The organism is Leptolyngbya sp. 7M, assembly GCF_018128485.1.
Map to the genome: position 1 here is coordinate 344,423 of NZ_CP070897.1, position 56,334 is coordinate 400,756.

Consider the following 56,334-nt stretch of genomic DNA (forward strand, 5'->3'; position numbering starts at 1 on the left):
ATTCCCTGCGCGCGAAGCGTGTTTGTATGGTCAATTTGCAGGATCGCATTCTTTTTTACGATCCCGAATAGCAGCAAGATCCCCAGCGCCGAAAATATGTTAAGCGTTTGGCCCGCGATCGCAGTCGAAAGCAATGCGAATGGAACGGCCAGTGGAAGCGTCAGCAATATCGTAACCGGATGAATGAACGATTCGAATTGCGCCGCCAACACCAAATACATGAACACAAAGGACAGAAGAAAAGCATACATAAATGATTCATACGCTTTTTCAAGTTCCTTCGATTGACCAGTTACGCCGCTGGAATACTCGGGCGGCATTTGAAGGTCGCGTACATAACTTTGCAGTTTTGCGAGAGCATCCGCCTCTGAAGAGTTCGGCGGCAGGCCTGCTGAAACAGTCACCTGTCGCTGCCGATTCAACCGGCTGATCGATGATGGGGCAAGCCCTTCTTCCAGTTTTACCACGCGATCAAGGCCAATGATCCCGCCATTTGATGAGGCGACCGAGAAGAGATTGAAGTTATTCCTATCTCGCCTGAATGGTTCGTCAGCACGGACAACTACGTCGTATTGTTTTGAGCCTTCACTATAAGTTGAGATTCGCTGGCCGGCCGCAAGGATATTAAGTGCCTGCGCGACATCACCTGCACGAACCCCAAGATCTGCTGCTCGCGTTCGGTCTATCACAACCCGTATCTCCGGGGTTCCGATCTCAACGGAATTGTCAGGGTCACGAAATATTGGATCCTGCTTCATCCGTTCAACAAGCGCATTGGCATACTCGTTGAGTCTGGCCATATCAGGGCCGGCGAGATACATTCCGACCGCGGAACCGCCTCGCCCGAGACCAATGCTCCCGGCGATCGAAGATGACGCTGACACTGTTACCGAATACTCCTTAGAAGCGTATTTCCTGGCTATCTGACGCGTTCGATTGATCAGATCGGACTGTGATTCCTTTCGCTCGGAGACCGGCACAAGGGCAACATTTATAAATCCATTGTTTGGACCCGATCCGCGTCCGAAACCTGCTAGCACGAGTGTATTCTTTACACCTGGGATCTCGGCCCTGATGTCTCGGGCGATCCGATCAAGTATCGACTGAGTCGCGGAAAGCGATGTTCCCTGTGGGCCTCTTAAATTTACTTGGAAGAGCGATTCGTCCTCATCAGGCAAGAACGCCATACCAACGAACTTGTAAAGCGGGACTATTGAGACCACCGTCGCGATACAGATAAGGACCACCGCCCACCGAAACCGCATCGCTAATCTCAGCATAAAGGTGTAGGCTGTATCGATCTTCTGCCAAAACCAGCCGGATTTAGATTCGCCGGCTGCTTTTGCAGTTGAGCCTCCGCTGTCTTCGTCTTCCACCCGATTCTCGTGCTTCGGTTTTTTGATCCAGCGGGCCGCGAGCATCGGCGTAAGCGTAAATGAAACGATCAGTGAAACGGCTATCGCTGCGGCTGCGGTAAGGCCAAAAGAAGACATGAATCGGCCCACAATACCGGTCATGAATCCGACGGGAATAAAGACTGCCAAAAGCGAAAGAGTCGTTGCGAGCACTGCCAAGCCGATCTCCCGAGTTCCCTCGATCGCGGCCTGGAACGGGTCCATCCCTTTCTCCTCGACAAAACGATAGATGTTCTCAAGAACGACTATTGCGTCGTCGATGACAATGCCGACCATCAGCGTCAAGGCCAACATCGTCATCTGATTCAACGAATACCCGAATGCCGCTATAGCAGCAAAGGCTGCGATGATCGAGATGGGTATCGCAAGAGCGGAAATTATCGTAGAGCGGAAATTCCAAAGAAAGAAGAAAACTATGATAGCAGCGAACAGCCCGCCGAGTATCAAATGTTCTTCGATCGCGTGAAGTGAATTTTCGATGAATTCCGATTGGTCACGGATGATCGCAACCTTCATATCGGATGGCAGCGTCGGGATGATGTTTTCCATCCGCTGCTTTACGTTATTGATAACAGCGATGGTATTCGCACCCGCTTGCTTTCGGATCCCGACTGATACGGACTGGACTCCGTCAAGCGATGCCGCGGAACTGGGTTCGCCGCCGGTTTTCTCAACCTTTCCTATATCACGGATCTTTATTGGATACCCATTACGCGTTGCTACGACCAATTCATTGAACTGCTCGACTTCAGTCAATTTACTTAAGGTCCTAACACCGAGTGTCCGCTGTCCTTCAACAAGGTTCCCGCCCGGAAGCTCCTGATTCTGTGCTCGTATCGCGGCCGAAACGTCGGTTACAGCAATATTGTAAGCACGAAGCCTTTCCGGATTTACGCTTACAAGTATCTGCGGAGTGCGAGCCCCCCACATAAAGACCTCGCCAACGCCGTCCGCGGACTCGATCCGCTCTCGGATCAGAGTCTCAACCTGCTCGGTAAGCTCTACCGGCGTCCTAGGCGCACTCACAACGTAAAGCAGTACGGGTTGGGAATCTGGATCCGCCTTCTGAGCTACGGGCGGATCGGCACTATCGGGCAACCGGCCAATAACACCGCTTAGCTTTTGCTGGACCTCCTGAAATGCGACATCGGGGTTTTTTTCAAGGTTGAATGTAAGAGTTACGTTGGAGCTACCCCTTGAAGAGCTCGAACGCATCTCTTCAACCCCAGGGACGGTGTTTAGCGCGGCTTCGACAACATCTGTTATCTCGCTTTCGATCTCTTCCGGCGCCGCGCCCGGGTTCGAGGTTCTAACTGATATTGTGGGAAGATCGATCTTCGGGAACCTATCTACCCCGAGCGTAAAAAAGCTGAATCCGCCGACGACCGTCAAGAAAAGCACGATCACCGTAGCGAATACGGGCCTGTGAACACATATTTCAGCCAACCATTGCATAAAACTTCTCCTGCCTTAGTAAGCCACTTTTGCCCCTTCGTAAAGCTCGGCTAAATTGCTCGTCGCTACTATCTCATCAGCGTTCAATCCCGAAAGTATCTGGTAATAGTCACCTTCCTCGGGCCCGAGTTGGATCGTTCTTAACCGAGCAACTCCTTCGGTGATTACGAACGCTCGATAAGATTGTGTTGCTTGATGAGTATAAATTGCCGATTTCGGCGCGAAAACCCCGGTACTGCCACCCTCCTTATTTATCCTCGCTGTTGCGAACATCCCGGTCCGCAGCAAATTCTCATTATTTGGAATTGATGCCTCAACTATCGCTGAACGTGAGACAGCATCAACTGCCGGATTTATCGCCGACACGGTCCCGGCAAATCTACGCCCCCTATATGCATCGACTTCGATAGAGACGCCGCGTCCAAGCACTATTGACGGAACGTCAGTTTCAGCAACTTGGATCTGGATCTTGATCGGGTTCGTTCTGAGAAGAGTGGCGATCACGGTCGCCGTTGACACGAACTCGCCAACGGCCACTTGGCGTTCGCTAATGAAACCTGCAAAAGGAGCGCGCACCACCGTGTCCGCAAGTTCCTGTCGCGCGGTTGCAACCTGTGTTCTCGCGGCTTCTACGTTAGCCTCTGCGCTTCTGATCGCCTCATTGTTCTGTCTAGCGGTGTTCACAGCCGCATCAAGCTGCTCCTTAGCATTATTTGCACGGGCACGGGCCGTATCGCGCGTCGTCCTATACTGCTCGTAGGCGATCATTGCGACATCACCGGTTTCAACGAGCTCCCGATAGCGCTTCTCGTTTGCCTCAGCTTGCCGCAGTTCAGCCAATGCAAGCTGGTAATTTGCATTTGCTGCCCTTACTTCAGGTATCGATGAAGCATCGAACCTTCCATTCGGTGAAAGTCCAAGCCTTGCTTCCGCTTGCCGTACCGCCGCCTGAGCCTGCTTCACCGATGCTTCGGCCGAGGCAAGACGCAACCGGGCATCGCGGTCATCGATCCGGGCGATCACTTGTCCGCTCGTAACAAAGTCCCCAGAATTTACAGCAATATCCGCGACCTTTCCGGCTATCTTCGGTGCGATGTTCGAAGATTCATCCGCAACCATACTGCCAGTCGCCTGGACGACCGCAGGCACTTCTCTGGATTCGGTCTTTCCTACCGTTATTGGCACCACCTCGGCTTCCGCGGTGTTTGTCGCTGTGTTGGCTGATTGCCTGCCGCCACCAGATGAGACAAAGTAGCTGCATCCGGAGATCCCTATAGCCGCCGCCAACAATAGAGGGAGTTTAAGCCTTCGTGATTCTCTCAACATTCGAACCATTTTTGTTCCGTCGAAAGTCTTGATTTTAACTTAGTTAGGATGCGACCGATAACTCTAAACGTGTAAAGATTTGTAAACCCTCTTCGGTTGCTTCCGCTTAAGTCTGTGGTCCTTCGCGCTGGCTTTGAGTTCAAAGAAGGTCTTGGGCCGTCTTGATCTAAAACAAATTTTGGACCATATCCTTGATTTCTATGTGTTTTGAGTGGAATTCTCCTGGGCGAAAAGTGTATGCTATTCGGTTAGGTATTTGGAGTTTCGGTCGAATCTTGAATCTTGCCTTTTCGGTGTTTTGGGGCGGCGCCGGTGCATTCCAAAAATTCGGATCAAAACGGGCTGAAAGCCCGTCGTGTATTACAAAATGGCACTAAAATCATTATTTAGCTTATTTTCCAGTGATCTTGCGATAGATCTTGGGACGGCCAACACGCTCGTTTACGCTAAAGGACGCGGCATTGTCGTCAGCGAACCCTCTATCGTCGCGATAAATAAAGTAACTAACCAGGTCGAGGCCGTCGGCCGCGATGCGAAAGAAATGCTCGGTCGGACACCGGGGAACATTGTCGCGATACGCCCTATGAAAGACGGGGTCATAGCGAATTTCGAAGTTACGGAAAAGATGCTCCAGCATTTTATTCGAAAGGCACATAACGGAAAAACCTGGGTGCGTCCACGTGTAGTGATCGGGATCCCCTCAGAGATCACACAGGTTGAACGCCGTGCGGTCGAAGATTCTGCTTATAGGGCTAAGGCTTCCGAAGTTTATCTGGTTGAAGAGGCAATGGCCGCTGCGATCGGTGCGGGATTGCCGATCACTGAACCGCACGGCAATATGGTCGTTGATATTGGCGGGGGAACTACTGACATAGCCGTGATATCGTTGTCGGGCATCGTTTACTCTCGTGCCGTGCGTGTTGCAGGTAATGAGATGGACGACGCGATTACACAGTATATAAAACGGAAGTACAATCTCCTGATCGGTGAACGAACTGCTGAGGCGATCAAGATCGCGCTCGGATCGGCCTTCCCGCTTGATGAGCCGCTTTCGATGGAGGTCCGAGGCCGAAATCTTATCGAAGGTATCCCAAAGACCATAACGATGACCGATGAAGAGATAAGAGAAGCTCTATCTGACGCGATATCTACTATTATTAACGCGGTTCGCGTCGCTCTTGAAAGGACACCGCCCGAGCTCTCAGCTGATATCGTCGAACGAGGTATTGTCCTGACCGGAGGAGGGGCACTGCTCAAGAATCTAGACAAGCGTTTGACGATCGAAACCGGACTCCCGGTCCTGATCGCTGACGATCCGCTGTCTTCCGTTGTGCTCGGTACCGGGAAAATGCTCTCAGATATCGAACTCTTAAAACGCGTCAAATGGGATAACTCCTTAATGACCGGAAATTAGGGTAATGTTCATTTTCTGGCGGTCATCGGCTTTTGCATTCAACATTTGGCCGCAGGTTCTGTGGAGTATTGGCCGCGGTTATGGTCGAGCGTAGTCAAAAGGAAGTATGGAGAATGACGCCGTGGTTGGCGGTCGTTTTATGTTTGGTCAACTTCGTTTTGATGGCGTTTGACGCCCGCGAGATCAACTCAGGACAAAGGGTTATCCGTATCTGGACGCAAACTGTAGCGGATTTCGTGCAGTCGCCGGTAGCCACACTTACAGCATCTGTTTCAGATTACTTTAGTTCAATTGCTGAACTCAGATCAGCCCAAGATGAGAACCAGGCATTGATCCAGCGTGTCCAGGAACTTGAGGTCGAGCTGAAAGGAAAACAACAACTCGCATCAGAAAACGAAAGACTTAGAACTCTTCTCGGCTTTAAGGAATCCAGCACTATCAAGGTTCTTCCGGCTCGAATAATTGGCCGGGACCCATCGGTTTGGTTTCAATCCTCGATACTGAACCGAGGTTCGATGGACGGCGTAAAACTCAATATGCCTGTCGGGCGCAGGCGGCATCGTCGGCCGCCGCGTAATGATAGAACGCTACGAAAAGCTTAGCGATCGATCGCCAAAAGGGGTCCTAGCTCTTTCGTCTGATCGGATCTTTAAGAACGCGCTTCGTGCTGCGGGAATGACGCGCGAGATGCGTGATGCACAGGACCGCGTTGCGATCGAGCGATATTTGAACCCGGCCATTGCCGCCTGCGCGGCTGCCGGTTTCCATCTGCCGCTCTCGCTTGTGGTCATCTATGATTCACTGACCCACGGTTCGTATCAAAAGATCCGCGACCTGGTAAGCATCCGCGGTGGCGATCTTTCCCCAACTGAATTTGAGAAACAATGGGTAACGGAATACGTTCGCGTACGCGATCGATGGCTCAGCTCTATCCCTCGTCTTCGCCCGACACGTTACCGGACACGTTTCTTTCTAGATCAGATAATGCTCGGCAGATGGCAACTTGAGCTTCCGATGAATGTGAACCGCGTTCTGCTAACGAATAAACTGCTCGGCATCGACGTCATCGATACACGGAGCATAGGCTTCAGCCTGTCTTTCCCTTCGACCTCTTCGCCCCAATACCCGCATGATCCCGCCAGTCTTCCCGCTTTCGCGGCAGCGACCGCATCAATGTCAAGACAGGCTGAAGCGTGTGCTCCAGTCCACCCTAACAGCGGATCTCTCCTCGATGAGATCGAGACCCGCGTTAGCAATGCAGCGAAGACTTTTGACCGAATAGAACGAACGGCGAACGCTGTGATCGATAGGACCGATCGTGCGAAATCACTTTGGACGGCGATAGTCGGAACAGTGTTTCAGTCTGCTTGGGCTGTTTTCGGTTTTCTTTTCGGTTTGCCGCGCGAAGTTTGGTTCTTCGCAGCTGGCATCGCCGCTGCACTGACACTGATGTATCTATACCGGCAGATCTCGCTCGGACGGATACGCGAATGCTTTGCCGGCGGCACGGGAAAGAGTTTTGCCACAACACCATTTCAAAACTAAGACCATGAATGACTTTAAGAATATCCTGCTTGCGTATTTCTCGTCGCTTACCTCCGTACTTGCGGCGGTAGAAACCCGGACGCTAATCACAATCATCTCCGCGATAGTCCTTCCGATACTATTTTTTAGTATCGGAAAGACGATCGATGTAATGCTCCAGATCTATCTGCACAGAGAACTCGGGCGGCACAAAAGTGATGAGAATTGAACTAAAACATACAGCTATCGTCGTCTTTGGGCTATTCGTAGCTGCATTGTTTGCCGTTTCGAGCCTTCGTAGCTACTTTCTCATCCAAAGGCTCGAACGCCGGGTTGATGAAGCTCAGCGTCTGGCCGATGAAAATCACCGGCGCGCCGCAGAGCTCGAGATACAAACACATATCTTCAAGGAAAAGGCGGCCTATCTTGAATCCGAACTTGCGGAGATACAGACAGCCGCACGCAAACAAGATGAAACACTTGAAAAACTTTCTGCTGATACCGATGCTGCTCGCCGCGATCTTCAGCGTCTCCGCGGTCGCACAAGATAATTCTGAAGAAGTACGGCTAGCAAATCGTCTTATCGAGGCTCTCGAACGCGAGAACGCCGCTCTCAGACATAGGCTCGATACAGAAAAGGCTGCCAACGCGGTCCTTATCGAGCTGAACCAAACACGAAAGAGTGAGACCGATGCACTTCGCGAAGCGTTGCGTGCAAAGAATGAGACCATTGCCGCAAAAGACGCCGCGATAGCCGCACAGGAAAAGCTTATTGCTGAATTAAGGACCAAACGTACATCCATTTGGCGTCGCATTGGCGACGTCGCTGCCGGAATAGCGCTTGGAGCGTTATTAAAGTGATCGATGGAGCCGAACGATGAGCTTGACACTTTGCCGAAGTTTGAAGAATGGCTTCCGGAGACCGCTAGCGGCTGGCGGTGGGATTGGCCTCATCAGTTGCTGATCTATCAGCGGCTCGAAAAGATAACAAAAGGAGACTGCAAGAGATCGATGATCTTTATGCCTCCGCGCCACTCCAAATCAGAAACCGTCACTGTCAGATACACCGCCTGGCGAATGATCCGCGAACCGAAAATGAACGTGATACTTGCCTCCTACAATCAGCGACTTGCTAATCGTTTCTCCAGAAAGATACGCGGCATCGCATCGGAACGGCTCGCGCTTTCCAAGAACCGCAAAGCCGTAGATGAATGGGAGACCTCCGCCGGTGGGGCTCTTTGTGCGGTTGGCGTTGGAAGCGGTGTTACAGGCTTCGGAGCAGATCTTATCGTGATCGACGATCCAGTGAAGAATCGCGCGGAAGCCGAAAGTCCCGCATATCGCGAAGCGACTTGGAACTGGTTCAACGATGATATTTATACACGGCTTGAGCCCGATGCCGCAATAGTTTTGATCCAGACCCGTTGGCACGAGGACGATCTTGCAGGAAGACTATTAAAGGAAGCTGCGAATGGCGGCGAACGTTGGAACGTTCTCTCGCTTCCAGCATTGGCCGAGGAATCTTGGATAGGTTCCGATCCCTTAGGACGTATGCCCGGCGAGGCTCTCTGTCCGGAGCGTTTTGATAGCGAAGCCCTTCTGCGTATCAAAAAGCGTCTCGGGTCATACGCCTTTTCTGCGCTTTATCAGCAATCGCCCGTTCCGCGGGACGGTGGGCTGTTCAAAAAGAAATGGTTCACGCGAATTGTCGAGAAAGCTCCAGACGGGCTTCGATGGTTTCGCGGTTATGATCTTGCGGTCTCGACGCGAACCTCGGCCGATCTAACGGCTACTTTTCGCTGCGCTCTGGATATTAACGGAGATCTTTACATTGCTGATGGTTTTCGTGACCGGATCGAATATCCCGAGCAGCGGAGAAAGGTGGTTGAGCTTATGCTGGCGGAAAGAAATACGATACACGGGATCGAAGAAGCTTTGCACGGACGTGCCTTCATCCAAGAGCTTAGACGAGATGTCAAACTTTCCGGCATTCCTTTGGTCGGCGTTCGCGTAGATCGCGACAAGTTCACGCGCGCTCTTGCCTGGGCTGCACTTGCCGAGGCCGGCAAGGTTGTACTCGTACGCGGCCCGTGGATCGAGGACTTTATCGATGAGGTCTGCACATTTCCCAATGGAAAGCACGACGATCAGGTCGATGCAGTTTCGCTTGCGGTTCAGCTATTGGGAAAAGGTGCGAGTAAGAAGGCTTACGGTTTTTGACTGGCCGCATCTCGTGAATGCCTAAACGCACTTGTCCGTGCACTTAAATATATGAACATACACATAGAAGAATTCATCCATAACTTTCGCGCCGCCGCAGGCAAATATGCCAAACCCGACCGCTATTATCGCGGTGCACACGATCTGGCCTATGCAACGGAAAAGTTTGAGAATGCCTTTGGCTCGCTCTTCCGGGAATTCGCACTGAACCTTTGTCCCGCAGTTTGCGATGCGGTTCGCGATAAACTCCGTATCACCGGTTTCTCATACACCACGAATGGCGGATCTAGTCGCTCGGCCGACGAACCCTATCACGCCCAGACCTTTATTGAAAGCATTTGGCATCGTAATCGAATGCCTCAGCGTGCCGGCGAGGTGCATCGCGAAGCGCTGGTCAACGGAGATTCGTACGTTATCGTCTGGCCTGATGAGCATCGAAACGCTGCGATCCATCCGAACCGTGCGACGCAGCTTTCGGTGGCTTACGACGAAGATCGTCCCGGACAGATATTGCGCGCTGCCAAGTTTTGGCGAACAGCGGATAAATACACGCGTATGAATCTTTTTTATCCCGACCGTATAGAACGCTATGTTACCGCCAAGGCGGGAGAAAATTCGTTTCCGGACGCCCGTGAATTCATACCTTTTCGAAGCGAACTTCTGTCATTGCCCGAAGACCGGAAAAGCAGTCCGATGGAAGACCTGGCCTTTGAGATAACGAATCCTTTCGGCGTCGTGCCTGTGTTTCATTTTGCAAACAATTCTGACGTCGGAGCCTTCGGCCGGTCGGAACTAGAGTCGGCAATACCGGTTCAGGATGGATTGAATAAGTCCGTGCTCGATATGTTGGTAGCAATGGAATACTCCGCGTATCGACAGCGTTGGGCCGCAGGGATCGAGATCGAATACGATAATGAGGGGAATCCGGTCGCGCCGTTCAAGGCCGGCATCGATCACCTTTGGCTAACGGCTAACCCAGATGCCCGATTCGGAGATTTCGGCACTGCGGATCTCGACCAGTTCCTGAAAGTAAAGGACAGTTTTCGCATCGATATGGCGTCAGTAACCGGAACGCCGATGTATTATCTGCTGCCGCATACGCGCGGCTTCCCCTCCGGCGAAGCGATGCAGCGCGCTGAGTCTAGATTTGTCGCAAAGGTGCGCGATCGTCAAATGGTCTTCGGACAAACATGGGCAGAGGTGATGCAGTTTGCCATGGAGATAGAAGGCCACGGAAAAGTTTCTTTGAAAACGCATTGGGAAGACCCTTCAAGCACCACCGAGCGCGAGCGCATTGAAACCGAGTTACTCAAGCAGAAGCTCGGGCAGGTCTTAAATTCCTGACATTAATGGTAAACAAAGGTTTTCATATTCCGCGATATTTGAAGATCCTAAAGCGTTCATCCACAAGTTCCGGATCTATCCCTTCTTCCGTTACGATCTCGTAAGCGGTGCGCGTCTCAAGCCAGCATCTCGGGATCAATGCGATCGCGGCAAAAAGATCTGCTTCGGTCTCTTTTCGGGTCTTTCGTCCGATACCGTGGAAATTTGCGGTAACCCCGTTGTCAGGCGCGTGCATCAGGAAATGCGCAAATTCGTGAAACATTACGAAGAGCTTTTTTGCGGGCGGCAGGCGACTATCGATCGCGATGAAATGTCGGCCAAGCATCGAATAATAGAAGCCGCTCACCCGAAGCGACATCTCCTGCACGGTGATCTTGTGCCGGCGGCAGAGCACGTAAAAATCTGCCTCGCTCAAAGGCCGCCGGTTCCAGCCGACGCCGAGTGCTTCTATCTTTTCCAGGAAGAATCTCATTGCGTGAGAGTGATTACTATAGCTGAAACAGTGTATCACAGACAAGACCAACTGAGAAGAAACTGTGTAGAGTTCGCGAGTACAAGAGATGCGGACGAGATCACCTAAAGGCTATTTACCGTCGGGTTTTGGCATATTGCGGAGCGTTCGGTCAATCACCTTTTTTGCATCACGGACGGCTTCAACGCGTTCGGAATGTGAATAGCTTTCCCAACCCTGAAAGAATACTATCCCAAGATCAGCCGGATACGCGCGCCCCTCATACTGAAACCATTCATCCATGATCCGAGCAGGATCGCCAAACTCACGTACCGCCGATTCAACATCGAACGGGGGCCGAGCATCGATCGCGCCAAGATTCTGCACGTCGTCAGCAAGACGGCCAGTAAGCTTTTTTTCTATCAGAGCCTCGATCCGTTCGTCGATAAGCTGTCCGATATCGATGTTTCGGCCGGAGATGAACATTTCTCCGCGACCAGTCAGCAGCCAATTCAGCGATACGTTCGTTTCATCTGCGATCTTTATAAGAACTTCCGGCGCCGGCAAGCGGCCCTGAAAATAATTGCGCACCGTCGCGTGCGGAACATCTATCCTCCGTGCGATATCGGCCATTGTGCCGAACCCAAAGGCGCGTTTTAGCCGCATTACAAAATCTTCGTTCATCTTTTAGGCGATGATATACCTGTTTCATCAAATGGCAAACCGACGAAGGCAAAAACCCAACACAAGCCATCTTGGGACTAATTTCGGAAAAATTAGGTTGCATACCCACTGCATTTAATGCAACAGTATTTAGGACAGTCCTTCTCTCGCGCATCAACGGTGATGCGCCCCGATCGGTTAAGTTCAGGTTCGACGGCGTTTTGGAAGTTCGAGGGCAGGTGGGTTATTTGGGCAGAAGCTGCTTTCGGGCTTTTTCAGGACGGAACCTGGCGGCTAAACCGTTCCCCGGTTCAAGTTCCGCGTCCGCTGCTTCGTATAGGATTGCCGCTTGCGGGCAACACAAAAACGCATATAGAACATAATGAAACTTTACGTAGGAAATCTCTCTTTCCAAACATCTAGCTTTGAGCTTCAGGAACTTTTTTCCGGCGTCGGTACTGTTGAATCGGCCACCGTCGTTGAAGACCGCGAAACGGGCCGTTCGCGTGGCTTTGGATTCGTCGAAATGGCATCACAGGCCGACGGTGAAAAAGCCATCAGCGAACTGGACGGAACCGAGCATAACGGACGCACGTTGAAGGTGAACGAGGCTAAACCCCGCGAAGACAGAGGCTTCGGCGGAGGCGGTCGCGGCGGGAATCGCGGCGGTGGCGGTTACGGCGGCGGCAGAAATCGCTGGTAACAATTTACAGGAATTCAACAAGGGGCCGTGTGAATAACGCGGCCTTTTAGTTTGGCCGTTTTCCGTTTCGAGCCAAAGGACGTGAGCTTTTTGGAGCGAATGTGTTGGCGCCCGCGGTCCGGACGTCACCTTTAACAACAAATTCAAGCGAGCCGATCTTCTTTCCATTCAAATGTATATCTGCACGATATATTCCGGGAACCCACTGTTTGTGCGGCCGGCCGTGGAAAAAAACTATGTTCTCGCCCTCGCTGGTAGTGTAGCTTGTTGAAACAATATTTGATCCCGGCTTTACGCCGCTTACGTTTACTGCGATCAGAAACATCTTTACCGTTGCGGGTACCGACGATGAAAGTTTGACGACGCAGTGGATCGGAACATCGCTCGGCAGGAATTCCGTCGCGGCATCACCAGCCTTTCCTTCACCATCATCCTTCGCCAAATAGATCTCCGCCGGTGCCGATCCGGGCTCAATTGATTGAGCGGGAACCAAGACAGCTAAGCAAAAAAGGGATGTAAGGATCGTTAATGTTCGTTTCACGTTATTACCGATTTCTTAGAAAAGACTGCTGCTACGTAAGAGCGCGTTCCCAGGTAATAAGTTGCTTTCCTGCGCTAATAAATTTATTCGAGTTTGTGGCGGCATTAAACCGAAGTATAATCTGCCGGTCCAATGCGATTCGTATTTTCGCTAAGGTTTTACATACTCTTCGCTCTCGGCTTGGTCCCGCTTTCGCTTTCGTGGGACTATCCTTTCCTTCGAGGCGGAGTCTTCATCTATGATGTTATTCTGCTTGCTATCGCCTTTCTGGACTACTTTATAAGTCAAAAGGTGGGTGGCGATCTAGCCATCCGTCGGGAATTCGATAAACGTTTCGCCATTGGCGATGCCTCAGATGTCCGTTTGGTCTTCGAGAATGGATCCGCAAGCACCTTGCGTCTTAAGGTCAAAGATGAATATCCGCCGGGAATGGAGCTTTTGGATCCTCGCGAGGCCGAGTTTCAACTTCGTGCTCACTCCTCTGCCGAATTTTCCTATCGGCTTTTGCCACCCAAACGCGGACGCTACGGATTCGGGCGAACAGCCGTGAGATATCTTTCACGGCTTGGGCTTGTATGGTGCCAGGCTGAGATCGGTGAACCGGAATATGTGAAGGTGTATCCCAGCATTCGACGTGCGCGTGAGATCGAATTAAAAGCACTCGGAGCTCAATCCTTCATCGCCGTTCAACGAAAGGCTGTAAAACGCGGCGAAGGCCGCGAGTTTGAATCTCTTCGCGATTATGTCCGCGGCGATGAGCTAAGACACATTTCCTGGACGGCCACCGCTCGCCGATCAAAGCTGACCACACGACAGTATCAGATCGAACGTGACCAGGTCGTGATGATCGCAATAGATGCCGGGCGATTGATGACGGGCCGAATAGAAGGCGAGACAAAATTTGACACGGCCATCCACGCAACGCTGGCGCTTATGTCCGCTTCGGCACGCGCAGGTGATAATGCCGGGATCGTCGTTTTCGGACGGCGGGTGCGAAAGTATCTCCCACCGAAACGCGGCCCCCAACATATAGACGCTGTTCTTGAAACTTTGCACGACATCGAACCGGAACTTGTCGAGCCTTCCTATGCCCGAGCATTTCAGTTCATCGCTTCGAATTTGAAGAAACGAGCCTTTGTTGTTGTGTTGACCGATGTGGTCGATAAGGAAAGCTCCCGAGAGCTTATAACTGCGCTAAAGCTTCTGCGGCCGAGACATCTGCCGCTCGTCGCGACGATCGGCGACCGTGATCTGAATGCAATGGTCTCATCAAGACCTGAAGATATTCCCGAGGTCTTTCGTCAATCCGCCGCTGAAGAGGTCATTTACCAGCGTGAATCAGCTCTTCGGCTCGTGGAGACTCTCGGCGGGCTTGCTCTTGACGTAACAACTCAAACATTAGGCCCCCGACTGATCGAGAGCTATCTAAGAGTTAAGGAACGGGGACTGATCTGACAGCAAGCGTATTTTGGATAGCAGCAAAAACAGGTAGGAATCATTTCACATAAAAGGTCAACATCGCTCTCGGCACGAACAGGAGAAACTGAATGAGTGTAAGACACGTAGAAATGTCCGATTTTTGTGGCTTGGTGAAATGAGCGGAATTGCCAGAGGGGGCCCGCAAGTATCGCCGAGGCGGGAAAGGTATATACCTCACCCGAAGGCCATCGTTTGTCCTATGGGACCTACGGTACAGAGGTCGTCTTCTTTATGGTCAGGGCGAATAAGGGCTTTGAGAATATGGACGGCAAATTCTTTATTCAGAGCAAGACCTGGTTTGAAGAAGATATCGGACGCCACGGCCATTACGGCGAACTTAACCTGAATGCGACAAAGAAGGTCATCGAGAATTTATGGATACCTATATAGGCGTGCTCAGCGTTACCAGCGCGCCGGTAGCTGCTGCCATCGACGGGATGAACGCTTTAGTAACTGTAGGGAACGTCCGTCGGGATGGGGACAAGTATAAGAAAGCGGTCGAGGTGATCCTTTACAACGGCGAATTTGTTAAGTCGAACCAAGAAAACTCTATGAAGTAGTTTGGTTAGAGATGCTTATCGGCCAATTGGAAAAGATACTGACCGGAAAAGCACAGTCAGCTTTAGCGAATGCCGTTCCCGGGCCAAAGGTCGCGGGGAAGATCGCCGGTGGGTTCATCGGAAAGCTCGGTGAGGACAATTAAAAAAGCGGTTGCAGCAAGTTAATGAGCTATTCAAGTAAGTTTTGATCAAGGCCGCGGACCACCCGGCAACGAAATGGCCCGAAAAGCTCCCTGCAGATCAGATAGAGAAACTTTCGTTCCATCATGTAACTAAGATCCTTAACAAGAACGGCTATCTGAAATATGTAGATCAAAAGATCGGCGAGAAGATCGTCAAGGAAACCTCTGAAGCAGGTCTCAGGCTGCGTCGCCCTCTGAAGGATGTTTCAGCAGCGCTTGATCTTCTTTGATGTTTCTTTCGCGGCCCATAAAGAATAAATAAAAGAACATTGCCAAACCGGTGGCGATACCGATCGTGTACTTTACAGCGGCCGGAAGCGAAGACGGAGAAATAAAGCCCTCAATAACGCCGGCGGCGACAAGTATGAGCGCACAGCCTATAACGATCCGAGTGGCTTCAAGGCCTTTCTTTTTTAGAGCCGCGGTTCGCGTAAGGTCGCCGGGATCGATCAAGGCATATCCGATCATCATTCCCGCAGCACCTGCGAGGAAGATGCAAAAGAGCTCGATCACGCCGTGCGTAACTACAAATTCCGCAAGCTCTGACCCAAACACCTGATCATTCTTGAACGCCACAGCGAACACACCGCCGAGGAATGAACCGTTCATCGCCAAGATGTAAAGCGAGCCGATACCGAAGAACACACCAAGGGCAAAGGCGTAGAAGGAAACGAGAATATTGTTTGTCAATATTGAACTGGAACCTACCTGATTGGCTTCGTTAAGCGACCTCCACCAACGATCACCAGATTCAACGGATGCCTCGACCGGCTCCAGACCGAAAGCCGTAACCGCATCGCCCGTGGTATAGACCAATAAGTAGGTTCCGATCGCAGGCAGAAGAAAGGCCAGGAATGCGATGAATACGAACACCCAGTTATCCTGAACCGCACGCGGAAGGTCACGAGAAAAGAAGTCCCGTATGACTTTCTTTCCTTCACCTTCGGCACGATATATCAACCCGTGGCCGCGAATGACCAGGCTGTTCAGATAATTTATCAATTTAGGGTCGCGCGTTTCAGCCCGTGCGATGGCAAGATCTGCTGCCGCACGACGATAAAGCTCGCCAAGTTCGCGCACCTCGGTCTTTGAAAGTCCGCGAAGGCCGCCGATCTTAGTCAGCTCGAGCAGGTCTTCCAGCCGTTCCCAATCGTTTTTTCGCTTGTCGATCAAAGTGATCATTCCTGTTCCTTGTGTCAGACCTGAGATGCCGATTTCGAGGGAATGCTTGATCTCATACCTTTTTTGGGGCCGGCTTATAGAACTGCGTTCACGCTGATATCCTATCATTGAAGATGTCAGACGACGTAAGGAAGTATCATGAAGAGGATGCGATCGGGAATGTGTATGATATTCGGATCGCTCGTCGCTTACTTGGGTATCTGCGGCCTTACTGGCACCTTGCAGCAATCGCCCTAGTTCTTACGTTTCTTACTAACATTCTCATCAGCACACAGCCATTTTTTACAAAACTGGCCGTTGATGAATACATTACGCCCGGCCGCACCGATGGCATCTGGCTTTTTGCATTGGCTTTCTTCGCGGTATTCCTGTTCAGGTTCATATTTTCCTACGCTCAGGAGGTTTTGCTTAACCGTGTCGGGCAGCGGGTAATGCTAGATATCAGATCACAGATCTTTTCAAAACTTCAGCGTCAGGAACTCGCCTATTACGATCGTTATCCGGTCGGCCGGATCATTACACGGCTGACGTCTGACGTCGATGCTCTGAATGAATTATTCACTTCCGGCGTGATCGATGTTCTCGGAGACCTTGTGATTATCATCGCGATCATAGTATGGATGTTCGCTTTGGACTGGAAGCTGGCGATTGTCTCTCTTGTTACGGTGCCGCTGCTATTCGCCGCAACAAATTGGTTCCGCAAGCACGCCCGCATCGGTTTTGACAAAGTGCGCACGCGCAACGCACGGCTTAATGCATTTTTGCAGGAGTATATTTCAGGAGCGCAGACCGTCCAGCTGATGAATGCCGAAGACCGCGCTCAGGCAAAGTTTCGTGAGATCAATGACCGCTATCGTCAGGCGAACATTGAGACCATCTACTACTACGCGATATTTTATCCACTGGTCGACCTCATCGGTGCTATCGGTATTGCGGTCGTGATCTTCTTTTTCGGATATGAATACCTATCGGGACTCTCTGCCGCGGGAACAGCGCTTACGGTAGGTGTTCTTGCTGCCTTTATTCAATACTCGCAGCAGCTTTTCCAACCGATCCGGGACCTTTCGGACAAGTTCAACGTGCTGCAGGCCGCCATTGTAGCTTCGCATCGGATATTTGTTCTGCTAGATCTTGATGTCGCCATTAAGAGTCCGGAGGTTCCAAAAAGAATTGGGCCCGCATATGGAAAGATCGAGTTCAAAAACGTCTGGTTCGCCTACAAGGATAATGATTGGGTTCTGAAAGACGTTTCATTCACCATCGAGCCCGGCGAAAGCGTTGCATTCGTCGGCCACACCGGCTCCGGCAAGACCACCGTAACGAATCTGCTGATGCGCTTCTACGATATTCAAAAAGGTTCGATCTTGCTCGACGACATTGATATCCGCGAATGGGACCTGAACGATCTCAGGTCGAATTTTGCTGTTGTTCTGCAGGATGTGTTCTTGTTCAGCGGCAGCGTTGAGCAGAATATCCGGCTCGGCAATAAGAGCATCTCCCGCGACCGGGTCGAATGGGCCATAAACGAGGTACACGCACAGGAGTTTATCTCGGTCCTTGAAGGCGGGCTCGGTTTTCAGCTAAAGGAGCGCGGAGCCGGGCTGTCGGTCGGGCAGAAGCAGCTGATCTCTTTTGCACGTGCTCTTGCTTTCGATCCAAAGATATTGATCCTTGATGAGGCCACGAGCTCCATTGACACCGAAACAGAACAGCTCATCCAGCGCGCGGTCGATAGGGTAATGCAGGACAGAACCTCGCTTGTCGTTGCACATCGGCTTTCAACGATACAGCGATGCGACCGGATAATAGTGATGCACCACGGCGAGTTGAAAGAGATGGGCTCGCATAACGAACTTCTAGGGCTTCGCGGACTGTATTGGAAGCTTTATCAGCTTCAGTATGAAGCTCGTGCAGCCGGATAAGTGCTTCTATAAACATCGCAGAGATTCTCCATCTATTTCCGGTCATATATGTCATATATTAGGTTAAGAATGAAACATTGTTTATAATACCCGCCTGTATGCAGCCGGAGACCAGAGGCATCGAAACGCTTCCCGAAATTGCGGTCAAACAGATCGAGGAGATCTTTGCCCGCTGCGTGGAAAATGCGCCCAATTTCGGGGTTGATCTGGTATGTTTTCGGGATTCGGTAGTTCGAACAACGCAAAAGTATCTCCTTTCCTCCTCGGATGAACCGGTCTCTGACAGTGAGATCGCAGAATTCATTCGGAATCTTCAGGCCGATGATCTTTTTCTTTCGATAGCGTGCGCAAATGGGAATGAGCGGGCATGGTGGGAATTTGATCAGACACACCGAAGCTATCTTGAACGTGTTGCCCAACACCTCGCCCGTACAGATATTGACGCACAAGAGGTAGTTGATCAGGTTTACGTCGATCTTTACGGTCAAAAGATAGTTGATGGCGAACGCGTCTCCAAGTTTGCTACCTACAGCGGCCGCGGAAATCTTCGCGGCTGGCTTAGAACGGTTATCTGGCATTCACTCGTCGATCTACATCGTGCGAGTCATAATGAGGTCTCGCTTGATGAGATGACGGAGAACATCGGGGAAGGGGCCGCTCACGCTAGTTTCGCCGTTGACGAGCCGAGCGGAGAGGACGAGATGCTCGATCGCATCGAGCGGGACCGCTATCGCAAGGCAACGGTCGCCTCGCTCAGGAAAGCATTCTCCAATCTGGACGACCACGAAAAACTCCTGTTGCTCTACTATCACGTTGAGAATTTAAAGCTTCGGGAAATCGCTAAATTGGTTGAGAATGAATCCTCACCGTTACGAGGATGGTTCCAGCGCCGCTTGCGATCGCGCGAGAACGGCGGACGAACACACGAATCGACCGTAATGCGTTGGCTTGAAAAGAGTTATGCAAGAGTGTTGCAGCATTTTAAGGACAATCTAGTGCAGGAATTCGGTTTGAGTGAGGCCGAAATAAAGATATGTTTGGAACTTGCCACCGAAGACCTTTCCGGGGGAAGTATTTTTGCAAGTTTAGCGGCAACCTGAGCAGAAGAATTTTAGTCTAAGCAGGTTTTTCCTCTTTGTTTGAAATAAGTATGCAAATGTTTCCATTTGGTTACGTCTGCTATTCGGAGGAAAAACTATCATGGCGGGCACTGTGACATTAGATCAGGAACAATTAAAGATACAAGAACTGATACGGCAGTACCTTGCGGCCAGGCCGACCGAATCTGCCGAAACGGCGCATTTGGACCACGATACCCTGAGCGCATTCGTTGAAGGTGTGCTTAGCGAGCGTGAAAGCAAGCCGGTCGTCAGCCATTTGGTGCGTTGTTCCTTCTGTCGGCACATTTCCGCTGAGCTTGTTAGGCTTAACCTTGCTTTCGAAGAGGTTCCACTCGCAGAGCCAAGCAATGAGCCGACGCCCGGAAAGATCTCTGAGGTATTGAGCGGATTGTTCTCTCGTATCTTCGGAACTGCGGACGGCGCAGTTTTCGCCCACACCGAGGAAGAGAAGAAAGAAAACGGCACCGATAAAAAAGAAAAAGAATAGCTTGCGTGTTGGGCTTTATTACCCACACTTTTGCTGGCTGCGGTCAATTCCGCGGGCAGCATTTTTCATTTGAGCAGATGGTTTTAAATTGCAACCGTATAGCTTCGATGAGCGAATAAATTGTTTCGAATTTGTTACCAAAATAGTTATAATTATGGACATGCCCTTTAGCACGGAAACAGCGGCGGGAAAATGTGATCCGACGCCCGAAACCTGCGAAGACCCCAAACCGGAGTTAACGGTCATCCGTGTCGCTGAAGCCCGGCTGCCTACCAAGCGCGGCGAGTTCAGGATCGCTGGATACCGCTCGCTTAATAGCGACGAAGAGTTCGTTGTGTTGTTCAAAGGCGAGATGCGTCCCGATCTGCCCACGCCAGTAAGGATACACTCACAATGCCTGACGGGCGATGTTTTCGGCTCGATCAAATGTGATTGCGGCCCGCAGCTTCATCACGCTATGGAACTGATCGAAAAAGAGGGTCGCGGGGCGATAGTGTATCAACAGCAAGAAGGCCGCGGTATAGGCATTATTAACAAGATAAGAGCCTATGCTCTACAGGATGAAGGCGCTGATACGGTCGAGGCGAATGAAAAGCTTGGCTTTGCTGTTGACGCAAGAGACTATCGACAATGCGCCGAGATACTCTTCGACCTCGGACTTTGCAAGGTCAAGGTGATCTCCAATAACCCTGACAAAATAAAGGCCCTTCAGGACGCCGGGCTTCAGATCGTTGAGCGCATCCCCATCGAGATCGCCGGCGATGAAGCAGCGGTGCATTATCTAAGGACAAAGAAGGAAAAGCTCGGCCATCTCTTTGAACTTTCGCAAATTTCGTTAGAATGATATGAACAAAGCGCAGGTGAATTATGACAAATAAAAGATCAATTGATCTCCGCAGATCTCTTTTCCTTTCCTGGCTAGTGCCCCTCTGCATAGCATTCATCATTTTCTTCTCTGCACCTATTTCCGCTCAGAATTTTCGAAACGCCATAACCGGTTTTGTTTTTACCTCTGAGCGAGTCCCGGTCCCGCAGATCTATGTCGAATTGCTGAATGAATTGAATCAACTCGTCCAGCGAACAAAAACCGATGCATCTGGCAGATATTCATTTGCAGGGCTCTCCCCAGGGCGCTTTTTCGTAAAAGTGTTGCCCCACGGAACGAACTTTGAAGAACAGACGGTCGAGGTTGAACTTATCAATCTTTTGAGGCCCGGGGGTTCTTCATCGGACATCGCCTATAAGGATATTTTCTTGAGATCTCGTAAATCCCAAAGGACGCCACTAGGTGAACCCGGTACGGTTTACAGCCAGGATGTCCCAGCCGAAGCAAGATCCCTGTATGAAAAAGGTATGCGGGATATTGAATCCGATCGGCGTGAGCAGGGTGTTCAGCAGCTCATGGAGGCAGTAAAGATCTTTCCTGAATATTTCGCCGCTCTCGAAAGGTTAGGATATGAGTTCATAAGACTTGAACGCTTCAATTACGCCTACGCTGCCTTCACAAAGGCCGTTTCGGTCAACGAAAGAAGTTTTGCATGTTGGTATGGCTTGGGATTGGCTGCCTCCGCCCTAGATAGCAACAATATAGCCATAGAAGCAGCGAACAAAGCTCTGTCTATCGATAGGGGCTCAAGTAATGCAAACCTTTTGCTTGGCGTCTCGCAGCGAAAAATTAAAAAGTATGCCGAGGCAGAACAATCTCTTCTGCGTGCAAAGAAGCTTTCAGACGGAAACTCTGCCGATGTTAGATGGAATCTTGCTTTGCTTTATGGAAACGACCTAAAGAAATACGGCGAAGCGGCCGACGAACTTGAGGCATATCTCAAACTGACCCCGAATCACCCCAGGGCGGAGCAGATCAAGAAATTGATAAAGGAATACAGGCAAAAGTCTTGAACATCCCCAAACGACTTTCGGGACGTTGCATTAACGCGTATAGTTCTGCGGACTCTGCGACACGGGCCTGCCGTTTCCTCCCGTAGCTATGACCTTTGCTGAACGTGTTGGATCCTTCAATGCCTGCCGCCGATAGCACCTCTTTTCATTTACCTTAGTCTGTCTTTCACCGATAATGTGCTTTAGGACCGGCACAAAAAAGGCCGCCCGAAAACATCGAGCGGCCATAAAAGGGTCTAAAGTTAAATCTTAGAATTGAACCCTAACTCCGAACCTGACTGAACGTGGTCCCTGATATCCATTGGCCATTCCATAACGGATGTCCTTACGATTCGGGGCACCATTCAGGAAGGTCTGAACCGTGTTATAGAGCTGTCCGGATGTGAGAGCGTTAGCTGCCACTACAGGATCGCTGAAGCCAAGAGCTGCTTCCGTTACCGCAACCGCGGAAAGGGTGTTGAACACGCTCGTGACATTCTTCTCATCAAACAGGTTGATTATGTTCAGATCCCCAATAAGGGTGAACTTACCATCTCTTCCAAACTTATACCGATGAGAAACGGCAAAGTCTGTCTGTGTGAACATTTCCGTCCGACCCATATCGCCACGTCCATTCAGCGGGATAGGTGTACCCGAAGAGTGGAACGAGACCAAGGTCGTCTGCGGCGTTCCCGACTGGAAGGTCGTGAAATACGAGAACGTGGTCGAATTCGTATTCCTGCCAAGCCAGTTATAAACATACGCACCAAAGGAGTTCACAACATGGGTTCGATCCGTAGCCAGAAGGCCGTTATCGGGTTCGCCCTTGTATGTGAATCCAATGTACGGAAGATCAAAGAATCGGTTAACACCCGGTGAGGTTCGGCCGTTTTCATCCGAACTTGCCAGACCGGAGTAGTTACCATAGAGACGGCTCCATGTGTAGTTCACATTGAAGTAGAAGTTGTTAGCCAAACGGCGATCCAAAGAGATCTCCCATGCCCTGTAATCACGCTGCGGTTTTACAGATTTCTGATACCCAAGATCTCTGAGCACCTGAGCATGAAGACCGGAACCCGGATTGCCGATGATATATGCTTCGCTGAAATCCGGGGTGAGAATACCCGCGTCTTCGATCGCCCATTTCACATCTTTCCACGTGAAGCGGGAACCGAGAACGTATTTGCCCCAGAACTCCTGTTGATAACCAAAGGTGAACTCATCCTGCTGGAACGGCTTCAGGTTAGGATCTACCTGACCGGTATAGATCGTAGCATTCGGATTGTTCGAAGCGATACGATAGTCATACTGGCAACGGCTCAGTGCGCCCGGAGCGATAAAGCCGGTCGTCGGACAGTTGCCGCCAGGAGCATCATTCCAAGTTCCGAGGATCTGCGGGATCGTGAAGGTTCTCCAATTGGGACTGTTCGCGAAGATCTCGAAGTAATCCCAACGATAGAAGTCACCACCGAACGAACCGCGGGGCAGCTCGAACTTCAACCGATCAAAGAATCGACCGAAGCTTCCCCAAACCTTCGCAGTACCTGAGTTGTTAAGGGAAACTGCAACACCAAGACGCGGAGCGACCTTATCACTCCAACCGAAGTTGATCGGTGGGGCCAAACCATTGAACGACGGGAGGTCTTCTTTCTCAAGACGAACACCTGCATTGAATGTTACGCGACCGCCGAACTGGATCTTATCCTGAATGTAGATCGACTGGTTGGTGTTCTCAGCAGAACCTACGGTACCGAAGCGGATCAGCTCGCCTGCGCCGATAGCATTCGGGCTAGGAGTTGAAGCAGCACCAATGTCCTGGATCGTGAAGCCCATATAGATGCGGATGATACCTTTATCTTTGTATCCAGCATCGACATCATTCTTGATCCTGAACCACTGATAACCACCCTTCAGATCGTGCCTTACGCTTCCGGTGCTGAACAAGTAAGAAGCATCAGCTTCGATATTTGTACGGACCGAGACGTCAAACTTCGTAAGCGAAGGAGACGGATCCTGTTCGTTGGTCGGGCAATAAGAGCCGCCAACGATACAGCGATAGCTTGTGCCGTTGAAAACCATATAGTTGAACGGCTTTTGATTCAGGAAGCCGCGCGAAATACGCCCGGTCATAAAGAAATTCGAGGTCGGCGTCCAGGCAATCTCACCACGGACATTGTTGGCGGTCTGTCGTCCGCCCTGTCGCCCGTAGAGGTCAGCACCCGAATAGGTCTGGCCGTTCGCCGTAAGCGAAGCAGGATTACCGCCCAAGCTAACGGTGCTAAACGGGATCACGCCTTCGTTAACAAGCGGATTCCAAAGGAAACTACCATTCAAACGGATCTGCTGGGTCGGCTGAGCATCGATACGAGCAAATGCATACTCGTAGGTTTGCGAAGCGTTATACCTTTCAGAGAAACGATATACGCGCGGTGCAGCGGTTCCAAGCTATCCGAGCATGAGTATCCCGAACTCGACGAATTTTCGATCATCTTTAAGTTCAAGAATGGTTTCCACTGCACCTTTGCATCTTCATCTGATGCAAGTTGGCACTTTCCTTTCGAACGCATCGAAGTATTCTGTCATCACAGAACGATAATGACTGAAGAGATGGAACGATTGCTGGATTCCCGTGGAATGGACGCAAATTTTGAGACGCATTCCTTCCATATGACTGAAAAGGAAGAGCGGTGGGGTTATGTTCAGGAGGATAAAGCTTTTATCGATTCGATCTTGAGCGGCACCCGCCCGCTGGTATCTGCTGACGATGGGTTCAAGTCTGTAGAGTTGGTGGAATCTGTTTACGCGGCCATCCGTACAGGAGAAAGGATCAATTTTCCATAGATGTTTCCCTTTTTAGAACAATTCGGCTGTAATATGCGTTAGGGTTAGATGCGAGGTTATCCTTGACGCTTGTATCTCTATGAATCAGTGTCAAAATTGCGGAAAGTCAAACACACCGGAAAGCCAGTTTTGTCGGTATTGCGGTAATCGGATGACTTCGTTACAACCGCACAATTATGATGCTCGTCCACCGAGGCCGTACGCGTGGCAAACGGATGAATATCAGACGCAGAGTGAGCCAAGGCGCAGTCGCACTACGTCTGCTCATGTAGAGATGCCAAAACCGGTTGGCTTCCATTCTCCGCAGAATTATGCTGCGATGCAGCACTCATATCACGGACCGCAGGATCTTTCGGGAAATTATCGCTGCCCACACTGTGGAACAAACTTTCTTCCCATAATGGAGCGAAGGATATCAACGGCCGGTTGGATAACCTTTGCACTGTTGCTTATTTTTACATTCATCTTCTTTTGGATCGGCTTGCTTATCAAGGAAGATGTGCCGGTTTGCCCGGTTTGTCGGCAAAGGGTTTACTAGCGATAGTAATAGCCTCGTGGATGCTCGATCTTTACCTCAGGATTAGAGCTTGTAACCTCAACTTTGTAATAGCCTTTCTTCATATTTGTGGAAAGATAACTCAGAAGAAACTGACGGGTGAGAAGTACGCGAAGTTCTTTGAAGAATGGCTCGAAACTGATCGGGGCCGCCATTCCCTGAAAAAACGCACGGCCGCCTGTCTCGTCGGAAAGCCTAAGCAAAGATCCCTGTCCAACAAGCGATGCAGTACTACCCGCAGCTTCCGTGATCAGGGTCGGATTGTAGAAACTGAATATCGCTATATTCCTTCGTTGAGCATCAGCGATAGCTCGGTCAAGATAAATGCTCTGGGTGGCACTTGCATCCCTTAAACCGTTCGACATATCAAGTCCATCTGCGACAAGTAAGACTGCACGCCGACCAGCCGGTAGAGCATCAAACCGTTTATAGATATCAACAAGCCCGTCATATGGATTTGAAGGTGCCGCGCTAGGGCTAGAACTAACGATCCGCAGCATTCTCGAGGCCCGCTCGCGGTCCGTTGTGAATTTCTGTCTGATCTCGGGACTGTTCGCCCGAAGATAAGCGATCATCACGCGCGTTCCATCCGGGAGCTCCCGGATGAACTTTCGGAGCTCACCAAGCTGAAGATTAGCGGAAGGTGTCAATCCATCCTGGATCACAATAGCAAGTGATAACGGAGCATCAGAGATACTTCGGATCGAAAGTATTGTTTGTTCTTCTCGATTCTCGCGTACAGTTAGGCGATCAGCCTTTAGAATCTCATCTATCTGCCCCTGACGAAGTTCCTGTTTTGTGTAGATCGAGACAGGGATGGAAACAGTTCGGACCCGCTGAGAATCCCGCTGACCTGCTGACGGAAATGTTCCGAGGAAGATGAGGGCGGGAGATAATGCTAAGGCGACTACCAAACCCAGCAATGAACTTCGACCATTTGGGATCTTAGGCATCTTAGGAGCTCCTGTAAATTATTGGTCCACCACGCTAGTTTGAAATACAAACTTACAGTTTGTAAAGTGTGATTGGGCCAATGAGCGACATCGTATCAGTTTATGATATTCCAAAAAGTGAGCTCGTACGCGGGAGCCGGCTTAAGGCCGGTGCGATGAGCGCTCCGATCATCCTGACAGCTCTTCCTGCTGTTTTGTTTACAATTTTGTTCTTTTTGTTTGGTTCTGCACCGCCGGCAGCAATAACGCTTCTTTTCGCTGGTGTCATTTCTACGATGATCGGACTTATCATCGGGCTCATAATTTCAGGGGTTCTCATAGTAAAGCGCAACAAATGGATGCGGGAGATTCGAGAGCGGATGGCCGCTGACGGCATCAAAGCGAGCGAGCTTGAGTGGTTTTCGCGTGAATTGAAACCTGCGGAAAAACGAGCTCTTCGAGAGATCGAGAAACGCGATCTTCTTCTCGGCGACGCGTATCGCGAAACACTTGCCAGCCGACTTACAGCGACCCGTATCGTAAAGCACTCGAAGCGGGAATTAGTCTTGATGGAGCGCCGTCGTGCAAAGCTCCGTTCGCTTTCGCACGAGAGAACGTCGGAATTCGTTTCTGAGATAGAGAAAGATATTGGCAAACTTCGCGATATCAATACCGAGGCTCAGCAGATGCTTATTGAAGCAGAATCTCGACTTCAGATGATAGAAGCTGCCAGCATTCGCGGTGGTGGTATTGCGGACAGTGAGATCGCATTAAAGCGTCTAAATGCAAGGCGTTCAGAGTTGCCGCTTGCTCTTGAAGAGGCCAAACTAACGGAAGAGATACGAAAAGAACTGGAGCGTGAAGAGGAGCGGATGCTCAGAGCGAGTAAAGAATGAAAGGCAAAGGAAACCGCCCGGCCGATCCAAACGCATGAATTGAACCTGTGAAAACAGGTGGGTCGCCTTTTGCTCCTCTCAGAGCATCAAAGCCCTAACCTTTGGAAGTCCCCACGTAGAGGATTCACTGGACCGGGCGTTAGCGTCCCTCAATTCAAGTGTTGGCTCAATTATTGTTGCGTCGAGTATCTAACCGCGCAGTAATTGGCCTTTGCCACTTGTCATTATATCATCCTGCTTTAATGCGAGAAAGGTTTGTGGCAGAAAAGATGTAAAGGCAAATAAGATAACATGACCGGATCGAAAAGTATTCGGAAAGAATCTTACTGTTCCATGTCAAATTCGTGTGAGACGATCTCTTTGTGCTTTAGGACGCGATCAAGAAGTTCTGTACATTCCGCGCTTCGGGAAGCAAGCTGAGCGTCAATCTGTGCGTGATTCGCTTTGGCCTGATGGAATTCATCTGCGATGTGCAAAGCAGCAAGAATGGCAACCTTGAGCGAGTCAACGGTAAGCGTCCCGGAAGAGATCTCACGCATTTTCCCGTCAACATATTCCGCAAGCCGAAGGATGTATTCGTTATCGCCGTCGGAGCGGATACTGTATGTTTGGTTGTAAATTTCTACCCTGACGGTCTGTTCCGTTGCTTCCATTATTGCCTCGATCACATTGCCCTTCCGACCGCTTCCGCCACTTCTACATCGATCACCGTCATGGCATCAAGCATTGCCTCTACCTTCAACTGGATGGCATCACGCTCAGATAAAAGACTTTCGACACGAGACTCCAGCCGGGCTTTTTCGGCAAGCCAATTTCCGGAACTTGCTCGAAGCTCATTAAGCTCAGCTTCTAGTGCCTCTTTCTCTTCCCGCATCTTCTTTGCGAACTCAATTGTGAGGTAAATTTTGTCTTCGAGATGTGAGAATTTCTCCATTCCCGTTAAACCGTTCATGAATTGTCTCCGTTTGATGCCTGATCGAAATCGTTAGTGGAAACGATTATCAATCCTTTTAAAAAAAACTTCAAGTGAGTGTCGATGCAGACACTAAAATCTTTGTCGGATCCCGATCATTTTCTCGATCAAAGCCACTCGTTCGCTATGAACGGAATCTACATCTGTCTCGGCAAGTGTGCGTTCATGACTTCTATAGATGAATCTGATAGTAAGCGACCGCTTATCATCGTCGATACCCTTACCCTCGTAAATATCCACGAATCCAACACCTTCCAGAATCTCCGGTCTTTCCGACAACGCGGCATCGCGAATATCGGCGAATGTGATTCCCCTGCTTACCGCAAACGAAACATCGCGTACGATCGCAGGAAAGCGAGGTAAAGGCGTGTAAATGGCCTGATCCGCCTTCTGCGAAAGGACCGCCTCAAGATCGATCTCAGCAACATATATGGCTTGCTTAAATTTATAATCGCTGCAGATTTCCTCATTCAGCCTGCCAATGCTGCCAATTTGACTTCCATGAATCCAAACAGATGCCGATTGACCGTTTTGGAGGTGTTGGATCTCGTCAGGTCTATACTCAAGTTCAAATACACCCGCGCCCGAAAGAGCGGCTTCCAAGGCTCCTTTTATATCGTAAAAATCAACTGGCTTACCCGGCGTCTCACGACCTTCAAATATCTCGCTACCGGTTATGACCATTGTAAAAAGCTTCCTTTCCTTGGGTAGTCCACCGTCGCCGACGGCAAAAAATGTCTTGCCTATCTCAAAAAGCCCCAGATCGCGGCGTTGATGATTGAAATTCAGCCGTACTGCTTCAAGCAGCCCGGGCAATAACGTCGGACGCATTCGGACGGCACCTTCAATAACGGAATCCCGAAGTGTAACGAATGGCTCCGAAAGGTCGTCGTTTACCAATCCTTTGATCAGCTCAAACCTGCCGTCATACTTGGCGTCTATGAAGCTATATGAAAGGGCCTCGTCAAAGCCGAGATCGGAAAGTATGGTGCGGATCCTTCTTTCGCGGTCTTCCGTCGGCTGATACTCACCCGCTCCGTAGGCCGGCGGTAGTTCATCTTTGATATTCTCGTATCCAAAATGCCGAGCTATCTCTTCGACGAGATCCTCCTCTAAAGCAACATCATACCGCCAGGAAGGAACTGAGAACACAGCCGAACGCAGGTCACGATCTTTGTCTTTATTAGGTTCTTCTTCGATCCCAAGCGCCGAAAGGATGCGTGAGCATTCGACCAAGCTGACCTCGAGCCCGGTCAGGCGTTTCGTGGCTGACGAAATATCAGGCGACGAAACCGAGATCACCTCCGCATGAGTGGGATAAGTATCAATAATGCTATCGGCTGTGCCGCCAGCCAATTCGCAGATCAGCTCAGTGGCACGGTTGGATGCACGGATCAGATTGTTAATGTCCACACCACGTTCGAAGCGATAACTTGCTTCAGTTGCAAGATTTAATTTGCGCGACGTGGCACGAATGCTCTCACGTTTAAAATATGCAACTTCTAGAAGAACATTGATCGTAGATTCGGTAATGCCGCTGTCGAAACCGCCCATAACACCGGCGATCGCCACCGGTTTCTCAGCATCGCATATCGCAAGCATTGTTTCGTCCAGTTTTCGATCGACCTCGTCTAGTGTCTTTATAGTTTCACCGGGTCTTGCGGTCCGGACAATTATGCGGTTCTCCGCCAACTTATCAAGATCGAATGCGTGCATTGGCTGGCCGAGTTCGAGCATTACATAATTAGTTATGTCCGCGACATTGTTTATAGATCGTTCGCCAAGTGCCTCTAGACGATCGATCAGCCACTGCGGCGACGGTCCGATCTTGACGTCTTTGATAATTCTTGCCGTGAACCGATGGCAAAGTTCTGGATTCTCGATCTGCACGAACTCAGCGGCTAGCGCGGCAGGATAAGGGATCGCGTCCACAGTCGGAGAGGATGCATCAACTCCGCTTCGCTGCGTCTCTGCGCCTAAATGATCCCCGGTTATCGCCTGGAGCTCTCTCGCAACACCGCGATGTGAAAGGCAATCGGGGCGATTTGACGTCAGATCGATGTCGAGAATGAGATCATCTTTATGCGGATGAATGCCTTCGACCGCCAACCCGACGCGCGTCAATGCCTTGGCTGTCTCTTCGGCCGACAGTCTAATATTGATAAGCTCCTTGAGCCAGTTAAAGCTGATATTCATCTAAACTGCTCCAAAAATCTAACGTCGTTTTCGAACATATGCCGGATGTCGTCGATGTTAAATAACAAAGCAGCCATTCGTTCAAGACCAAAGCCGAAGGCAAATCCCGAATAGATTTGCGGATCGACGCGGACTGCTCGCAGTACGTTTGGGTGAACCATTCCTGATCCGCCAAGTTCGATCCAGCCCGATCCTTTGCAAGGACGGCAGCGATGACCGTTCAATGTGCCTGAACCGTGGCAGACGAAACAAGAGAAATCAAACTCGGCCGAAGGCTCTGCAAAAGGGAAGTATGACGGGCGGAAACGCGTTACCGTGTCTTCACCAAATAATCTTTTCAGCCATTCGGTGACCGTTCCTTTCAGATGGGCCATCGTGATGCCTTTATCGACACAAAGGCCTTCGATCTGATGGAACATCGGCGTATGCGTCATGTCCGGCGTGTCGCGGCGAAATACCCGGCCGGGGGCAATTACACGGAGCGGCACTCCGCGGCGTTCCATCGCACGGATCTGTACGGTCGATGTTTGTGAACGTAGTGCAAAACCATCGGTCGTGTAAAACGTGTCTTGCGATTCGCGAGCAGGATGACCTTCCGGAATGTTCAGAGCGTCGAAATTGTAGTAGTCAGTCTCGATCTCGCGGTCATCTTCTATGGCATAGCCCATAGAGACGAAAATGTCCTCGATCCTTTGCCGCAGGATCGTTATCGGGTGTAGATGTCCGGTTCGCGGCCGCCGTCCGGGGATCGTTACGTCTAAACGTTCGCGCTCGATCTTTAGATCTGAGATTCGCTTTCCCAGCCGTGTCTCAGCACTTTCGATCGCAGCTAGGATCTCACTTTCTAGTTGCTGTGTAAGTTTGCCAAATTCACTTCTATTTTCGGGAGCGACTTTCCCGATCAGCTTCTTTGCGGCTGCAATAGGCGATTTTTTGCCGGTATGTTTGATCTTTAGTTCGTTGGCAAGCTTGAGTAGTCTTTCCGCGTCTTCCAAACGAATCCCGTCAACACTAACATCAGCGAGGTGACCGAACTCATCAAAGAAGGACGCTCGTATATCGTCAAGTTGGTTTCTTTCGTCTTGCATCAAGTGAACGGCGGAAGTTCCGCAAACCGTTATTGTAACAGGGGCAAAAGTTACGGCAAATCTCAGCAGGCTCTGTCTGCTCTGTCAGTCGAAAAAACTTTGCTAAGATAATCGCTTGTTTTTCACAACATATGAAAGCGATCGTAAAAAGCAAAGCTGAGCCCGGATTGTGGATAGAAGACGTTCCGGAGCCTGAAATAGGTATAAATGACGTACTGATCCGCGTAAAGCGAGGCGGTATCTGCGGCACTGACCTGCACATCTACAACTGGGATGCGTGGGCGCAGGCGACGATCAAGGTGCCAACGACCATCGGCCACGAGTTCGTCGGCGAGATCGTTGACGTCGGCTCGAATGTCGTTGACTTTCAGGCCGGCGACATCGTCAGTGTCGAAGGCCATTTGGTCTGTGGCCGCTGCCGCAACTGTATGGCGGGCAAACGAGCTCTGTGTGCCAATACAACCGGAGTTGGCGTGAACACCAACGGCGGATTCGCCGAGTTCATCGCCGTTCCTTACACCAACATCTGGAAGCATAAGCCCGGGATCGATCTCGACGTTGCCGCGATCTTTGACCCGTTTGGCAACGCCGTTCACACGGCGCTTGAATTCGAGGTTTTCGGTGAAGACGTTCTCATCACCGGAGCCGGCCCGATCGGTATCATGGCAGCCGCGGTCGCGAAGCACGCCGGTGCGCGCAACATCGTTATCACGGATGTAAACCCCTTTCGCCTCGAACTCGCCGAAAAGATGGGCCACGTTACAAGGGCCGTCGATGTAAGCAAGACCTCGATCAAAGACGTCCAGAAAGAATTGGGCATGAAAGAAGGCTTCGACGTCGGTATGGAGATGTCCGGCGTTCCTGCGGCCTTCAAGGACATGCTCGCGAACATGTTCCACGGCGGCAAGATCGCTTTTCTCGGCATTCCGGCCGAGCAGTTCGCCATCGATTGGAAGACCGTCATCTTTAACATGATCACGATAAAAGGCATCTACGGCCGCCAGATGTACGAGACCTGGTACCAAATGTCCAACCTGCTCGACGCCGGCGTCGACATCTCGCCCGTCGTCACCCACCGCTATTCCTACAAAGACTTCGAACAAGGCTTCGAAGCCATCCGAGAAGGAAACTGCGGCAAGGTTGTTTTGGATTTTGAGGAAATATAGCTATGTACGGAATGTTCAAAGACTATTTACAAAACACCATCGATGATATTCGGAACGCCGGGCTTTATAAATCGGAGCGTGTGATCGACGGGCCGCAGGATGCACGGATCGACGTGGGCGGCAATTCAGTGCTCAACATGTGCGCGAACAATTATCTCGGCCTAAGCGATCATCCGGCGATCGTCGAGGCGGCGAGGAAATCGCTGGACGAATGGGGCTATGGACTGTCGTCGGTGCGGTTTATCTGCGGTACCCAGGCGATTCACAAAGAGCTAGAACGCAAGATCAGCGAGTTTCTTGGAACCGAGGACACGATACTTTACACCAGCTGTTTCGACGCGAACGGCGGCCTGTTCGAGACGCTGCTGGGCGAAGATGATGCTGTCATCTCGGATGAACTTAACCATGCCAGCATTATCGATGGCATTCGGCTGTGCAAGGCACAACGGTTCCGCTACAAGAACAGCGACATGGCGGATCTCGAAGCAAAACTCGAGGAAGCAAAGGCTGCCAGATTCAAGATGATCGCCACGGACGGCGTATTCTCGATGGACGGCTATATTGCCAAGCTTGGTGAAATATGCGACCTCGCGGAAAAGTACAATGCTCTTGTGATGGTCGATGACTCACACGCCGTCGGCTTTATGGGAAAGCACGGCAAGGGGACTCACGAGCACTGCGGCGTGATGGATCGCATTGATGTGATCACGGGTACGTTGGGCAAGGCACTTGGCGGAGCCAGCGGCGGCTATACGAGCGGCAGAAAGGAGATAATTGAACTCTTAAGACAGCGTTCTCGACCTTATCTATTCTCAAACTCAGTCGCACCGCCCATCGTAGCCGCGTCTATTGCGGCAATCGATCTGCTTAACGCGTCAACGGAGCTTCGCGACAAGCTGATGGACAACACAAAGTATTTTCGAGACAAGATCACGTCCATCGGATTGGAAGTGTTGCCCGGCGAACATCCGATCGTTCCTGTAATGTTTGGCGAAGCCCAACCCGCAGTTAAGATGGCAGAATTGCTACTCGAAAAAAGCGTGTACGTAATTCCATTTTCGTTTCCTGTGGTGCCGAAAGGCAAAGCCCGCATCAGAACACAGGTATCGGCTGCCCATTCGAAAGAAGATCTCGACTTTGCGATCGAGAAATTTGCCGAGGCAAAAGAGGAACTTGGTATTTAATTTGGTCGTACTGGCTTACTATGAGAAGGATCCAATTTCTAGTTGTCTTGTTTGTTTTGTTCTATTCTGTTAACGCCCAGGTTAATGATGGCCGCATAGCTGAGGTTCTAAAAGCGGTTGCTGATTACGATATAGCATGGAATAAAAAGGACATTGAGGTCGTACAGCGTTTTCTAGTGCCCGAATATGTTTATTTTTCCTCCAGAGGCGGCCTCTTACATCGCCACGAGATGTTGAATTTTCTCCGCTCCCCTGATTACGTTCTAACTTTTGCTGAGCGAAGCGAGATCAAAGCATTTCGTGAAGGCAATACCGTCATTGTTAGTAGCCGTTGGAAAGGAAAAGGGAAATATGGTGAGACCGAGATCAATGATGACCAGCGGTGCGGTCAGGTGTTTGTAAGGTCAAAGGGTACGTGGAAGCTTTTATCTGAACACTGTGTCCAGATCCAACCGAGTTCAAGCTAATAGGGTGAAATTCAAATCAAACAACGCCACAGAGATATTAGAAGACTCCGTGGCGTTGTTGGCACTTAAATAAGCAACTAGGCTGTCGGTTGCGGTTTATTATCTATTGCAGCTTTGGCTTGTGAAGCGATCGCTGTAAATGTCTCCGGCTGTTTGACTGCGATATCTGCGAGCGATTTGCGGTCGAGATCGATGCCGGCAAGGCTCAGGCCATGCATGAACTGCGAATACTTCATATCATTCAGCCGGCAGGCAGCATTGATGCGGACGATCCACAGCTTACGGAAATCACGCTTCTTCAGCTTGCGGCCGGTGTATGCAAAATTCAATGCACGTTCGACCGATTCCTTAGCCGAACGGTAAAGCTTTGACTTTGTTCCACGATACCCTTTGGCTAAGGCCAATATCTTTTTGCGTTTCTCAAGACGCTTGTTACCACGTTTTGCTCTAGGCATAATTCCTCCAAATGCGGAATTCAGAATGAGGAGTGCGAAATTACATATTCAACGCAACCACGCGATCCATCTAGAATCCGAAATCTAAAATCCAAAATTACTTAGTCCCTTCCGTAAGGCAACATCTTTTCGACGCGCTTCTGGTCGCCTTCGGATACCAAGGTATCGATGTCAAGATTGCGTTTACGTTTATTGGTCTTCTTGGTCAAAATATGGCGAGCATGCGAATGGCCGCGTTTGAACTTTCCCGACGCTGTCGAGCGAAAACGCTTTGCTGCTCCCTTGTGTGTTTTTAGTTTTGGCATAACTCTCTCCTAAATGAACATCTCAAAATATCTCGTCGTCGTCTCTTTCGATCACCGGCTCCGGCTTCTTTCTTCCTTCTTTGTTTGGCTTGTCATTGTCCGGATCATCGGTTTTATGTGCCTTCTCTGAGGACTTCTTAGCGTCGGCAATCTTTGTTTTTTTCGGGTTGAAGATGGTGAACATTTGGTAGCCTTCCATTTTTGGCGCCACCTCGACTTCGGCAACATCTTCCAGATCCGCAGTAAGTTTTTTCAAGATCTCTGCACCAAGCTCCCTGTGGGTCATTTCGCGTCCGCGGAAAGCTATAGCAGCTCTTACCTTGTCGCCACCTTCCAGCCACTCACGAGCGTGTTTCATCCGGTAGCTGTAGTCATGTTCATCCGTTCCCGGTCGAAACTTGATCTCTTTGACCTGAACTTTTACCTGTTTCTTCTTTGCTTCATGGGCGCGTTTCTTTTGTTCATAAAGAAACTTGCCGTAATCTATTAGCTTGCAAACAGGCGGCTGCGCCTTTGGGGCGATCTCGACAAGGTCAACACCAATTTCTCTGGCTTTCGCGATCGCGTCGCGAACATCCATAATGCCAAGTGCTTCTCCATCCTCCGTTACGACACGAACTGAGGGAACTCTTATTCGTTCGTTAGTTCGGTGTAGCGGCTCGCGAAATCGCGGCTTAAAATTCCTTCGTCCAAATCCTCTTGCGATATAAACCTCCTATGGTCAATTGCGATCCTAGAGCGCACGCAGCAATTTCTGCTGTGTGATCATCTCCAGGAACTCCTCCAGCGGCATCTGTCCGATGTCGCCCTGTCGCCGCTCCCTGACGGCTACCTTTTTCTCTTCCAATTCCTTGTCGCCAAGGATCAACATGTACGGGACCTTCTGCAATTGAGCATCCCTGATCTTTGCACCGATCTTATCAGACTTAGTGTTGGTCTCAACACGAAAACCCGCATTATGAAGCGTATCAGAGACAGACAATGCATAATCGTTTATCCGATCAGTTATCGGAAGAACGGTAACCTGAACCGGAGCGAGCCAAAGCGGGAAGGCTCCGGCAAAATGCTCGACTAATACGCCAAAAAATCGCTCGACAGAACCATAGAGAGCTCTGTGGACCATTAAGGGCCGATGTGGCTGATTGTCCTCACCGATGTATTCAAGTTGAAATCGTTCCGGTAAATTAAAGTCGAATTGTACGGTCGTCAACTGCCACAGCCTCCCGATAGAATCTTCGACTTTGATGTCTATCTTCGGACCATAAAAGGCAGCTTCACCCTCTATGCGTTCGTAAGGTATCTCCCGGCCTTTCAAAGCTTGTACTAAGGCGTTTTCGGCATCGACCCAATCTTTATCCGAGCCGAGGTAGCCTTTATTATCAGCTTCTCCACGGACGGAAAGTTCTACCTTGAATTTCTCGAACCCGAACGTTCGAAAAACGTCGTATGCAAAATCTACGCAGGCTCCGATCTCATCAACTATCTGCGACGGCATACAAAAGATGTGCGCGTCGTCCTGCGTGAAACCGCGTACACGCATCAGCCCGTGAAGCGTGCCGGAGAGTTCAGCCCTGTAAACCGTGCCGAGTTCGGCATAACGCAGCGGCAATTCCCTGTAAGAACGCTTATGCGATCTGAATATGCCGATATGGAAAGGGCAGTTCATCGGCTTCAGCCGAAATTCTGTTTCTTCACCAAACCATTCAGGAAGGCCTATCGGCTCAAAAAGATTATCGGAGTAATTTTCTTCATGTCCGGATGTTTGCCAAAGTTGCCGTTTGGCTATGTGGGGCGTAAAGACCATTCCATAGCCACGTTTTACAAGTTCATCACGGAGATAATCTTCCATCTCTTTTCGGACAATTCCTCCTTTTGGGTGAAAGAAGATAAGTCCCTGACCAAACTCTTCCTGAATTGAGAAAAGATCAAGTTCCTTTCCAAGCTTGCGATGATCGCGCTTTTCGGCTTCTTCGCGTTGTTTCAGCCATGCGTCGAGTTCTTCTTGGGTTGCAAACGCCGTCCCGTAGATCCGCTGCATTTGCTCGCGCTCAGCATCGCCTTTCCAATAAGCTCCTGAGACCGCAAGCAGCTTGAAGGCCTTCAATTTCCCGGTATGCGGAACGTGCGGCCCAAGACAAAAATCTATGAACGGGGAATTATCAATATAGTAGATACTGGCAGTTCCTTCTACTTTCTCGGCGATAAGTTCGCATTTGAGCGGCTCTTCGCGCTTGCGAAAAATATCCAGAATCTTTGCTTTTTCTACGTCTTCGCGACGATATGGCAGATTGCGTTTCGCCATCTCCCGCATTCGTTTTTCGATGACCGGAAGATCTTCATCGGTCAACATACGCGGAGCGATCACGTCGTAGAAAAAACCATATCTTGGATCATCCATTAGCGCCGGGCCGACACCAAGCTTGGTGCCTGGGAAAAGATCAAGAATTGCAGCAGCGAGAAGATGAGCCGTCGAATGTCGGATCAGCTCAAGCCCCGCACGATCCTCTGCAGTGATCGGCTCGATCGAAAGCACCTCGTCGCAGGCATCAAGCTGCCTGTTAAGATCGACCTCTTCACCATTTACCTTCGCCGCAAGTGCGCGCTTGATCGCGTCACGATCAAACGCCTTAATGGCGTCTGCGACGGAAGCAGGTGCAGGGATCGAGCGGGTGCTCTCACCAAACTTTATATTTATTTCGCTCATAAACTTGTCGATTGTTATTGCTGCGGTCGTGTTCCGTCTGAGAAAAAGCAATATGCAGAGCGGCTCTTTCTCTCGCCTAACCGTTTAGCACTAGCCAATCAACAATTTCTACTACTTAACTAGATCAGATCCGATAAGAGCGACTTTGCGTTGCTGTCTGGTTAAGGACCGCAGATGTTCCGCCATTAGAAGCGGGTCGTAGTAGTTGTAAAAACAGCAAAGTTCTTCGAAAGCATCTTATCGAAAATTGTAGCGGCCAAGTTTGTGCTTAGCCGCTAATTACCAAAGCACAAAATTATATAGCTCAATAAGGGCAAAAGCAAGCCAAAATGGGACTATTCAGGCAATGCAGCCTGCTGAGCACCGACCCATTCCCAAGCCCTTTCCTCTTCGTATGTGTCAAACACTTTGATCTCAGTGGCAACAACGCCATTCATCAATTCGAGAAAGTTGCGCATCCAAGGGGCACCTCCGACGATAGCGTATTTTTCGATCTTCGATGCGGACTTGAACTTGAGTTTTATGAGGTCATCATCAAGCACAGCAAGGAGATCAAATCCACCGTAATTTTTGATCCGAACTAACGCATTGATCTTGCCTTCTTTCTCAAATAGCGGTTTTATATGCTCGACCGCTGTTTTGATATCTTGCTCGCGGATACGTCCGTCAATTTCCCAAGCGATCACGTTCGAACTATTTGTATGGAGCAGATGTATTGACGGCTGCGGGGGCTCCGGTGCCTTGAGTGCCGGCGGTGTGGCAGAGGCCCAACCGAATGCTTTCGCTCGCTCATTAGGAGTGAACACACGTACATCGATGTTAGAAAATACGAGGCCCTCAAGCCTGGCTGCGGCTCCGATCCAGCTTTTATCGGTGACCACAGCCGCGCGGTAATATTTCGACATTTGACCGATATGTCCAACGGCTTCCCATAGATCCTTCAGCAGGCCTTCAATAGTAAAAGAGAGGGAATCTCCAATCTCGGCAAAGAACGACACTCTATCGCTGTTCTTAAGAGCACCTTCGGTCGCTTTGTAGGCACGATCGATATCTTCGGCTGTAATACTGCCTGAGATCTTCATTGCAACAAGATGGTCTGGCGATTCTAGTATCTCGATCATTATGACACCTCCGAATATCTATACATACGCATTTATACAGATAGAAGTTCGGTAGGTTGTAAACAAGGAGAAGGAAAACTTGGATTTAAAGTGAAAATGGTAGGCACTAGCAGAGTTGAACTGCTGACCCCTACCGTGTCAAGGTAGTGCTCTACCACTGAGCTAAGTGCCTACGCGTGCCCAAAGGGCGAACTTAAAAGATGCCAAACGTAAGAGGGCAAAGTCAAGTTAACTGGCAATGTGGTGGAGGACTAACCACTCTTCACGGTAGATCGAGACACCATTAGGAAAATGTTCATTAAAATCTGCTCGGAGCCTATCTGCGTGTTCAGCAAAATACTTGTTAAGGGCGACTTGATCAGCGGCGACATAGCTCGTGCGATATTTACCATTCACGATGCGTGCAAAAGTGGCTGAGAGGAAGTATCCCGTATCAATAACTTCTTTAATATGCTTTTCGACCATATATTTCCTGAACGCCCCATCGATTTCCACACTGACCGTAACTGTGACCTCATACAAGATCTGGTTCGAATCCATCATCTAAACGGCTCCCGAGCAGAATCTATGCATCGCTATCGCAACCAGTTTTGTGGTGCGGTCGTCCGCGTCATATTTCGGATTTACCTCGCTGAATTCGATCAGCTTTGTGTTCGCGAGCGATGCCGCGTACTTCACAAGCTGAATGAACTCGCCTGCACGTAAACCGAGTGGCGAAGGTGCTGACGTTCCCGGCGCATCCGAAGAACGAACAACGTCCAGATCAAAGCCAAAGAATGTGCTCATTGAAGAGCTGTGATTGATAAAATTCTGCCTGATCTGTTCTTTTATTTCCTGATCGGGTTCGCTCCGGCTGCGAAGCAGTTCAAGGCTTATTCGGTGCACGCCAAGCGAACGAATATATTCATAATAGATCGGTGAGCAAAAATGCGATTGAAAACCGACCTCGTAGAAGTACCGCGGTAGCAATAGTTCTTCGTCCAGCAATTGCCTATAAGGCGTGCCGCTATTCCGCTGCTCGGCAAGCCTCACATCAAGCTGAGCATCAACGTTGATAGCGATCCAATTGCGAACGCCGAACACCTCGCTCATCGCTTTTCCGTCCGGATAACTTACATCATTACCGCCGCCGATGACGATAAGTTTTTTGCCGTCTGAAAGCGCTTGTTTGACGATCTCAAAATGCGTTTCGTGAGTTTTCTCAAGTGTGTCTGCGATCTTCACATCACCAATGTCAACGATCGCTCCATTGATATTGAAAGTGGTCAATTTATAGAACTGTTCCCGGATCTTGAATGGAGCGAGGGCAGCTCCTTCGCGGCCATTATTTCTCCGAACGCCCTCATCCTGCGGACAACCTAGGATGACAATTTCCGCCTTTTCGTAATCTTGTTCAGTTCGTCCGACGGTCTCGCCGAGCCGGGGGTCATTCCGATCGCCGCGAGAAAAGAAAAGTTCCTCTGCGGGTCTTGTTGTGAGCTCGAAAATGCTGGTCATTACCGCACTATTCTTTTCCGATTCCTTTCAATAGTCAAACATTAATGCAATGAGACGAATACTTATGTAACGAGCTACATTTCGATTCTTAGGTATATTCTCTTATGATGTTCTCGATTAGTTTACTGGCTTAACTTTGCTCAGCGATGAAAGAATGCCCGAAATGTGAAGCGTGCTATCCTGATGAGATCCCGGTATGTCCACAGGATGACACGCCGACGCGATTTTCGCTTCCCGGCCCACAACTTCTTGAAAGTCGCTATCTACTCCTTCGACGGCTCGGCAAGGGGGCGATGGGACAGGTCTATCTTGCAAACGACAATAAGTTTGCGGCGCGAAAGGTCGCAGTAAAGACGGTTCGCCAAGATATTCTGTCAAGCGACGATCTTCAAGAAGGCGAAGCGATAGCTCGTTTTGAACGAGAAGCCCAGGCGGCGGCATCTATACAGCACCCGAATACAGTGAGCGTAACGGATTTCGGAGAATCCGGCGACGGTGTGTTTTATCTAGTGATGGAGTTTGTTGAAGGGGAAACGCTCCACCGTTTGTTGCGTCGGGAAGGTACTCTGCCGGTAAAGCGTGCAGTCAGGTTATTGAGGCAGATCGCTGATGGTGTTGATGCCGCACATGAGATCGGTATTTTACATCGTGACTTGAAACCCGCAAATATCTTTATTTTACAGAAAGGCAAGGGCGACGGTTTCATAAAAGTAGGTGATTTTGGTCTTGCGAAGATCGTTAACCAGACCGTAACGGATTTTAGTTCCAATGCGACACCGTCGTCACGGGGCATCATCGGGACGCCGGAGTTCATGTCGCCTGAGCAGATGCAGCCGGAGGTCGGTGTCGATGTTAGGGCTGACATTTATGCGCTTAGCACGATCGCATATCTGATGCTGGCTGGTAAAACGCCATTTAGCGGAGACATGATGCAGCTTGTTATGCAAAAAATAATGCACAAGCCGCCGCCGCTTTCAACTATAAGATCAGACATTCCTTCCAGCATCGAACAAGTGATAATGCGATCTCTTGAGATCGAACCTTCAGCCCGACATTCGAACGTGATCGAATGGATCGAGGACCTTGAAGAAGCTGCAAGGAATTACGACGAGAACAAAAGCAGCCGTCATTCGCGACTGATAATAATGGCGCCGGCAGGTGCAGAGGTTTATATAAATGACGAACGCAAAGGCAGCATAGGTCGGTCGGGGCGTGTTGTGCTTAACGATGTTCCCGCGGGGCAACATATCCTGCGCGTCTCCAAACAGGGCGAACGTGACGATGAGCGCGTTATCCACATTCGTGAAGGTGCCGATGAACAGGTGATCCAGGCCCAGCTCCGTGCCGAACGCGAAGCTTCCAGTCAACCCTCACCTTCTCAAGGCACCGGAAGCAGCGGACACAGGTCAAGTCTGATGCCTGGGATCGTTGCTTGCACAAACTGCAATTCCCGGTTCGCGGAAGGTGCAAAATTTTGCGGAAGGTGCGGCAATCGATCGTTTGTTTTGATAACGCCTGGAGATGTCCCAAACACATTTCCATGTCCGCGATGCGCGGCACCGCTTGCGATGAATGCGCGATTCTGTGGTCGTTGCGGGCTTAGCATCTCGCCCGGAACCGCAACGCTTCATGCGACATCACCACCCAGCAATCCGACGGTACCTCCGCAAGCGGAGCGGATCTGCCGACGTTGCGGCATGAGTTTTCCCCCGCACATCAAGTTCTGTGGTCGATGCGGTGGCTCAATGGCATAGATGTTTGATTCTGAAGTGCCTTTTTATTTTGAACTGCTTCAAATGGAATTCCGTAAATACCATCGTGGACGAAAAATCGGTATAATGTCCTGTCTTTTAGATCCTGATGATTGGATGTCTTTTAGAATCAGATGAAAATCTGTCCAACTTGCAAAAAATCCTATCCTGATGATGGTCTTAACTTTTGTCTAGACGATGGTTCGGTGCTAACGCTAGCAAGCTCCGACCTGCCGGAGACGGTGATGATGCAAAATCCTCTGCCGACGTCACCGGCAGTTTCGACCACACAGCCAACCTCACCCGCGGTCTCGCCACAGGGATGGAACAGTCCACCGGTGCAGTTCAGTATGCAGCCTGGGCGTAAGAAGTCGGGGACCTGGGCTTGGGTTCTGGGATTATTGGGCTTGGGGATCCAATGCTTTTTCTAGGGCCCACAGGTTCAGGAAAAACTCGTGTTGTGGAGGCCGCCACAGAGGTTCTTTTTAACGACCCACATGCCGTTGTCAAGATCGATTGTGCCGAATTTCAACATTCTCATGAGATCGCAAAGTTGATAGGTTCGCCGCCCGGATATCTCGGACATCGCGAAACATCGCCTATGCTGACCCAGGAGAATTTGGACAAGGCTCATACGGAAGATACAAAGCTAACTTTCGTTCTGTTCGATGAGATCGAGAAGGCCTCAGATTCGCTCTGGCAGTTGCTTCTTGGAATTCTTGATAAGGCAACCCTTACGCTGGGCGATAACAGACGTGTCGATTTCTCGAATACGATCGTGATAATGACGTCCAATCTCGGTGCCCGAGAGATGTCTGACATGATCTCAGGCGGTATCGGCTTCGCACCTGCAAAACAGGGGAAACCCCAGGAAGATACAGAGATCGACACGAAGATCTATCGTACGGCACTCGAAGCTGCCAAGCGGAAATTCTCCCCGGAGTTTATGAACCGGATCGATAAGGTGGTCGTCTTTCGAAGCCTTAAGGAACACCACCTAAGAAAGATCTTGGACATAGAACTGCGAGCTGTTCAGGACCGAATCACTGATTCTGCCGGGACCAAGTTCGTCTTTGAATGCTCAGATGAAGCGAAGGAATTTTTGCTCGGAGAGGGCATCGATCTGAAATATGGTGCTCGCCATCTAAAGCGAGCGATCGAGCGTTTTCTTGTTTACCCGCTCTCAAATCTTGTCGCGACACAGCAGATCGAAACCGGTGATTTTGTTGCGGTCGGTTTTGAGGCTGAGAGTTCGAAGCTGACCTTTACAAAGCACTCGGGCAAGATGATATTGAGCGAGAATGAGCCGGAGACTATCCCAAGCGAACCATTGGTCAAATCGGATGCCGCCGGAATGCCGCTTCCTCAGGCCTCGGCTGTTCCACAGATGAGCAGGTCAAAGGGCGAAAGTGACGAATCTTGAAACGGGACTATTGTACTTCCGTGATGTCTGAAAAAGGGCCGCGATGGCCCTTTCCCATTATTTAGATCACAGCAAAGTGGTTTAGATCAACTACGACGAAGCTCCCGTTAACCATCTGCGTTCCGGCCGTCTTCTATTATCAATCGAACAAATTCATTCTGAGTAAAATCTAATATTTGATCCCTTGCGTGTCGAAAAGCTTCAAGCCTCACATCTTCGTCCCCGGTAGCTTCGGCAGGATCCTCAAAGGAACGATGGATGATCTTCGCTGCTCCGGGGAAATAGGGGCAAGTCTCGCGAGCATTGTCGCACACTGTTAGCACGATATCTATCGGCCGATCTGTGAACTCATCAACAGATTTTGAGCGATGATCGGAAATATCGATCCCGATCTCGGACATTACGCGGATAGCTTCCGGGCGAACGATACTTGGCCGAGTTCCGGCGCTGTGAACTATGAATCGATCGCCATGTTGATCTCTGATCAAGCCCTCCGCCATCTGTGATCTTGCAGAGTTGCCGGTACACAGGACAAGAATGCTTTGTTTAGTCATTTGTTTGGTCTCCGTCTGCGAATATCCATTCCGTAAAAAGTAGGGAGCTGACCATTCCGAGAAGTTGGGCGACAATGAATGGCGGTACACTTTCGGGCGCGATGCCGGCAAATGTGTTTGATAAAGTCCTGGCGATAGTTACCGCAGGGTTTGCAAATGAGGTCGAACTAGTGAACCAGTAAGCAGCAGTTATGTAAAGCGCGACCAAAGCTCCAACCAGGTTGGGATGAAACCTTACACCAAGCCTTATGACCGCTATCAGCCCAAAGGTCGCCACAAACTCCCCCAAAAACTGGCCGCCCCCGGCACGAAGCTTGGATGACATATTCACGATGGGTAATGTGAACATCAGATTTGCGATCATAGTTCCACATATCCCGCCAGATATCTGAGCAGAGATATATGCCGCGCCGGTTGAAGGGGCTAGTCGGCGTCTGATCATATCTGCTATAGTTACCGCCGGATTGAAGTGGGCGTTTGATATATTACTAAAGCCATATATGAGCACGAAAAGCCCCGCGCCGGTCGCGATCGAATTTCCAAGAAGGGCGACGGCATCATTGCCCGCGGACAATCGCTCAGCCATGATGCCGGAGCCCACTACAATAGCTACCAAACCCAGCGTTCCGATGAACTCTGATGCGAGTTTACGTGTTAAGGTCATGGTCTATTGGGTACAGCAAGAAGTTCGGCAGCCCACAAGGCGTCCGATCGTTTCGCATCTCGCGACATCTGCAAACCGTTTATTCAGGAGAGCTGCATGAAGAACTCCTACCAATAAGCTTCCCACCATTACCTTTATCGCGATCATTTCACCCATCGCCCCGTATGCCGGAAGCGGTGCCGAAGCAGAGAGGCTCCAGGCATATAGCGGTTTCGAAGCGAACATAAATGCAAACGATGCGACTTTCAGTATCGTTGTTGTAACGTGGAGAGAGTATTCGCCTGTAGTCAGTCCGCCGAGCGACGCACGGCTGGAGTTTTCTGAAAAGACGTCAAGCATTTCTATTCCGAGGGCCGCAATAACAAGAAAGAGAGCCACCCAAAGTCCGATTCCGCCAAGATTCTGGTAATAGAGAAAGTAGCCTATCGGCACCATCAAAAAAGCGAATGCCATATGCAGCTTGTGCTCATAGCGCGATTCGGGACGAGTATGAAGTTTGTACTTCCAAAGGTGGTAATAAAAAAGATCTACCGAACCGACGATCATAAACAGATTCAAGAATACGAATCCAAGCGTTACCAGATGTTCCATTTGTAGAATTGCCTCCGTTAATTTAATGCATTATATACGTCTTGCCAAATATCATTTATTGCCTCGATGCCGACCGAGATACGCAAAAGACCGTCCGAAATTCCTGCACGTGCCCGCTCGTCTGGCGACAGAGATGCGTGGGTCATAAGAGCTACAGGCTGCACAAGTGTTTCAACACCGCCCAGCGATGTTGCAAAGGTACAGACCTTTAGCTTGTTTACAAAATTCTTGGCGGCTTCGGCCGATCCGAGATCAGCGCCTAGGATCCCACCGAAACCGTGCATTTGCGTTTTAGCTGTGTGGTGATGCGGATGATGTTCGAGTCCGGGATAATAAACCCCTTTAACCTTCGGATGCTCGGCGATTGATCCTGCCAACTCAAGAGCGTTAGAGTTGTGGCGTTCCATCCGCAATGCCAGGGTCTTAATACCACGGAGCACTAGCCACGCAACCTGTGGAGCAATGTTTCCGCCGTAGTACTTCGCTGCGCTATGACGGGCTTTCTCGATAAGTCCCTGGTTCCCAACGATGACTCCGGCTGTGAGGTCGCTGTGCCCACCAAGATATTTTGTCGCACTGTGAATCACCAGGTCGGCACCTAGTTCCAACGGCTGCTGATTGTATGGTGTTGCAAAGGTGTTATCTACAACAGTAGCAACTCCGGCGGCCTTCGCGATCGATGCGACGGCGGCGATGTCCGTAATGTTGACAAGCGGGTTGGAGGGAGTTTCGATCCATAGCAGCTTTGTATTTGAGCGAATAGCGGCAGCATAATTCTCAGCATTCGTCGCATCTACGTAAGAAGTCTCGATTCCGAATCGTTCTTTAATGTGATTCAAAAAGTTCGTCGTTGTTGAGTACATTGATGCCGGAGCGACGATATGATCGCCGGCTGCAGCTAAGGTGAATGTCGCGGCAGAGATCGCCGCCATCCCGGAAGCGAGAGCCAAAGCAGACTCTCCGTTCTCGAGCTTGGCCATTGCGCGCTCAAGTACATCAACTGTTGGATTGCCGAGCCGCCCATAGAAATAGCCGGGCTTTTCATAATTATGGATCGCGATACCCTCATCGGCATCATTAAAGGCGAAGACCGATGCTGGATAGATTGGCACGGAAACCGCTCCGAAATGCTTATCTCGGTCTTCGCCAGCGTGAACTGACGTGGTCAGAAAGGAATATTTGCTCATTGAGTCTCCGATCAGCAACAAGGTTTGTTTGTAGCTGCAATGGTAGTAGCCTTTTGACCCGGTGTGCAACAGGCTTCGGTTGAAAGCTCCGAGTGTTCAACCTTTGAGCCGCACGCACAGGCCTCATCCGTCGGTTCCGTATTCTCAAGAACAACGAAGGCCTCCCATTCATTTCCGTCAGGATCACGGGCCCACGTCTTATCCTGAAGGGCATAACAGCAATCGACCTTCATCTCATCGACGGTCATCAATCCCGCAGCGATCCAGCGTTCACGGATCTTGAGTACATCTTCCGTCGTTGCTACTTGCAGTCCAAGATGCGAAAGCGAACCGCCCTTTGTATAGGGCAGTTCGTTAAGCACAAAATTGATCGGCGGCTCGGCGAGATCGAACTTCGCGTAACCCATTCGTGGTTTTGTATTCTCTTCATCAGCGGCTTTGCTTTCAATGAACTTCATTGGTTCCACCCCAAAGAGCTTTGAATAAAAATCAACGCTTTCACTGATATTTTTGACGTTGATAGATATATGCGGTTTAAGGTATGTGACTTTATTTTCAGGCATTGCTTGACTCTCCATTTATATAATCATATATGCTTTTACATATATGTTAAAGCGAATATATACCCTGCTGGGTACAATGTCAAGCAAAAATTTTCATAATATGCTATCATTCGAATATGAACCAAGTTGCTGTTTTGTACAAAATGGAACAATTCTTTATGGCACTTGCAGATAAGACGCGACTTAGGTTATTGAACCTTATGCGTTCAAATGAGGTTTGCGTGTGCTTTTTTACAGAGGTCTTGGGCGAAAGCCAACCGAAGATATCAAGGCATCTCGCATACCTTCGCAATGCGGGCCTCGTTCAGGCTCGGCGCGATGGGAAATGGATGCACTACAGTATTGTTTGGCCGGAGGACAAAGGAGAACGCAGAACAATGGAGGCTGCTTTGGATTGGTTGGCAAATAAGGAAGAACTTCGATTAGACCTCGCGAAATATGAGACCGTTTGCTGCACACCTGAACTTCTTATACAGATCGCGCGTACCCCGATAGATTTTGTTGGCCCCTCGACTGTCGGTACAGTGGATAAATCGACCACCAAGGAAGTTGTCGAGTACCCGTTACCTAACAGATCGAATGACGAGCTTAAGCTTGTACGAAGGCAAGAAACCGCACCTCATGTTCCGTCACATAATGAACTAGAGGAATTCCTTCTTTGAAGGTCATTCTCGTACGGACAGTGACGGCAGCCGTTGCCGCAACAATACCCACGTTCCAACAGAAATCTTTCAGTGAGAACCATCAGGTCGTTCTCAAAGTAGAAATGGACGCCCTCTTCAAATTTACGATTCGTGTCCGGCGGAGCTTCAGGTTCGTTCATAATACCCAAGAAATTCTTTGTTACCTTTAGCGCCAAGGATCGGAGACTCGGTTACGCCGAGAGGTCTAATTTCAAACTTATTTGCAAACTCGCTGATCTTTCGGATCACGCGCTCATGCTTTTCTGGTTCCTTAACAATGCCGCCTTTGCCGACCTCACCTCTCCCAACCTCGAATTGAGGCTTGATGAGTATTACCAGCTTGCCACCGGGAACAAGAAGTTCAACGAGTGAAGGTATGATCTTGGTTACTGATATGAACGAAACGTCCATCACGGCAAGATCGAACAATGTGTCAAAGTCACTTGGTTGAAGACTGCGGGCATTTACGTTTTCACGCACTTCAACTCTCTCATCACTGCGGAGCTTCCATGCAAGTTGATTGGTTCCAACGTCGATGGCGACGATCCGCGTCGCGCCATGCTGGAGAAGGCAATCCGTAAAGCCGCCAGTTGATGAACCGATATCGATACAGGTCTTTCTGGAAACCTCGATACTGAATGTACGGAGCGCATGCTCCAATTTCAACCCGCCGCGGCTGACATAACGGGATTCAGGCGTATCTCCCTTGATACGTATTACCGATCCTGAAGGGCAAAGCTCTGAGGGCTTTTCGATCCTGGTTTCATTGACCAACACAAGGCCGGCCATTATCATTGCCTGTGCTCGTGTGCGAGATTCTGCGAATCCGCGGTCAACGAGTAGTTTGTCTATCCTTTCTTTGTTTGAAGCTGTCTTCACAAGCGGCGTTCTAAGCAACTATCATTAAAGATATTCAGTATAATATTTGTTCAAGTTAAGTATTTCTAATAAGGATTGTGCTGCCCCCCGCCATTGCTGTGGTGTTATTCTACGATCGAGTAACAAATAAGGTGGCGTAAAAGGCAATGACATCAAAACCAAATCTCAGCCTGTTCAAAAGATACGCATTATTTGTTCTCATATACAACCTTCTCGTGATTCTTTGGGGCGTTTTTCTTCGCGCATCGAAATCCGGAGACGGATGTGGACAATACTGGCTGACGTGTCATGGCGAAGTTATACCTTCTGCGCCCGAATTCAAGACGGTTATCGAATTCACACATCGTGTTTCAACTGCGATCGATGGTCTCCTGATGCTGGTTCTGCTGGTCTGGGCAGTCCGAATTTGGATGCGGCTCAGAGACAGACAGGCGCGACAGGTACTTTTCGCAACGGTTGGCTCCGTATTCTTTGTACTTACAGAAGCTGCTGTCGGTGCGGGTTTGGTGCTGACCGGAAACACGGCTGAGGCGATCACTGATACACGGGCTTATTGGGCGATCGGGCATTTGATCAATACGTTCATTCTGCTCACTTTCCTAACACTTAATGTTTGGTTCGCATCCGGTGAGAGAAAACTCTCATTCTTCTCAGAGCGAAAGGCTATTGTGTTGATTGCTATTGCGGTGATCGGTCTGTTGCTGGTCGGCTCAAGCGGGGCACTTGCGGCTCTTAGTAATATACTATTTCCTTCGGAATCTATCGCGGAGGGGCTTGCAAAGGATCTTTCAGCGGCATCCCATATCATTCTTCGTTTACGGATAAGCCATCCTCTACTTTCCGTGTTCGTTTCTGTTTATATTTTGTTTCTGGCAGGGTGGCTGGCTAGGCTTAGATCAGGAACTGGCCCAGTTGCGTATTGGTCAAGGATACTTTCGGTATTGATCTTTGTCCAAGTTGCATTCGGTGCGGCAACACTCTTGATGTTAGGTCCGATCGTGATGCAACTTGGCCACTTGCTGCTTGCAGATGCGGTCTGGATAGTTTTTGTGCTCTTGAGCGCGAACTATTTTGATAAGACCGAAAAGTTAGATAACTGATCGCTAATTGGTGGTTGTAAATAGAGAATTCCCTCGTTCCACTAGTGAGTCAAGCGATCGTTGCAGTTCGTCACGTTTGGCTTCTATCTCAGCATCATCCGCGTTTGGATCAACGTATATCAGCTCGCCAACCAACAATGCGACACGAGTGAAAGGCATTGGGATCTGAAGGCGATCCCAGCTGCCCAACATAAAATAACGGTGCGGCTGAAGTATAAATGGCAATATCGGTGAGGCGGTCTTTTTAGCGAGTAGAATGGGGCCTGATTTTGCTACATAGCGCGGGCCTTTTGGGCCATCGACGGTAAAAGCAGCGGTATATCCGGCACGGACCGCACGGATCATACCAACAAGTCCCTGAACCGCTCCGCGAGTAGATGAACCCTTTATCACGCCGAAGCCGAACCGCTGTATGCATCGGGCCGTATACTCACTATCACGGCTTGTTGATGAAAGGACGAGGATATTCCGGTTTCGAAAATAGTAAGTTCCGGTGACAATTCTGTCATGCCAGAAAACAAGGATCGGCTTAATCCTTTGATCTTCCAAATCTTCAATGATCTTTCGTTCATCATCTATGAATCGTAGCGTAAGACCAATAACTCTAAGAAAAAACGCAAAGATGAATCCCGCGGCGCGAATGATCAGTCGCTCTTTGAACGTGAAGCGTTCGAGCGAGTGAAATTGAAAGGCGTCTTCAAATCGATCAGCCACAGATAGAAAAGAAGTAGCAACTTGGGGTATTATTTGCAACAGGAACGGGGTGAAATTCGTTAATCTTGGTACTCCCGCTGCTACATGGAAAGAAAGATACTGATCATCGACGACCATGATGACCTGGCAAGTTCGCTGGAAGAGGTTTTCGTGGCCAGTGGGCACGCTGTCGAGATTCTCGAAAGCAGAGATGAAGCGATCCTGCGTGATGATATTGAATCCTTCGACCTGGTTATAACCGACCTAGATGTCAATCACTTTGCCCCGGTGCCTGCCCTTGAGGGGAATGGGGCGACCTGCTTGCCGACGATCAGCGCCGAGATAAAGGCCGATCACATAAAGGCGTTCAAAATATGTGCCGCGAATTTCCGGCGCGACGGGTTTGACGAGGAGGAGCTTCGCGAGCTATTCGCGACCATACTGGATTACAAACTTCGCTACGTTGATACTGAAAAGGCGGTTAAAGGGCTTCACGAGTTCATAGAGTTTGAGCTGCCGAGCGCGATCTCGCCGATGCACGTCGTTCTTGAATATTTGATCAAAAGAGTCGAGCGGCTCGGTGTTATCAAACCTGAGCGTTCGAATCTCTTTATCGCCCTAGACGAGGCATTTGTGAATGCCGTAAAACACGGAAATAAATTCGATACTCAGAAATTGGTCCGGATTACTTCGGAGGTCTCGGATAAAGAGGCTCGTTTCACGATCGAAGACGAAGGCGAAGGATTTGACGTAAATAGCATTCCTGACCCGCTCGACCCAGAGAACCTTTTCAAAACAAGCGGGCGCGGCGTTCTTTTTATTTACAACATAATGGATGAGGTCGCCTACAACGAACGCGGGAACCGGCTGACCATGGTCAAAAAAAGCGAGCCCGATCTTACACAATAGTTCATTTAACATTATTCTCTAACTTAGATCAGACCACCCCAAACCAGGATTTATTGCCTAATTAACTGGCAGACTTGATCAGCAGGGCTGTTCATTGCAAGATTTTTTCTGACGTTTCCAATATACTTTTCCTATGCGTGTAACGATCGGACAGATCAATACGACCAACGGCGATATTGATGGAAACGTTGCGAAGATCCTTGCGGCTATCGAGCGTGCGAGGTCTGATGCTTCTGATCTGATAGTTTTTCCGGAAGTTTGTATACACGGCTATACATCTCAGGATTGGTTTCAGGACCGCGACATCATCAACTCGGCGCTCGAACCTCTTGAGAGCCTCATTCCCGCAACCGAAGGGATCACCGCTGTTATCGGAACCATCAGACCGAACGAGGATTCGGACGGAAAGCGGCTATTCAATTCTGCGGCTGTTATTTCAGATGGATCTCTCGTCGGCTTTGTCGATAAAACACTTCTGCCGGAGTATGACGTTTTTGATGATCCGCGCTACTTTGAGCCTGAATCTCAACCAAACGGGATAGTAGAAATAACTTGCCGAGACGGTAAGAAACACAAGCTCGGGATAGTGGTCTGCGAGGATTTCTGGAACGATAAGACATTTTGGCGTGAACGGCTTTACGAGAAAGATCCCACGGCGATCGTACTAGAAAGAGGTGCAGAACTGATCGTTGCCATAAACGCCTCTCCATTCAACAAAGGCAAGATCGCGCTAAGGTGTGAGATGGTCTCGCACCGCGCTAAGCATGAGCGAACACCTATAGTATTTGTGAATCTTGTCGGAGGTAATGACGGGATCATATTTGACGGAGCAAGCCTTGTTGCTGACGAAGAAGGCGATATCATTTTGCAGGCTCCGGCATTTGAAGAATTCGTAGAAACGGTCGAACTCGACAGCCGCAAGCCTGATGCCCGCGGGATCTCTGGCGATGAGACACAATCTGTCAGGGACGCGCTCGTACTTGGCATTCGCGACTATGCGGCGAAGAACAATTTTAGAAAGGCGGTACTCGGACTTAGCGGTGGTATCGATTCTGCATTGGTCGCGGCCCTTGCTGCGGAGGCTATCGGTCCGGAAAATCTGCTTTGTGTGATGATGCCGTCACCATTTTCGTCTGCGGGTAGTATCACAGATTCCGAAGAGCTGGTCAGAAATTTGGGCTGCGAAGGCCGGATCGAGCCTATCTCTGATGCTTTTGATGTTCTGCTAAAACAGCTTCGGCTGGACAAGCCAACCCGCGGCGGCGAGTCTCTGGCGGCTGAGAATTTACAATCGCGCATTCGCGGGGTGCTCTTGATGGCTATCTCCAATGCCGAAGGAAGATTATTACTTTCAACCGGCAATAAATCTGAATTGGCTGTCGGATATTGCACACTTTACGGTGATACTAACGGAGGTCTCGCAGTACTGGGTGATGTTCTCAAAACCGAGGTATGGAAGATCGCGCGAGACATCAACCAAACGGCTGGAAGAGAGATCATCCCCAACGCAATAATTACAAAGAAACCATCGGCAGAGCTTGCGCCAAACCAATTTGATGAGGACAGTCTTCCTGCTTATGAATTGTTGGATCCGGTATTACGAATGTATTTTGAGCAAAAGGCATCGCCCGCCGAGATAATTGCTGCAGGTCACGATGCTGAACTTGTTTACGGCATTCTTAACAAGGTCGAACACCCGGCGAACGAATTCAAACGCCGCCAGCTTCCACCTACCTTGATCATCTCAAAAAATGCTATTGGTATTGGAAGGCGACGACCGATAACACATAAATATCGTCGAGTTGCCAAGCGGGATCATTTGAGCGCAAAAGGCTTGTAAAAGGTCAAATTAGTTTCTTACGTAGTAGCCTTCGCGAGCCCTGACATTTCTTCCGGCCGGTTCCTTAAGATCGACCTTCACTTTGACGAACCGGCCATCGGGAAATTCAGCATCAGAATAATACTGGATCAAGTACTGTGCCCGGAGTTCATTCGCGAGCTGCCGAAAAATGCGGTCTAGTATCTCTGCATTTCTTCGCTGATTCGCCTGATTGGCAATGTAATCTTTGGTATCGATCGGCATAAATCGAGGTAAGAATGCGGTGCCTCCGGTCTCCTTTGAAAATACCTGCATATTCTCCTGACCAAAGATCGAGATCTGATTCAATTGATAAGAGCTCCCAGCCGGATTGATCGAATAATGAACGATATCTGCATCTTGGAGCGACCTTAGCACCTTTGTACGCTCCGATTGTTTTGCAGATTCCTGTGCCTGTACAACTATCCGCCCCAATCTTGTCAACTCAGGATCCGCACGATTGTCCACGATCCTGCGCTCAACGTTTCGCTGTGCACGCTGAACTCCTTCACTGAAATTATCCTCGCCGTCTGAGATAGTTACGATAACACGCCTTCGCCCCTCAGGAGAATTGATTCGCAAAAAGCTCGATGCCTCCCGGACCGTGTCATAGAATGCGGTCGCGCCTTTCGTAGGCTTGATCGACATTAGGCTTTCTACCGCTTTATCTGCTGTTTCCCGTCCTGATACAAGTATCGGTTTTTGACCAATGGTGAATATCGTGGCCCGGTCATCCGGTTTCATTATCTCTCGAAGAAACTTCGCGGCAGTTTCCTGTTGGAAGCGAAACATCGCGTCAGTGCTTGCCGATACATCAAACAACAGCGCTATTTCCAGCGGAACCGTCTCTGCATTTCCTACATTCTCAAGTTCCTGGACCTCACCTTCTTCCCGAACGATAAAATCACGTGCCGTCAATCCGATCACGGGCTCACCGTTTCCATCGACTACCGAAACAGGGATCATTATCAAGCGGGATGTAACGCGGATCACTTCTGTATCTTCACTAATGCGTGGAGTTGGCGTTGGGGTTTGGCCGAATGTGTCAGCTGATAAAAGAGCCAAAGCGACAGAAGCAAAGATAAGACATTTTTGAGAGATGTTTCGGGAAATAAGCATAACTATTAACTAAGGATGCGCCACAGCAGAATATGGTTCGCAAAAAGGCGGGTGCCGACTGTGAGCCCCCGCCTCTGATAGTAAGCCCATGCACTTGGCTTATCGCTCATCGGTATCATCATTGTCGCCTTCGACCTGTCGCACCTCTACGTTCTGATTGATGCCTCGGCTGACGAGAAGTTTGACCTCGACCCTCCGATTTGCCTCACGTCCTTCACGCGTACGGTTATCCGCGACCGGATTCAAGACACCATAGCCATACGAAGTACCGATACGGCGAAGCGGAATGTTGTGAGTGGTCACAAGGTAATCGATAACCGCTCTCGCCCTTCGTTCACTCAGAGCTTTGTTTGCCTGAGCGTTACCTTCTGATGAAGCGAATCCTGTCACCTCGATCGTGTAGCCGCGAAGCGAAGCAGCGGTCGCGGCGACCTCGTCTAACGACATTTTTGCCTCCGGTGAAAGAACAGCGCTGTTTACGCGGAAGTTGACCGTCGCCGTAGATTGAACGACGTAATCATCAAGTGCAGAGATGCGCTGATTGGTTGCGTTAACACCCGCAACTGCTGCGTCGGCGGTATCCTGTGCGGCCTTAGCTCCACCGCGAGCCGCGTTTGAGATGGCCATCAGCTCATCGATCTGTCCGGATACACGACGCGCATTCTCTTCAGCAGCCGTCAGCCGTTCTTCAGCCGGTGCCACACGAGCCTCAATGCTTTGTGCAGTGAGCAAATTGCTTCTGTCGAATCGGACCTTCGTTGTTGCAAGGCTTCCGGTGCTATCGCCCCGCCCTTCGACCTTTACATTCAGGCCGCGGACAAGCGAGTTAGAGGGATAGCGGTCGCCGCCCCACGGAGAATTATTCTTAATGCTTGCATTCGGAGCGATAACAACACGGGTGTCAACACCAACCGAATCACGAACGATAAAAGAGGTATCGCTTTCTTTGTCCACGATCACGCCTTCGATCGTATATTTTTGACCATTTACCAAATTACGGATCTGCCCTTCTTGGGCGAGAATATTTGCGGCACCGAGTGCAACGGTGACCACGAAGATCGACATTTTCTTTAACATAGCTTTAGCTCCTGACCACAGATCTTTTTAATCTATGGAAACCGAGTTCATAGACGAACTTGCTGGACAAAAAGTTGTAGAACATATTTTCACTAAAGTTTCGATTTCCATCTGCGAAAGACTAAACAAACAGCGTGCCAATCTTACGAAAATCCTCTGAACTTGTTAAACCACAGGAAAATAAAGAGATATGCATTTGACACGTTGCGAACGGTCTTCCTTCAGTCCGTTCGTATTTACTACATTCTGCCGACACAGGATCGGATCTGTTTGAATTTGATACGGCGATAGCAAAATCATGCAAGCTCCTTATTTCGAAGCTTACACGATTCCAATGCGATGAAGCAACAACTATTTACACTGCAAAATCAGTAGTTTCCAAGTATTTCTTAAGGTATGACAGGAACTTTTCAGCATCGGCGCCATCTACGATCCGATGGTCATAGGTCAATGCAAAGTATGCCATTTGTCGGATCGCGATATAATCATCGCCATCCGGGGTGGTTAAAACCTTTGGTCGTTTTTCGATCGTTCCAACGCAAAGAATAGCAACCTGAGGCTGATTGATGATCGGTGTTCCGTAAAGACCTCCAAAGACGCCAGGGTTTGTTATCGTAAATGTCCCGCCTGTAACTTCATCTGGGTTCAGCTTTTTCAAGCGAGCGCGATCGGCAAGGTCGTTTGCGGTGAGAGCAAGACCGGAAAGCGAAAGGGTGTCAGCCCTCCTGATCACCGGGACGATCAAGCCCCAATCAAGGGCTACGGCCATGCCAAGATTGATATCGCCTTTGTAAATGATGTTATCGCCATCAACCTGAGCGTTAACGATGGGGAACTGCCGGATAGCATTGGTCACGCCTTGAAAGATGAAAGGCATAAACGTGAGTTTTGTACCGTATCGTTCCTGAAATGCTTTTTTGTTTGCTTCACGGAATTTGGCGACGTTTGTCATGTCGATCTCGTAAACGCTGGTCACGTGTGCTGACGTATGCTTTGAATAAGTCATATGCTCAGCGATCTTCTTACGCATCACCG

61 protein-coding genes, 1 tRNA gene and 1 pseudogene (2 of these 63 only partly in view) are annotated in these 56,334 nt (G+C 49.9%); 32 read left to right on the plus strand and 31 right to left on the minus strand.

Annotated features, from left to right (window positions below; translation table 11 throughout):
* Both JVX88_RS01635 and JVX88_RS01640 read right to left on the minus strand, forming a co-directional pair.
* On the minus strand, positions 1-2,870 hold the 5' portion of the coding sequence (locus JVX88_RS01635; protein WP_211625138.1) for an efflux RND transporter permease subunit. Its footprint begins 391 nt before the window's first position; only the first 2,870 of its 3,261 coding nucleotides appear in the window; the start codon lies at positions 2,868-2,870; its stop codon lies beyond the left edge, outside the window.
* 15 nt (positions 2,871-2,885) lie between these two features.
* A complete protein-coding gene (locus JVX88_RS01640) occupies positions 2,886-4,196 on the minus strand; it encodes an efflux RND transporter periplasmic adaptor subunit (RefSeq protein ID WP_211625139.1) in 1,311 nt (436 codons plus the stop codon).
* Positions 4,197-4,563: 367 nt separating this feature from the next.
* Here JVX88_RS01640 and JVX88_RS01645 point away from each other — a divergent pair, with 367 nt between their 5' ends.
* From JVX88_RS01645 to JVX88_RS01680, 8 genes are all read left to right on the plus strand, one after another.
* Positions 4,564-5,610 carry a rod shape-determining protein gene (locus JVX88_RS01645; protein ID WP_211625140.1) on the plus strand — a complete coding sequence of 349 codons (1,047 nt, stop codon included), beginning with the start codon at positions 4,564-4,566 and terminating at the stop codon, positions 5,608-5,610.
* An 80-nt stretch (positions 5,611-5,690) separates the two neighbouring features.
* On the plus strand, positions 5,691-6,212 hold the full coding sequence (gene mreC / locus JVX88_RS01650) for a rod shape-determining protein MreC (protein WP_211625141.1): 522 nt from the start codon (positions 5,691-5,693) through the stop codon (positions 6,210-6,212).
* A complete protein-coding gene (locus JVX88_RS01655) occupies positions 6,187-7,155 on the plus strand; it encodes a chitosanase (protein ID WP_211625142.1) in 969 nt (322 codons plus the stop codon). Before mreC ends, JVX88_RS01655 begins: the two co-directional genes overlap by 26 nt.
* Before the next feature lie 4 nt (positions 7,156-7,159).
* Positions 7,160-7,363 (plus strand): hypothetical protein, encoded by a 204-nt coding sequence (locus tag JVX88_RS01660; RefSeq protein WP_211625143.1) that lies wholly within the window; start codon positions 7,160-7,162, stop codon positions 7,361-7,363.
* Positions 7,353-7,685, plus strand: a complete 333-nt coding sequence (locus tag JVX88_RS01665; protein WP_211625145.1) for a hypothetical protein — start codon at positions 7,353-7,355, stop codon at positions 7,683-7,685. Before JVX88_RS01660 ends, JVX88_RS01665 begins: the two co-directional genes overlap by 11 nt.
* Positions 7,606-7,995: a hypothetical protein gene (locus JVX88_RS01670; protein ID WP_211625146.1), complete on the plus strand. Its 390-nt coding sequence runs from the start codon at positions 7,606-7,608 to the stop codon at positions 7,993-7,995. The genes JVX88_RS01665 and JVX88_RS01670 overlap by 80 nt, the downstream gene beginning before the upstream one ends.
* 3 nt (positions 7,996-7,998) lie before the next feature.
* Entirely contained in the window at positions 7,999-9,354 is a 1,356-nt protein-coding gene (gene terL / locus JVX88_RS01675; protein WP_211625148.1) for a phage terminase large subunit, read from the plus strand.
* Positions 9,355-9,405: 51 nt separating this feature from the next.
* Entirely contained in the window at positions 9,406-10,698 is a 1,293-nt protein-coding gene (locus JVX88_RS01680) for a phage portal protein (protein WP_211625150.1), read from the plus strand.
* 22 nt (positions 10,699-10,720) lie between these two features.
* Here JVX88_RS01680 and JVX88_RS01685 read toward each other — a convergent pair whose 3' ends face one another.
* A complete protein-coding gene (locus JVX88_RS01685) occupies positions 10,721-11,170 on the minus strand; it encodes an ImmA/IrrE family metallo-endopeptidase (protein WP_211625152.1) in 450 nt (149 codons plus the stop codon).
* Between the two features lie 111 nt (positions 11,171-11,281).
* Complete coding sequence (locus tag JVX88_RS01690) at positions 11,282-11,833, minus strand: helix-turn-helix domain-containing protein (RefSeq protein WP_211625154.1); 552 nt, start codon at positions 11,831-11,833, stop codon at positions 11,282-11,284.
* Positions 11,834-12,194: 361 nt separating this feature from the next.
* Here JVX88_RS01690 and JVX88_RS01695 point away from each other — a divergent pair, with 361 nt between their 5' ends.
* Positions 12,195-12,515 (plus strand): RNA recognition motif domain-containing protein, encoded by a 321-nt coding sequence (locus JVX88_RS01695; protein WP_211625156.1) that lies wholly within the window; start codon positions 12,195-12,197, stop codon positions 12,513-12,515.
* A gap of 46 nt (positions 12,516-12,561) precedes the next feature.
* Here JVX88_RS01695 and JVX88_RS01700 read toward each other — a convergent pair whose 3' ends face one another.
* Positions 12,562-13,056, minus strand: coding sequence for a hypothetical protein (locus JVX88_RS01700; protein WP_211625158.1), 495 nt, complete (start codon positions 13,054-13,056; stop codon positions 12,562-12,564).
* A gap of 132 nt (positions 13,057-13,188) precedes the next feature.
* Between JVX88_RS01700 and JVX88_RS01705 the strand changes: the two genes are divergently transcribed.
* The 4 genes from JVX88_RS01705 to JVX88_RS40365 all read left to right on the plus strand — a co-directional run bounded on the left by JVX88_RS01705 (position 13,189) and on the right by JVX88_RS40365 (position 15,238).
* Positions 13,189-14,511 (plus strand): DUF58 domain-containing protein, encoded by a 1,323-nt coding sequence (locus tag JVX88_RS01705; protein WP_211625160.1) that lies wholly within the window; start codon positions 13,189-13,191, stop codon positions 14,509-14,511.
* Positions 14,512-14,727: 216 nt separating this feature from the next.
* Positions 14,728-14,925, plus strand: coding sequence for a hypothetical protein (locus JVX88_RS01710; RefSeq protein WP_211625162.1), 198 nt, complete (start codon positions 14,728-14,730; stop codon positions 14,923-14,925).
* Positions 14,910-15,095 (plus strand): hypothetical protein, encoded by a 186-nt coding sequence (locus tag JVX88_RS01715; RefSeq protein WP_211625163.1) that lies wholly within the window; start codon positions 14,910-14,912, stop codon positions 15,093-15,095. Before JVX88_RS01710 ends, JVX88_RS01715 begins: the two co-directional genes overlap by 16 nt.
* 11 nt (positions 15,096-15,106) lie before the next feature.
* Complete coding sequence (locus JVX88_RS40365; RefSeq protein WP_263975462.1) at positions 15,107-15,238, plus strand: hypothetical protein; 132 nt, start codon at positions 15,107-15,109, stop codon at positions 15,236-15,238.
* A gap of 216 nt (positions 15,239-15,454) precedes the next feature.
* On the opposite strand, the gene JVX88_RS01720 is transcribed toward JVX88_RS40365, so the two are convergent.
* Entirely contained in the window at positions 15,455-16,459 is a 1,005-nt protein-coding gene (locus tag JVX88_RS01720) for a stage II sporulation protein M (RefSeq protein ID WP_211625164.1), read from the minus strand.
* A gap of 113 nt (positions 16,460-16,572) precedes the next feature.
* On the opposite strand from JVX88_RS01720, the gene JVX88_RS01725 reads away from it, so the two are divergent.
* The 5 genes from JVX88_RS01725 (at position 16,573) to JVX88_RS01745 (ending at position 21,888) form a co-directional block, all read left to right on the plus strand.
* On the plus strand, positions 16,573-18,381 hold the full coding sequence (locus JVX88_RS01725) for an ABC transporter ATP-binding protein (protein WP_211625165.1): 1,809 nt from the start codon (positions 16,573-16,575) through the stop codon (positions 18,379-18,381).
* 98 nt (positions 18,382-18,479) lie between these two features.
* A complete protein-coding gene (locus JVX88_RS01730) occupies positions 18,480-19,481 on the plus strand; it encodes a hypothetical protein (RefSeq protein ID WP_211625166.1) in 1,002 nt (333 codons plus the stop codon).
* A gap of 100 nt (positions 19,482-19,581) precedes the next feature.
* A complete protein-coding gene (locus JVX88_RS01735; protein ID WP_211625167.1) occupies positions 19,582-19,989 on the plus strand; it encodes a hypothetical protein in 408 nt (135 codons plus the stop codon).
* A gap of 154 nt (positions 19,990-20,143) precedes the next feature.
* Complete coding sequence (gene ribA / locus JVX88_RS01740; protein WP_211625168.1) at positions 20,144-20,833, plus strand: GTP cyclohydrolase II; 690 nt, start codon at positions 20,144-20,146, stop codon at positions 20,831-20,833.
* A 23-nt stretch (positions 20,834-20,856) separates the two neighbouring features.
* On the plus strand, positions 20,857-21,888 hold the full coding sequence (locus tag JVX88_RS01745) for a carboxypeptidase-like regulatory domain-containing protein (protein WP_211625169.1): 1,032 nt from the start codon (positions 20,857-20,859) through the stop codon (positions 21,886-21,888).
* Positions 21,889-22,137: 249 nt separating this feature from the next.
* Here the strand turns inward: JVX88_RS01745 and JVX88_RS01750 are convergent, their stop codons facing one another.
* Entirely contained in the window at positions 22,138-24,201 is a 2,064-nt protein-coding gene (locus JVX88_RS01750) for a TonB-dependent receptor (RefSeq protein WP_211625171.1), read from the minus strand.
* 54 nt (positions 24,202-24,255) lie between these two features.
* Here JVX88_RS01750 and JVX88_RS01755 point away from each other — a divergent pair, with 54 nt between their 5' ends.
* The 3 genes and pseudogenes from JVX88_RS01755 to JVX88_RS01760 all read left to right on the plus strand — a co-directional run bounded on the left by JVX88_RS01755 (position 24,256) and on the right by JVX88_RS01760 (position 25,246).
* Positions 24,256-24,708: a hypothetical protein gene (locus JVX88_RS01755; protein ID WP_211625173.1), complete on the plus strand. Its 453-nt coding sequence runs from the start codon at positions 24,256-24,258 to the stop codon at positions 24,706-24,708.
* A 79-nt stretch (positions 24,709-24,787) separates the two neighbouring features.
* Positions 24,788-24,853 (plus strand): annotated as a pseudogene (locus JVX88_RS43825) (zinc-ribbon domain-containing protein); the annotation flags it as partial.
* A 6-nt stretch (positions 24,854-24,859) separates the two neighbouring features.
* Positions 24,860-25,246, plus strand: a complete 387-nt coding sequence (locus JVX88_RS01760; protein ID WP_211625175.1) for an LITAF-like zinc ribbon domain-containing protein — start codon at positions 24,860-24,862, stop codon at positions 25,244-25,246.
* On the opposite strand, the gene JVX88_RS01765 is transcribed toward JVX88_RS01760, so the two are convergent.
* Entirely contained in the window at positions 25,243-26,217 is a 975-nt protein-coding gene (locus JVX88_RS01765) for a hypothetical protein (protein ID WP_211625177.1), read from the minus strand. The two genes, JVX88_RS01760 and JVX88_RS01765, sit on opposite strands and share 4 nt — an antisense overlap.
* Positions 26,218-26,297: 80 nt before the next feature.
* Between JVX88_RS01765 and JVX88_RS01770 the strand changes: the two genes are divergently transcribed.
* Positions 26,298-27,092: a hypothetical protein gene (locus tag JVX88_RS01770; protein ID WP_211625179.1), complete on the plus strand. Its 795-nt coding sequence runs from the start codon at positions 26,298-26,300 to the stop codon at positions 27,090-27,092.
* 323 nt (positions 27,093-27,415) lie between these two features.
* Here the strand turns inward: JVX88_RS01770 and JVX88_RS01775 are convergent, their stop codons facing one another.
* From JVX88_RS01775 to JVX88_RS01790, 4 genes are all read right to left on the minus strand, one after another.
* Entirely contained in the window at positions 27,416-27,760 is a 345-nt protein-coding gene (locus JVX88_RS01775) for a cell division protein ZapA (protein ID WP_211625181.1), read from the minus strand.
* Positions 27,757-28,044: a hypothetical protein gene (locus JVX88_RS01780; protein WP_211625183.1), complete on the minus strand. Its 288-nt coding sequence runs from the start codon at positions 28,042-28,044 to the stop codon at positions 27,757-27,759. The genes JVX88_RS01775 and JVX88_RS01780 overlap by 4 nt, the downstream gene beginning before the upstream one ends.
* A gap of 93 nt (positions 28,045-28,137) precedes the next feature.
* Positions 28,138-30,261 carry a phenylalanine--tRNA ligase subunit beta gene (gene pheT / locus JVX88_RS01785; RefSeq protein ID WP_211625185.1) on the minus strand — a complete coding sequence of 708 codons (2,124 nt, stop codon included), beginning with the start codon at positions 30,259-30,261 and terminating at the stop codon, positions 28,138-28,140.
* Positions 30,258-31,349 (minus strand): phenylalanine--tRNA ligase subunit alpha, encoded by a 1,092-nt coding sequence (locus tag JVX88_RS01790; protein ID WP_211625186.1) that lies wholly within the window; start codon positions 31,347-31,349, stop codon positions 30,258-30,260. The genes pheT and JVX88_RS01790 overlap by 4 nt, the downstream gene beginning before the upstream one ends.
* Before the next feature lie 131 nt (positions 31,350-31,480).
* Between JVX88_RS01790 and tdh the strand changes: the two genes are divergently transcribed.
* Genes tdh through JVX88_RS01805 form a run of 3 tightly spaced genes read left to right on the plus strand, consistent with a single transcriptional unit; the run spans position 31,481 to position 34,166 of the window.
* Positions 31,481-32,515 (plus strand): L-threonine 3-dehydrogenase, encoded by a 1,035-nt coding sequence (tdh, locus tag JVX88_RS01795; protein WP_211625188.1) that lies wholly within the window; start codon positions 31,481-31,483, stop codon positions 32,513-32,515.
* 2 nt (positions 32,516-32,517) lie between these two features.
* Positions 32,518-33,699, plus strand: a complete 1,182-nt coding sequence (locus JVX88_RS01800) for a glycine C-acetyltransferase (protein WP_211625190.1) — start codon at positions 32,518-32,520, stop codon at positions 33,697-33,699.
* Positions 33,700-33,719: 20 nt separating this feature from the next.
* The gene (locus tag JVX88_RS01805) at positions 33,720-34,166 is read left to right on the plus strand and encodes a nuclear transport factor 2 family protein (protein ID WP_211625192.1); all 447 of its coding nucleotides are present in this window, start codon (positions 33,720-33,722) and stop codon (positions 34,164-34,166) included.
* Between the two features lie 77 nt (positions 34,167-34,243).
* Here JVX88_RS01805 and rplT read toward each other — a convergent pair whose 3' ends face one another.
* The 8 genes from rplT to JVX88_RS01845 all read right to left on the minus strand — a co-directional run bounded on the left by rplT (position 34,244) and on the right by JVX88_RS01845 (position 40,248).
* The gene (gene rplT, locus JVX88_RS01810; RefSeq protein WP_211625194.1) at positions 34,244-34,621 is read right to left on the minus strand and encodes a 50S ribosomal protein L20; all 378 of its coding nucleotides are present in this window, start codon (positions 34,619-34,621) and stop codon (positions 34,244-34,246) included.
* 101 nt (positions 34,622-34,722) lie between these two features.
* Positions 34,723-34,926, minus strand: coding sequence for a 50S ribosomal protein L35 (gene rpmI, locus JVX88_RS01815; protein ID WP_211625196.1), 204 nt, complete (start codon positions 34,924-34,926; stop codon positions 34,723-34,725).
* A 22-nt stretch (positions 34,927-34,948) separates the two neighbouring features.
* A complete protein-coding gene (infC, locus tag JVX88_RS01820) occupies positions 34,949-35,632 on the minus strand; it encodes a translation initiation factor IF-3 (protein ID WP_211628602.1) in 684 nt (227 codons plus the stop codon).
* A gap of 27 nt (positions 35,633-35,659) precedes the next feature.
* Positions 35,660-37,630: a threonine--tRNA ligase gene (gene thrS, locus JVX88_RS01825; protein WP_211625198.1), complete on the minus strand. Its 1,971-nt coding sequence runs from the start codon at positions 37,628-37,630 to the stop codon at positions 35,660-35,662.
* A 335-nt stretch (positions 37,631-37,965) separates the two neighbouring features.
* Entirely contained in the window at positions 37,966-38,751 is a 786-nt protein-coding gene (locus tag JVX88_RS01830) for an STAS/SEC14 domain-containing protein (RefSeq protein ID WP_211625199.1), read from the minus strand.
* A 97-nt stretch (positions 38,752-38,848) separates the two neighbouring features.
* Positions 38,849-38,923, minus strand: a tRNA-Val gene (locus tag JVX88_RS01835).
* Between the two features lie 56 nt (positions 38,924-38,979).
* Positions 38,980-39,294: a DUF4286 family protein gene (locus tag JVX88_RS01840; protein WP_211625201.1), complete on the minus strand. Its 315-nt coding sequence runs from the start codon at positions 39,292-39,294 to the stop codon at positions 38,980-38,982.
* Positions 39,295-40,248, minus strand: coding sequence for a formimidoylglutamase (locus JVX88_RS01845; protein ID WP_211625203.1), 954 nt, complete (start codon positions 40,246-40,248; stop codon positions 39,295-39,297).
* A gap of 146 nt (positions 40,249-40,394) precedes the next feature.
* On the opposite strand from JVX88_RS01845, the gene JVX88_RS01850 reads away from it, so the two are divergent.
* From JVX88_RS01850 to JVX88_RS01860, 3 genes are all read left to right on the plus strand, one after another.
* Positions 40,395-42,002, plus strand: coding sequence for a serine/threonine-protein kinase (locus JVX88_RS01850; protein WP_211625205.1), 1,608 nt, complete (start codon positions 40,395-40,397; stop codon positions 42,000-42,002).
* Positions 42,003-42,186: 184 nt separating this feature from the next.
* Positions 42,187-42,366, plus strand: coding sequence for a hypothetical protein (locus tag JVX88_RS01855; RefSeq protein WP_211625207.1), 180 nt, complete (start codon positions 42,187-42,189; stop codon positions 42,364-42,366).
* A 51-nt stretch (positions 42,367-42,417) separates the two neighbouring features.
* Positions 42,418-43,422, plus strand: a complete 1,005-nt coding sequence (locus JVX88_RS01860; protein WP_211625209.1) for an AAA family ATPase — start codon at positions 42,418-42,420, stop codon at positions 43,420-43,422.
* A gap of 107 nt (positions 43,423-43,529) precedes the next feature.
* On the opposite strand, the gene JVX88_RS01865 is transcribed toward JVX88_RS01860, so the two are convergent.
* From JVX88_RS01865 to JVX88_RS01885, 5 genes are read right to left on the minus strand one after another with little or no spacing between them, the layout of a single operon-like run.
* Positions 43,530-43,976 carry an arsenate reductase ArsC gene (locus tag JVX88_RS01865; RefSeq protein WP_211625211.1) on the minus strand — a complete coding sequence of 149 codons (447 nt, stop codon included), beginning with the start codon at positions 43,974-43,976 and terminating at the stop codon, positions 43,530-43,532.
* Complete coding sequence (locus tag JVX88_RS01870; protein WP_211625213.1) at positions 43,969-44,640, minus strand: aquaporin; 672 nt, start codon at positions 44,638-44,640, stop codon at positions 43,969-43,971. The genes JVX88_RS01865 and JVX88_RS01870 overlap by 8 nt, the downstream gene beginning before the upstream one ends.
* Positions 44,641-44,643: 3 nt before the next feature.
* Positions 44,644-45,231, minus strand: coding sequence for a hypothetical protein (locus tag JVX88_RS01875; protein WP_211625215.1), 588 nt, complete (start codon positions 45,229-45,231; stop codon positions 44,644-44,646).
* A gap of 17 nt (positions 45,232-45,248) precedes the next feature.
* Entirely contained in the window at positions 45,249-46,418 is a 1,170-nt protein-coding gene (locus tag JVX88_RS01880) for a trans-sulfuration enzyme family protein (RefSeq protein ID WP_211625216.1), read from the minus strand.
* A gap of 11 nt (positions 46,419-46,429) precedes the next feature.
* Positions 46,430-46,981 carry an ArsI/CadI family heavy metal resistance metalloenzyme gene (locus JVX88_RS01885; RefSeq protein WP_211625218.1) on the minus strand — a complete coding sequence of 184 codons (552 nt, stop codon included), beginning with the start codon at positions 46,979-46,981 and terminating at the stop codon, positions 46,430-46,432.
* A 158-nt stretch (positions 46,982-47,139) separates the two neighbouring features.
* Here JVX88_RS01885 and JVX88_RS40370 point away from each other — a divergent pair, with 158 nt between their 5' ends.
* Positions 47,140-47,643 (plus strand): ArsR/SmtB family transcription factor, encoded by a 504-nt coding sequence (locus JVX88_RS40370; RefSeq protein WP_211625220.1) that lies wholly within the window; start codon positions 47,140-47,142, stop codon positions 47,641-47,643.
* Here JVX88_RS40370 and JVX88_RS43830 read toward each other — a convergent pair.
* Complete coding sequence (locus tag JVX88_RS43830; RefSeq protein ID WP_211625221.1) at positions 47,601-47,804, minus strand: DUF5522 domain-containing protein; 204 nt, start codon at positions 47,802-47,804, stop codon at positions 47,601-47,603. The genes JVX88_RS40370 and JVX88_RS43830 overlap by 43 nt on opposite strands.
* Positions 47,791-48,543 (minus strand): TlyA family RNA methyltransferase, encoded by a 753-nt coding sequence (locus JVX88_RS01900; protein WP_211625223.1) that lies wholly within the window; start codon positions 48,541-48,543, stop codon positions 47,791-47,793. Before JVX88_RS01900 ends, JVX88_RS43830 begins: the two co-directional genes overlap by 14 nt.
* 146 nt (positions 48,544-48,689) lie before the next feature.
* On the opposite strand from JVX88_RS01900, the gene JVX88_RS01905 reads away from it, so the two are divergent.
* Positions 48,690-49,643 carry a COX15/CtaA family protein gene (locus JVX88_RS01905; protein WP_211625225.1) on the plus strand — a complete coding sequence of 318 codons (954 nt, stop codon included), beginning with the start codon at positions 48,690-48,692 and terminating at the stop codon, positions 49,641-49,643.
* A gap of 3 nt (positions 49,644-49,646) precedes the next feature.
* On the opposite strand, the gene JVX88_RS01910 is transcribed toward JVX88_RS01905, so the two are convergent.
* Positions 49,647-50,357, minus strand: coding sequence for a lysophospholipid acyltransferase family protein (locus tag JVX88_RS01910; protein ID WP_211625227.1), 711 nt, complete (start codon positions 50,355-50,357; stop codon positions 49,647-49,649).
* An 84-nt stretch (positions 50,358-50,441) separates the two neighbouring features.
* Here JVX88_RS01910 and JVX88_RS01915 point away from each other — a divergent pair, with 84 nt between their 5' ends.
* Together JVX88_RS01915 and JVX88_RS01920 are read left to right on the plus strand one after the other, a co-directional pair.
* A complete protein-coding gene (locus JVX88_RS01915; RefSeq protein WP_211625229.1) occupies positions 50,442-51,245 on the plus strand; it encodes an ATP-binding protein in 804 nt (267 codons plus the stop codon).
* Positions 51,246-51,378: 133 nt separating this feature from the next.
* Positions 51,379-53,085, plus strand: coding sequence for an NAD+ synthase (locus JVX88_RS01920; RefSeq protein ID WP_211625231.1), 1,707 nt, complete (start codon positions 51,379-51,381; stop codon positions 53,083-53,085).
* Positions 53,086-53,094: 9 nt separating this feature from the next.
* Here JVX88_RS01920 and JVX88_RS01925 read toward each other — a convergent pair whose 3' ends face one another.
* From JVX88_RS01925 to sucB, 3 genes are all read right to left on the minus strand, one after another.
* The gene (locus JVX88_RS01925) at positions 53,095-54,168 is read right to left on the minus strand and encodes a VWA domain-containing protein (protein ID WP_211625233.1); all 1,074 of its coding nucleotides are present in this window, start codon (positions 54,166-54,168) and stop codon (positions 53,095-53,097) included.
* A gap of 153 nt (positions 54,169-54,321) precedes the next feature.
* Positions 54,322-55,299: an OmpA family protein gene (locus JVX88_RS01930; RefSeq protein WP_211625235.1), complete on the minus strand. Its 978-nt coding sequence runs from the start codon at positions 55,297-55,299 to the stop codon at positions 54,322-54,324.
* A 355-nt stretch (positions 55,300-55,654) separates the two neighbouring features.
* Positions 55,655-56,334: the end of a 2-oxoglutarate dehydrogenase, E2 component, dihydrolipoamide succinyltransferase gene (sucB, locus tag JVX88_RS01935; RefSeq protein WP_211625237.1), read on the minus strand. Its footprint extends 1,054 nt past the window's final position; 680 of the gene's 1,734 nt are visible here — the last part of the coding sequence; its start codon lies off the right edge, out of view; the stop codon is at positions 55,655-55,657.

Bases quoted from the DNA above. Each gene is read 5' to 3' on its own strand.
- JVX88_RS01730 (WP_211625166.1), top strand. From the start codon at position 18,480: ATGCAGCCGGAGACCAGAGGCATCGAAACGCTTCCCGAAATTGCGGTC.
- JVX88_RS01655 (WP_211625142.1), top strand. From the start codon at position 6,187: ATGATAGAACGCTACGAAAAGCTTAGCGATCGATCGCCAAAAGGGGTC.
- JVX88_RS01920 (WP_211625231.1), top strand. From the start codon at position 51,379: ATGCGTGTAACGATCGGACAGATCAATACGACCAACGGCGATATTGAT.
- JVX88_RS01865 (WP_211625211.1), bottom strand. From the start codon at position 43,976: ATGACTAAACAAAGCATTCTTGTCCTGTGTACCGGCAACTCTGCAAGA.
- JVX88_RS01720 (WP_211625164.1), bottom strand. From the start codon at position 16,459: ATGATCACTTTGATCGACAAGCGAAAAAACGATTGGGAACGGCTGGAA.
- JVX88_RS01640 (WP_211625139.1), bottom strand. From the start codon at position 4,196: ATGTTGAGAGAATCACGAAGGCTTAAACTCCCTCTATTGTTGGCGGCG.
- JVX88_RS40365 (WP_263975462.1), top strand. From the start codon at position 15,107: ATGCTTATCGGCCAATTGGAAAAGATACTGACCGGAAAAGCACAGTCA.
- pheT (WP_211625185.1), bottom strand. From the start codon at position 30,261: ATGAATATCAGCTTTAACTGGCTCAAGGAGCTTATCAATATTAGACTG.
- JVX88_RS40370 (WP_211625220.1), top strand. From the start codon at position 47,140: ATGGCACTTGCAGATAAGACGCGACTTAGGTTATTGAACCTTATGCGT.
- JVX88_RS43830 (WP_211625221.1), bottom strand. From the start codon at position 47,804: ATGAACGAACCTGAAGCTCCGCCGGACACGAATCGTAAATTTGAAGAG.
- JVX88_RS01850 (WP_211625205.1), top strand. From the start codon at position 40,395: ATGAAAGAATGCCCGAAATGTGAAGCGTGCTATCCTGATGAGATCCCG.
- JVX88_RS01680 (WP_211625150.1), top strand. From the start codon at position 9,406: ATGAACATACACATAGAAGAATTCATCCATAACTTTCGCGCCGCCGCA.
- JVX88_RS01770 (WP_211625179.1), top strand. From the start codon at position 26,298: ATGAGCGACATCGTATCAGTTTATGATATTCCAAAAAGTGAGCTCGTA.
- JVX88_RS01695 (WP_211625156.1), top strand. From the start codon at position 12,195: ATGAAACTTTACGTAGGAAATCTCTCTTTCCAAACATCTAGCTTTGAG.
- rpmI (WP_211625196.1), bottom strand. From the start codon at position 34,926: ATGCCAAAACTAAAAACACACAAGGGAGCAGCAAAGCGTTTTCGCTCG.
- JVX88_RS01735 (WP_211625167.1), top strand. From the start codon at position 19,582: ATGGCGGGCACTGTGACATTAGATCAGGAACAATTAAAGATACAAGAA.
- JVX88_RS01885 (WP_211625218.1), bottom strand. From the start codon at position 46,981: ATGCCTGAAAATAAAGTCACATACCTTAAACCGCATATATCTATCAAC.
- JVX88_RS01860 (WP_211625209.1), top strand. From the start codon at position 42,418: ATGCTTTTTCTAGGGCCCACAGGTTCAGGAAAAACTCGTGTTGTGGAG.
- JVX88_RS01705 (WP_211625160.1), top strand. From the start codon at position 13,189: ATGCGATTCGTATTTTCGCTAAGGTTTTACATACTCTTCGCTCTCGGC.
- JVX88_RS01790 (WP_211625186.1), bottom strand. From the start codon at position 31,349: ATGCAAGACGAAAGAAACCAACTTGACGATATACGAGCGTCCTTCTTT.
- JVX88_RS01745 (WP_211625169.1), top strand. From the start codon at position 20,857: ATGACAAATAAAAGATCAATTGATCTCCGCAGATCTCTTTTCCTTTCC.
- JVX88_RS01845 (WP_211625203.1), bottom strand. From the start codon at position 40,248: ATGACCAGCATTTTCGAGCTCACAACAAGACCCGCAGAGGAACTTTTC.
- JVX88_RS01915 (WP_211625229.1), top strand. From the start codon at position 50,442: ATGGAAAGAAAGATACTGATCATCGACGACCATGATGACCTGGCAAGT.
- JVX88_RS01840 (WP_211625201.1), bottom strand. From the start codon at position 39,294: ATGATGGATTCGAACCAGATCTTGTATGAGGTCACAGTTACGGTCAGT.
- JVX88_RS01830 (WP_211625199.1), bottom strand. From the start codon at position 38,751: ATGATCGAGATACTAGAATCGCCAGACCATCTTGTTGCAATGAAGATC.
- JVX88_RS01875 (WP_211625215.1), bottom strand. From the start codon at position 45,231: ATGGAACATCTGGTAACGCTTGGATTCGTATTCTTGAATCTGTTTATG.
- JVX88_RS01725 (WP_211625165.1), top strand. From the start codon at position 16,573: ATGTCAGACGACGTAAGGAAGTATCATGAAGAGGATGCGATCGGGAAT.
- JVX88_RS01870 (WP_211625213.1), bottom strand. From the start codon at position 44,640: ATGACCTTAACACGTAAACTCGCATCAGAGTTCATCGGAACGCTGGGT.
- mreC (WP_211625141.1), top strand. From the start codon at position 5,691: ATGGTCGAGCGTAGTCAAAAGGAAGTATGGAGAATGACGCCGTGGTTG.
- JVX88_RS01805 (WP_211625192.1), top strand. From the start codon at position 33,720: ATGAGAAGGATCCAATTTCTAGTTGTCTTGTTTGTTTTGTTCTATTCT.
- JVX88_RS01660 (WP_211625143.1), top strand. From the start codon at position 7,160: ATGAATGACTTTAAGAATATCCTGCTTGCGTATTTCTCGTCGCTTACC.
- thrS (WP_211625198.1), bottom strand. From the start codon at position 37,630: ATGAGCGAAATAAATATAAAGTTTGGTGAGAGCACCCGCTCGATCCCT.
- terL (WP_211625148.1), top strand. From the start codon at position 7,999: ATGGAGCCGAACGATGAGCTTGACACTTTGCCGAAGTTTGAAGAATGG.
- JVX88_RS01800 (WP_211625190.1), top strand. From the start codon at position 32,518: ATGTACGGAATGTTCAAAGACTATTTACAAAACACCATCGATGATATT.
- JVX88_RS01765 (WP_211625177.1), bottom strand. From the start codon at position 26,217: ATGCCTAAGATCCCAAATGGTCGAAGTTCATTGCTGGGTTTGGTAGTC.
- JVX88_RS01665 (WP_211625145.1), top strand. From the start codon at position 7,353: ATGAGAATTGAACTAAAACATACAGCTATCGTCGTCTTTGGGCTATTC.
- JVX88_RS01645 (WP_211625140.1), top strand. From the start codon at position 4,564: ATGGCACTAAAATCATTATTTAGCTTATTTTCCAGTGATCTTGCGATA.
- JVX88_RS01905 (WP_211625225.1), top strand. From the start codon at position 48,690: ATGACATCAAAACCAAATCTCAGCCTGTTCAAAAGATACGCATTATTT.
- JVX88_RS01715 (WP_211625163.1), top strand. From the start codon at position 14,910: ATGGATACCTATATAGGCGTGCTCAGCGTTACCAGCGCGCCGGTAGCT.
- JVX88_RS01760 (WP_211625175.1), top strand. From the start codon at position 24,860: ATGACTTCGTTACAACCGCACAATTATGATGCTCGTCCACCGAGGCCG.
- JVX88_RS01930 (WP_211625235.1), bottom strand. From the start codon at position 55,299: ATGTTAAAGAAAATGTCGATCTTCGTGGTCACCGTTGCACTCGGTGCC.
- JVX88_RS01780 (WP_211625183.1), bottom strand. From the start codon at position 28,044: ATGAACGGTTTAACGGGAATGGAGAAATTCTCACATCTCGAAGACAAA.
- JVX88_RS01685 (WP_211625152.1), bottom strand. From the start codon at position 11,170: ATGAGATTCTTCCTGGAAAAGATAGAAGCACTCGGCGTCGGCTGGAAC.
- JVX88_RS01670 (WP_211625146.1), top strand. From the start codon at position 7,606: ATGAAACACTTGAAAAACTTTCTGCTGATACCGATGCTGCTCGCCGCG.
- JVX88_RS01880 (WP_211625216.1), bottom strand. From the start codon at position 46,418: ATGAGCAAATATTCCTTTCTGACCACGTCAGTTCACGCTGGCGAAGAC.
- rplT (WP_211625194.1), bottom strand. From the start codon at position 34,621: ATGCCTAGAGCAAAACGTGGTAACAAGCGTCTTGAGAAACGCAAAAAG.
- JVX88_RS01690 (WP_211625154.1), bottom strand. From the start codon at position 11,833: ATGAACGAAGATTTTGTAATGCGGCTAAAACGCGCCTTTGGGTTCGGC.
- tdh (WP_211625188.1), top strand. From the start codon at position 31,481: ATGAAAGCGATCGTAAAAAGCAAAGCTGAGCCCGGATTGTGGATAGAA.
- ribA (WP_211625168.1), top strand. From the start codon at position 20,144: ATGGACATGCCCTTTAGCACGGAAACAGCGGCGGGAAAATGTGATCCG.